The 57671-nt window shown below is 59.7% G+C and carries 28 protein-coding genes and 1 pseudogene (1 of these 29 running past the window's edge); 24 read left to right on the plus strand and 5 right to left on the minus strand.

Features of this window, described 5'->3' with window-relative positions; translation table 11 throughout:
- Positions 1-119, plus strand: a pseudogene (locus LBK75_04925) (CtkA family protein).
- A gap of 99 nt (positions 120-218) precedes the next feature.
- Complete coding sequence (locus LBK75_04930; GenBank protein MDR1157636.1) at positions 219-6041, plus strand: glycoside hydrolase family 3 C-terminal domain-containing protein; 5823 nt, start codon at positions 219-221, stop codon at positions 6039-6041.
- Here the strand turns inward: LBK75_04930 and rsmG are convergent.
- The 5 genes from rsmG to LBK75_04955 form a co-directional block, all read right to left on the minus strand.
- Complete coding sequence (rsmG, locus tag LBK75_04935) at positions 6002-6646, minus strand: 16S rRNA (guanine(527)-N(7))-methyltransferase RsmG (protein ID MDR1157637.1); 645 nt, start codon at positions 6644-6646, stop codon at positions 6002-6004. The genes LBK75_04930 and rsmG overlap by 40 nt on opposite strands.
- Positions 6643-8511: a tRNA uridine-5-carboxymethylaminomethyl(34) synthesis enzyme MnmG gene (mnmG, locus tag LBK75_04940; protein ID MDR1157638.1), complete on the minus strand. Its 1869-nt coding sequence runs from the start codon at positions 8509-8511 to the stop codon at positions 6643-6645. The genes rsmG and mnmG overlap by 4 nt, the downstream gene beginning before the upstream one ends.
- A 34-nt stretch (positions 8512-8545) precedes the next feature.
- Positions 8546-9742 (minus strand): putative glycoside hydrolase, encoded by a 1197-nt coding sequence (locus tag LBK75_04945; protein ID MDR1157639.1) that lies wholly within the window; start codon positions 9740-9742, stop codon positions 8546-8548.
- 106 nt (positions 9743-9848) lie between these two features.
- Positions 9849-10448, minus strand: coding sequence for a hypothetical protein (locus LBK75_04950; GenBank protein MDR1157640.1), 600 nt, complete (start codon positions 10446-10448; stop codon positions 9849-9851).
- A 101-nt stretch (positions 10449-10549) separates the two neighbouring features.
- Positions 10550-10840 carry a hypothetical protein gene (locus LBK75_04955; GenBank protein ID MDR1157641.1) on the minus strand — a complete coding sequence of 97 codons (291 nt, stop codon included), beginning with the start codon at positions 10838-10840 and terminating at the stop codon, positions 10550-10552.
- Positions 10841-11157: 317 nt separating this feature from the next.
- Between LBK75_04955 and mutL the strand changes: the two genes are divergently transcribed.
- From mutL to LBK75_05065, 22 genes are all read left to right on the plus strand, one after another.
- Complete coding sequence (gene mutL / locus LBK75_04960; GenBank protein MDR1157642.1) at positions 11158-13038, plus strand: DNA mismatch repair endonuclease MutL; 1881 nt, start codon at positions 11158-11160, stop codon at positions 13036-13038.
- Complete coding sequence (miaA, locus tag LBK75_04965; protein ID MDR1157643.1) at positions 13035-13994, plus strand: tRNA (adenosine(37)-N6)-dimethylallyltransferase MiaA; 960 nt, start codon at positions 13035-13037, stop codon at positions 13992-13994. Before mutL ends, miaA begins: the two co-directional genes overlap by 4 nt.
- A gap of 115 nt (positions 13995-14109) precedes the next feature.
- Positions 14110-14373, plus strand: coding sequence for an RNA chaperone Hfq (gene hfq, locus LBK75_04970; protein MDR1157644.1), 264 nt, complete (start codon positions 14110-14112; stop codon positions 14371-14373).
- A 7-nt stretch (positions 14374-14380) separates the two neighbouring features.
- Complete coding sequence (locus tag LBK75_04975; GenBank protein ID MDR1157645.1) at positions 14381-15601, plus strand: hypothetical protein; 1221 nt, start codon at positions 14381-14383, stop codon at positions 15599-15601.
- A gap of 56 nt (positions 15602-15657) precedes the next feature.
- Positions 15658-16350 carry a YggS family pyridoxal phosphate-dependent enzyme gene (locus LBK75_04980; protein MDR1157646.1) on the plus strand — a complete coding sequence of 231 codons (693 nt, stop codon included), beginning with the start codon at positions 15658-15660 and terminating at the stop codon, positions 16348-16350.
- Between the two features lie 80 nt (positions 16351-16430).
- Entirely contained in the window at positions 16431-16859 is a 429-nt protein-coding gene (locus tag LBK75_04985; protein ID MDR1157647.1) for a cell division protein SepF, read from the plus strand.
- Between the two features lie 202 nt (positions 16860-17061).
- Positions 17062-17784: a DivIVA domain-containing protein gene (locus LBK75_04990; GenBank protein MDR1157648.1), complete on the plus strand. Its 723-nt coding sequence runs from the start codon at positions 17062-17064 to the stop codon at positions 17782-17784.
- A gap of 84 nt (positions 17785-17868) precedes the next feature.
- Positions 17869-20625 (plus strand): isoleucine--tRNA ligase, encoded by a 2757-nt coding sequence (gene ileS / locus LBK75_04995; GenBank protein MDR1157649.1) that lies wholly within the window; start codon positions 17869-17871, stop codon positions 20623-20625.
- The gene (gene lspA / locus LBK75_05000) at positions 20622-21116 is read left to right on the plus strand and encodes a signal peptidase II (protein MDR1157650.1); all 495 of its coding nucleotides are present in this window, start codon (positions 20622-20624) and stop codon (positions 21114-21116) included. The genes ileS and lspA overlap by 4 nt, the downstream gene beginning before the upstream one ends.
- Positions 21097-22038 carry an RluA family pseudouridine synthase gene (locus tag LBK75_05005; protein ID MDR1157651.1) on the plus strand — a complete coding sequence of 314 codons (942 nt, stop codon included), beginning with the start codon at positions 21097-21099 and terminating at the stop codon, positions 22036-22038. The genes lspA and LBK75_05005 overlap by 20 nt, the downstream gene beginning before the upstream one ends.
- Before the next feature lie 21 nt (positions 22039-22059).
- Entirely contained in the window at positions 22060-22866 is an 807-nt protein-coding gene (locus tag LBK75_05010; GenBank protein MDR1157652.1) for an HAD-IIB family hydrolase, read from the plus strand.
- Positions 22867-23212: 346 nt separating this feature from the next.
- Positions 23213-27850 carry a glycoside hydrolase family 92 protein gene (locus LBK75_05015; GenBank protein ID MDR1157653.1) on the plus strand — a complete coding sequence of 1546 codons (4638 nt, stop codon included), beginning with the start codon at positions 23213-23215 and terminating at the stop codon, positions 27848-27850.
- Positions 27851-27882: 32 nt separating this feature from the next.
- The gene (locus LBK75_05020) at positions 27883-35673 is read left to right on the plus strand and encodes a GH92 family glycosyl hydrolase (GenBank protein ID MDR1157654.1); all 7791 of its coding nucleotides are present in this window, start codon (positions 27883-27885) and stop codon (positions 35671-35673) included.
- 77 nt (positions 35674-35750) lie between these two features.
- Positions 35751-35993, plus strand: coding sequence for a hypothetical protein (locus LBK75_05025; GenBank protein MDR1157655.1), 243 nt, complete (start codon positions 35751-35753; stop codon positions 35991-35993).
- Positions 35990-40597 carry a discoidin domain-containing protein gene (locus LBK75_05030; protein ID MDR1157656.1) on the plus strand — a complete coding sequence of 1536 codons (4608 nt, stop codon included), beginning with the start codon at positions 35990-35992 and terminating at the stop codon, positions 40595-40597. The genes LBK75_05025 and LBK75_05030 overlap by 4 nt, the downstream gene beginning before the upstream one ends.
- 312 nt (positions 40598-40909) lie before the next feature.
- Complete coding sequence (locus LBK75_05035; protein ID MDR1157657.1) at positions 40910-46231, plus strand: discoidin domain-containing protein; 5322 nt, start codon at positions 40910-40912, stop codon at positions 46229-46231.
- An 86-nt stretch (positions 46232-46317) separates the two neighbouring features.
- Positions 46318-48177 carry a hypothetical protein gene (locus LBK75_05040; GenBank protein ID MDR1157658.1) on the plus strand — a complete coding sequence of 620 codons (1860 nt, stop codon included), beginning with the start codon at positions 46318-46320 and terminating at the stop codon, positions 48175-48177.
- A gap of 67 nt (positions 48178-48244) precedes the next feature.
- The gene (locus tag LBK75_05045; protein ID MDR1157659.1) at positions 48245-49921 is read left to right on the plus strand and encodes a hypothetical protein; all 1677 of its coding nucleotides are present in this window, start codon (positions 48245-48247) and stop codon (positions 49919-49921) included.
- Between the two features lie 37 nt (positions 49922-49958).
- On the plus strand, positions 49959-51071 hold the full coding sequence (locus tag LBK75_05050) for a YibE/F family protein (protein ID MDR1157660.1): 1113 nt from the start codon (positions 49959-49961) through the stop codon (positions 51069-51071).
- On the plus strand, positions 51064-52200 hold the full coding sequence (locus tag LBK75_05055) for a YibE/F family protein (protein ID MDR1157661.1): 1137 nt from the start codon (positions 51064-51066) through the stop codon (positions 52198-52200). The genes LBK75_05050 and LBK75_05055 overlap by 8 nt, the downstream gene beginning before the upstream one ends.
- Before the next feature lie 11 nt (positions 52201-52211).
- Positions 52212-56309 carry a GH92 family glycosyl hydrolase gene (locus LBK75_05060; GenBank protein ID MDR1157662.1) on the plus strand — a complete coding sequence of 1366 codons (4098 nt, stop codon included), beginning with the start codon at positions 52212-52214 and terminating at the stop codon, positions 56307-56309.
- A 94-nt stretch (positions 56310-56403) separates the two neighbouring features.
- Positions 56404-57671, plus strand: the 5' end (the start) of a protein-coding gene (locus LBK75_05065) for a discoidin domain-containing protein (protein MDR1157663.1). Its footprint extends 5476 nt past the window's final position; only the first 1268 of its 6744 coding nucleotides appear in the window; the start codon lies at positions 56404-56406; its stop codon lies off the right edge, out of view.

A 57671-nucleotide genomic window follows, 5' to 3' on the forward strand; every position in this document is an offset into this window, starting at 1 on the left:
GCGTCAACGAATACTTGGCGTGCCACATTTTTGCGGCGCTTGGATTTAAGACGCAGGAAACTTTGCTCGGCACGTATACCGACGGTCGTGGCAAGGGGAAAACGGTGGTGGCCTGCGGCTCTTGCCTGTATCCGCAGCTTGCGGCAGAGGATATGCCGACCGTGCTTAATAGCGAAAAACTGAAAAATTCACGATGAGAAGTATGAGGTGGATATTAAGTGGTGTGTAAAAAGATCTCCGCGATGCTCATGGCTGCCCTGTTGATACTGGGGACGGCGCCACGGCAAACTGTTTTTGCGTCCGTCGATCAGGACGCGGAGGTGAAGATCAACCGGACGCTCTCGGCGATTTCACTTGCGGACCGCGTCTCGCTCATGTACGGCGGCGCGGCCGACACCGGCGCGGGCGCGACCCGGGCCGTGACCGGGCTGGGTAAAATGAATATGTCCGACGGCCCGAACGGCGTCAATGCCGGCGGCGCGGGCACGTCGTTTGAGTCCGGGCTCATCGTTTCGGCCACGTGGAACCCGGATCATGCCCGCGAGGTGGGCCGGATCATCGGCGCGGAGGCGAAGGCCAAGAATGTGCAGATCATGCTGGGCCCGGGCGTCAACATCATACGCGATCTCGCGGGCGGGCGGACGTTCGAGTATTACAGCGAGGACCCCGTGCTGACGGGCCGGATCGGCGCTGCCTATGTCGGCGGCATGCAGTCGCAGGAAGTCTCCGCGACGGTAAAACACCTGTTCGCCAACAACCAGGAGTCGAACCGCAACTGGTCGACGTCGAACCTGAGCGAACGCGCCATCCATGAGATCTATCTGCAGCCGTACAAGGCGGCCATAGAGCAGGGCGGCGCGTGGAGTCTGATGACCGGCGCGAACCGCGTAAACGGCGCATTCACGTCGGACAACCGTTATATACTCACAAATATGATGAAGTACGATTATGGCCTGGAAGGCATCATCATGACGGACTGGTGTGGCGTCCGCTCGAACGTCATCTCGGCCAAGGCCGGGCTGGACGTCTCGATGCCCGGCGCCAGCGCCTACGCCGGCCTTTTGGACGCGGTGCGCGCCGGCCTTCTGCCGGGGCAGGTCGTCGACACGGCCGCGCAGCGCGTCGCGCGTCTCGCCTATTACACAAAATCGACGACGAACGCGGACGGGTACCGGCCGTCCGACCGCGCCCCCGGCGAGAGCTACAATGTCGGTTCCCACGCGAACGAGTCGGTCGAGCTCGCCAAAGAGGGCGAGGTGCTGCTCAAAAACGACGGCCTGCTGCCGTTTGCCAAGGTCAGCCCGACGATCGCGCTCGTCGGCAAGTACGTGGACTACAACTTCGAGCAGCCCGGGCTCGGCGGCAGTAGCGGCGTGACCCCGCCCGTCCAGGTGCAAAACGGCGCCGCGATCCGCAATCTTTACGACAACTACTATATCCCGGGCGGCGCCACGCTCCTCAGCCCGGCATACAGCGAGGCGAGCGAGAGCTCCCTCGTCGCGTCCATCAACGCGGCCAGGGAGGCCGCCGCGCAGGCCGATTACGTGGTCATCTACGCGGGCATCAACAAGAGCGCGCCCGAGCACCAGTGGGGGAACGCCCCCGACACCGAGGGCAACGACCGCCTCGACCTCGACTTCCCCGAGGCGCAGCTCCGTCTGATCCGGGGCGTTTCCGAAGTCGCGGGCGCAAAGACCGTCGTTGTGCTAAACGGCTCGGTGTTTGAGGTCGCCGACTGGGTCGACGGCGTAAACGCCGTCCTCACGACCTTCTACCCCGGGCAAAACGGCGCGACGGCGACGGCCGACATCTTGGCGGGCCTGGTCAATCCCTCCGGCAAACTCCCATTCACATGGCCGCGGCGCTACGAAGACACGCAGGGGTACGTGCCGGACGTGCCGGCGGGCGGCAATCAGGAGACGGTCAAAAATGTGGAGGCGAACTACACCGAGGGCGTTTTCGAAGGTTACCGCTATTACGACCTGCGCCTGCACGACGCCGACCCGGAAAACGACATCCTGCCGCAGTTCGCGTTTGGCCACGGCCTGTCGTATGCGACCTACGACTGGTCCGGCCTCACATTGAGCGGCGATGCCATGGGTCCGGAGGATACGATCACCGTCGGCGTCACGCTGACCAACACAAACAACACCGCCGGCAAACAGGTCGTGCAGCTCTACGTCCGCGACCCGGTTTCGTCGGTCCCGCGGCCGTGGAAGGAACTCAAGGACTTCCAGAAAAAAGCGATCGGCGCAAACGGCAGCCAGACGTTTACCTTCGCGATCACGAAGGACGATCTGAGCTTCTGGGACGTGAATACCCACGCGATGAAGGCCGAGGCGGGGCAGTTTGAAATCCTTGTCGGCGACGCGTCGGACAGCATCCGCGCATCGGCGGCAATCACGCTGGCCGCGGACTCCGCGCCCGACCCCGACTACACCGTCGTCCAGGCGGAGGCCTACGCCTCTCAGAGCGGCGCGTCGGTCGGCGAAGCGCGCGAGGTCGATTCGGCGGTGAGCTACGCGCCGAACCAGTACGTCATGCTCGGCGGCGGCGGTTCGTACGCCTCCTGGCACTTGACGGTGCTCGAGGCGGGCCGGTACTCGCTGATCTTCCGCTACAGCAACGACGCCTTCAGCGGCTCCGTCAACGGCACGACCGAGCCGTACAACCGGCAGACCGAGCTCGTCGTGAACGGGGAGTCCTGCGGCCGCTATGATTTCCAGAACACGCGCCGCGCCGACGTCTGGAATTACGACTCGATCGATGTGGTGCTGGACGCGGGGATCAACACGGTCACGCTGCGGGGTACGGAATGGTCGAGCGGTGTCCGCGTCGACAAGCTGATCGTCCAGAAGATACGCGCGCGGTGGCCGGACCCCGTCGCGTCCGCTGACCTCGGCGGCGGTTTGGAACCGACAGATGACAATATTTTCCAAGCAGAGACGGCGACCCTGCTGAGCGGCGCGGTGATTGAGAACAGCGCGGGTGGGTATACCGGCGAGGGATATGTCGTTTTACGCGGAGCCGGCTCGTCCGCGACGATCCCCGTGTACGCGCCCACAAGCGTCCGGTTCAGACTTCAGCTGACGTACGCCAATGGGACCGGCGCGCCCGCGCCGTGCGATCTGTACGTCAACGGGGTCAAGAAGTACACATACGCGCTGGGGCCGACCGGAGGCGACGGCCTCTGGCGGTCCGAGCAGACCGACGAGATTACGATGCTGACGGGGACGAATATGCTCCTGATCGAGTCCCAGTCGGGCGTCGTCAGTCTTGACAAGATCGAGATCATCGGCGGCATGGGCTACCTCGATGCGGAGGCGCCTGTCGTGAACGGCACGTCTCCGGGGGACGGCGGCCGATGGACGGGCGGCGTGTCGGCGTATTATTCCGAGTCCGTCGCGGCCGGCCCGGGGAGCGTCACGGTCACGGACGGCACGCACGTCATCCCGTCGGGCTTCACGGTGGAGGGCGCCAAGCTGGCCGTGACGCTGGACCCGTCGCGGCTACAGAGTGGCGTGACGTATACGGTGACGATCGGGCCGGACGCGGCGCTGGACCTGTCGGGCAACGGGCTGGTCGAACCGTACGTGTTCACCTTCCTCGTGCCGCCCGCAAACTACGACGACCTGTCGATCGCGTACAGCGGGGCCTGGACGGATACAGGGACGGCGAAAACCGCCGGTGCGGGCGCGTCGCTGGATTTCTGGTATTACGGGGACGAGTGCGTGCTCCGCGCCGCCCAGAGCGGCGGCGCCTCCGTCAACGTCTGGTTTGACGACGCGCTCATGCCGGAGACCGTGACGCTAACGGACGGCGGCGGCCAAACCGCCGCGTTCTTCAGCGCGGGAGCGCGGCCGTACGGCCTGCACTGCGTGAAAGTGGAGGTGACGTCGGGCACGCTCGCCTTCGTGGGAGCGAACGTCAACACCGCGCTTGTGAGCCATCCGCTTTCGAAGGCGGGCTGGACGGCGACGGGCGTCCGGGACAAATACCCCGCCAGCGACGGCCTTGCCCACATCGTCGACGGCAACCGCGCTTCGCGCTGGACATCGGGCGAGGTGCAGGTAGGCGCCAACCGCGACTGGTTCGCCATCGAATTCAGCGAGCCGCTTGAGATCAACGCGCTGCTGCTGGTGTGCCGTCAGTCCAACGTAGGCAGCGACATACTGGACTATACGCGGGCGTACGAGTGTTTCGTCTCCGACGACGGCGTCAATTGGAGCGGTCCCGTGGCCGCGGGGCCCGGTTCGCCGATGTTTACGAACATCATCTTCCCGACGCGGACGACCCGTTTTGTCAAGGTCGTCCAGACCGGCAACGCTCCGGGCGATTGGTGGAGCGTCTACGAGGCCTACGGCTTCAGGCTCCCCGACGAACTGGCCCCCAAGATGCCGCTGCCGTCCGCCCCGACCGGTCTCACGGCGGTACGGCTCAACCAGCAGATACAGCTTACCTGGGATGCGCCCCGCGGCAGCGCGGGCGTGTCGCGCTACCGCGTGTACCGCGACGACGTGCTCGCCGGGTACGCGTCGGGGCTGGGTTACGTCGACATACTGGGCGCGGGCGACGACACGGCGCACATTTACACGGTCAGGGCCATAGACGCGTTTGACAACGCGTCCGCCCCGTCGGCGGCCGTGGCCGCGTCGACCGACCCCGGCGCCGTGGACCTGCCGCGCGCGGGCTGGCGAGCCGACGCCTCCCACAGCCACGCGACGACGGCGCCGCAGCTGGCCGTCGACGCCGATCCGGAGTCGCGCTGGACGGCCGGTGCGGGCGTGGCGCCCGGCATGTGGTTCACGGTGGACATGGGGCTCTCGTTCAAATTCAACGCGATCACCGTGAAAGGCAATGCGACGGACTACCCGACGGCGTACGAGATCGTGTCGTCCGATGACGGCGTGCACTGGTCCGTGCCGCTGGCCGCTGGCACCGGCGCGCCGGGCACGATCGACATCGTCCTGGCCGAGGCCGCGACGGCCCGGTATATTAGAATCAACCAGACGGGGGCGGCCCGCGGCGACTGGTGGTCGATCTACGACATCAACGCGGCGCTACGCGACGACCTGGGCAGCCCGCACGAGGTGAGCGCCGCCGGGTACAACGGTTTCATCCGCGTGGATTGGTTTGCGCCGTCCGAGGTCTTCTTCGCGGCGCATCACTACGACGTCTACCGCGACGGCGCGCTGGTGCGGGGCGGTCTGGCCGATACGCGCTACGTGGACACGGACGTCCGCCCGAACAAAATATACACCTACGAGATCGTCGCGGTCGCCTCGGGCGGTGAGAACACGCCCAAGTCGGAGCCGGCGCGCGCCCGCTGCCGGGCGGAGAACACGCAGATCCCCAGGAACAACTGGTCGGCCGACGCGAGTGCGTTTCACCCCTCGCACCCGCCCGCGCTCGTGCTCGACGACATCGATGTGCCGGACGACCGGACGAAATGGTCGACCGGCGCGCGGCAGGACGGCTCGCAGGTTTTCTACCTGCACCTGAACGACGTCTATCCCGTGAACACACTCCGGATCTCAAGCGATTCGAACGACTACGGGCGCCAGTACGAGATCAAGGCGCTGGTCGGCGGCGCGTGGAAGACGGTGGCCGCGAACGTCGCCGGGCAGCCGGGGCTGCAGGAGATCCGCTTTGACCAAGTGTACACAGACGACTTGCAGATCTGCAACACAGGGACCACCGGCTCGCAGTGGTGGGCGATCTATGAGCTGTACGCCTTCAACATCGCCGCTCCCGCACCTGTCTGGTCGATCGACGACGCGGCGGTTTCGGCCGCCGGCGTTTCGGTGACCGTCAGTCGCGGCGCCGACCAGGCGGCCGCCCATGTGATCGTCGCCGCGTATGCCGCAGACGGCAGGCTGCTCGCGACCGAGATCAAACCCGTGACGGCGGACGGTGTCTACCCGTTCTCCGCGCCGCCGCCCGGCGCGGCGCGCGTCCGAGCCTTTCTGTGGGACGACGCATACGCGCCGCTTGACGCGCCCTATTTCTCCCCCAGCATCTTCGCCCAGCGGCGGGGGTAGGCGTGGGGCGTGGGGTGGCGTTTGGGGATGACGATGAGCGTGTGCGTGATCTCCGGCGTGAGCGCGTAGCGGTGAATCTCCGCCGCGCCGCCGCCCAAGGCCTCGATCCGCCCGGCGGCGGCGGCGGCCTCATCGTCGCAGTCGCCGCCCTTCATCGCGAGAAACACGCCGCCGGGTTTTACAAAGGGCAGACACAGCTCGCAGAGCACCGGCAAAAAGGCCACGCCCCGCGCTACGGCCACGTCGTAGGTGTCGCGAAAACCGGGGCGGCGCGCCTGCTCCTCGGCCCGCGCGGCGACGCAGACCACGTCGGCAAGCCCCAATTCCGCACACACCCGCCGCAGAAAATCCACCTTCTTGGCGGTGGCGTCCAACAGCGTCAGCCGGATCGAGGGGTCCTGAATCTTCAGCGGGATCCCCGGCAGGCCGCCGCCGCTGCCGACGTCGATGACGGATTTCTCGGCCAGAGGATACAGCGCCGGCAGCGCCAGTGCGTCGCGGATGTGCCGGACGGCGGCGGTCTCCTCGTCCCGGACGGCCGTCAGGTTGAGCGTTTGGTTCTGCGCCAGCAGACGCGTCAGGTAGGCTCTCATTGCCTCCGTCATGACGAGCGCCCCAGGTGAATCATCAGCGCGGTCATGTCGGCGGGACTGACGCCCGGGATGCGCGCGGCCTGGCCCAGCGACGCCGGACGCACGCGGTCCAGTTTCTGCCGGGCTTCCAGCCGGAGACCACGGATTGAGGCATAGTCGATGTCCGCAGGCAGGCGGCGGGTCTCCTCCCGCTGAAACCGCGCCACTTGGGCTTCTTGGCGTTTGAGATAGCCCTCGTAGCGCAGCGCGATCTCCACCTGCTCGCGCACCGCAAAGGGCAGCGGCGGCCGAGCCGGGTCGAAGGGGGCGAGCGCCTCGTAGGATAACTCGGGGCGCCGCACAAGGTCGGACAGGCGTGCGCCGGCGACCGGCACGGCGCTGCCGTGCGCGCGCAAAAAAACGGCGAAGGCCTCGGAGGGCGGGACCACGGCGGCGGAGAGCCGCGCGATCTCGCGCGAAACCTGCGCGTATTTTTCCGTCGTACAGCGGTGACGCTCCTCCGAGATAAGGCCGATGCGGCGCCCGATCGGCGTCAGGCGGGCGTCGGCGTTGTCCTGCCGCAGCAACAGACGGTACTCCGACCGGGAGGTCATCATGCGGTAGGGCTCGTCGGTGCCGCGCGTCACCAGATCGTCGACCAGTGTACCGATGTAGGACGAGGCGCGGTCCAGGTGCAGCGGCGTCTCTCCCCGCAGTGCCCGAGCGGCGTTGATCCCGGCGACAAGGCCCTGCGCCGCCGCCTCTTCGTAACCGGAGGTGCCGCAGATCTGCCCGGCGCAATAGAGGCCCGGCGCGGCGCGCGCCTCCAGCGCGGGGGTCAGGCAGAGCGGATCGAGGCAGTCGTACTCGATGGCGTAGGCGGGCCGCGTCATCTCGGCGCGCCGCAACCCCGGGATGGAGTGCAGCACCTTGAGCTGAACCTCCTCCGGCAGCGACGAGGACAGCCCCTGCAGATACAGTTCCTCGGTGTCGAGCCCCGTCGGCTCGACAAACAGCGGGTGGCGGCGTTTGTCTGCAAAACGCACTACCTTGTCCTCGATGGAGGGGCAATAGCGCGCCCCGACGCCCTGGATGACGCCGGCATAAAGCGGACTCAGGTGGAGGTTTTCACGAATGATGGCGTGCGTCTCGGGTGTCGTCCACGTGAGGTGGCAGACCGCCCGGTTGCGCGGTCTTTTCGCCGTCTCAAAAGAGAAGGGGGGGGCGTCGTCGTCACCCGGCTGAAGTTCCATCTCGGAGAAATCCACACTGCGCGCGTTGACGCGGGGCGGCGTACCGGTCTTGAAGCGTTGGAGCGGGAGCTCAAACGCCCGCAGCACGTCGGAGAGGCGGGTGGATGGCATCAATCCGTCCGGGCCGCTCGCTCGCACCGAGGCGCCGGTGATCACGCGAGAGTTTAAGTAGGTGCCCGCCGCGACGACGGCCGCGCGCACCGCATACCGCGCGCCCAGCGCCGTCTCCACCCAGGCGACGGGCCCGCCGGCGGGCCCCAGGTCGACGATCTCGGCCTGCTTGAGGCAGAGGTTTGGAGTGCGCTCCAAAAGGACCTTCATGTGCGCGCCGTACCGGCGCCGGTCGGCCTGCGCGCGCAGGCTGTGCACCGCGGGGCCCTTGCCCCGGTTGAGCAGTCGGTATTGGATGCAACACGCATCGGCCGCTCGGCCCATCTCGCCACCCAGCGCGTCGATCTCCCGCACCAGGTGGCCCTTGGCTGTGCCGCCGATGGCCGGATTGCAGGGAAGATTGGCCACCGCGTCGAGATGCATGGCAAACAGCACGACCCGCAAACCCAAACGGGCGCCGGCCAATGCCGCCTCAATTCCGGCATGACCGGCGCCGATCACAGCGATGTCAAATTGTCCCGCGTCGAAGGCCATGGAGATCCTTCCTCACGTCAAATCGATTCCCCCGTCAGGGAACGGTATACATACCCTGCGCGTTCACGAGCAGCCAGCCGAGGCCCTCCCGGCCGCCGGCGGCGTCCAGGGAGATCTGCAGCGTCTCCGGCGGCAGGTCCTCCGGGACCGTCAGCACTGGCACCAGCTTGACCGAGAGCCGGTCCGCGGGCGTCACGGCGGATACGGCCGCCAGAATGGGGGCGAACGACGCGCCCGTGTCGGTCAGCGGCGCCGCCGCGTATATCCGATCAAAGACCGCCGCCAGCGCCGTCAGCCGCTGGCCGCCGAGGGGATCTTCCCCCGTCTGCGCCGTCTTTTCTTCCAACATGACAGACAACGCCACATGCGAGGAGGCCAGTCGATCTGCCGCCTCCCGCGCGAAGCTCTCCAGCGCGTCGCTGCGCGGAGTGTCTTCATAGACCCCGTAGCTGATGGCGCTGAGGGACCCCCGCGCAGGAAAGGTGAAGCGATCCAGCAAGATCTCGTCCACGCCCAGCCCGGCCACCTCCGTGATCAGTCCCAGCAGATAGGTCCGGGCCGGCTCCTTGTACGGGTCCAGCCAGCGCGAACGGGTGTTGTCGAGCCAGTTGACCCCGGAGACATGCTTGATGCCCACGGACTGTTCCTGCTGCGGTACCGCGGCGTCTTTGAACAGGGACAGAGCGGCCACCACGTAGATCCCGTCGCGCCGCAGCGCGCGGATATGCGCGGCGGCGGTGTCCGTCTCGGCGCTCACTTGGGCTTGGATTGCAAACGGCATCGACGAGCGAAACGCCAACAGGCCGCTCTCGGCCTTGAGTTCCAGCACCAGCGCGTCGATCGGACCGCCGGCCGCCGCCTGCGCGCGGAGTGTGTCGAGGCCGTCCTCCGTCTGCAGCAGCGCGATCGGCGCGTACAGGGCGTGAAAAGACCGCTCGACGCCGGGTGTCGGCGTGGGCGCCGGCGTCGGTGTCGGGGTGTCGGGCGGGGGTACGGACGCCGCCCAGGCGGGCAGGTCTGCGCCGGAGGGCGTGGGGAGCGGTTCCGTGCGCCACCGATTTAAAAAAGGGATGTCAAAATACACGCGGCCATCCGGCGTATACACAAGATAATTGGGCAATACCAAAAGGCCGGCAACCAGCGCCAACGCCAGCGCGGCCGAAATCACCACCAGTGCCGTCACGCCTTTGCGGCGACGGCTGCGGCCCCGATACCGATTTCTGCTTTCCAATTCCGACGACCTCGCTTCCGGCTCTGCCGGTATTGGCGTGCCCGTTGGCGTGCGCACCGCGCGCCGAGGGCGACCGTCGTTATTGTATCGCAAATTCCGCGCGCTGTCAATTCTCCACGTACTCGGCGCCGCGGACGTCGAGGACTTCGAGGTCGGTCAGACGCACGCGCAGATACGACGCGCCGTCTTCGTCGTAGGTCTCCAGTACGCCGGTGACCGCCACCCAGTCGTTGAGGGTCGGATAGTCTTGATCCCAGATGACCTCGAAGCCGGCGCTCTGGTCATATCCGCAGCAGCCGGGGCCGTTGCGGAGCACGAGACGGTAGACGTTGCCGGTGAACTCGTCGGCATACTCGTCGAAAAACCCCTCATAGCGGAGCGTTTTGCCAAGATAATCCTCGGCGTTTAGGTAGATGTCGTTCGTCTGGGCGATGAAAAGTTTCTCTCTGATCTCAACGACGTCGCCCACCGGCGTCGGGAGGGCTACAGCGTGGAGGGCGGAGGGGGCGGTGGGCGTCAGAGGTGCGTTTGGATCGGCCTCCGAGACCGCGCCGGGGGACGGCGCCGGGTCGGGCGAGACGAAGGCAGGGTCGGAGACGGAGATGCTCTGTGTCCCCGCGCCGTTGCGGACGCCGACCGACGCGGAGGTGGATGCGCAGCCCGCCAGCAGGCAGAGGCAGAAAAACAGCGGCATACAACGCTTCATAAATCGTCACTCCTGAATGGAAAATTTTGTAAAACAAGACGACATAAAAGGACAGAAGACGCGCGCCCGACGGGCTTTGCGCGTCTCTGTCCGCTATCCATTCAGTTGTTCCGTCTGACCTCCAAACACACTAGGGACGACCGCGGAGAGCCGGCGGCGGCGAGGCGGCGGCGCGCGCCCGCAGCCGACGTGACCGCAGCCAGGCCCGCCGACGCCAACAGGGCGCATCCGAGTTGCGCGAGCAAGCTGCGGGCCGCCGTCAGATGGCGGCAGACGTGACAGCCTTCGCCGGCGCAGGTGTGGTCCGCGCCCTCCGCGAGGTACGCGAGCGAGAAGACGGCCGCTGCGGTCAGCAGCACGCAGAGCGCGAGCACCCATCGCCTATATTTCACGGCGCGTCCCCCCTTTCCGGCTGCCGGTGTTTCGCCGAAGTTTATCACCGTCATTGTATCACCGCACCCGGGGTCCCGTCAAGAAGACCTCGGGTGATGGGTGGGTAGTTTTTTGGGAGAATCGGGTATTTTTTCGGAAGAACCACCAAGGCACAAGAGGGGGCCGTCCCTTTTGTGTCCGCCCTGTGCCTTTGTATCTGTCCCGCAAAATCATACAAAAATGTCAGCCGATTGCCGTGCATGTCGTAAATGGCCTTGAACGGCGGCGGGATCTGTGATATGGTACTAGGTAAGACAGCGATTAAGGAGAGTCTCCCATGTCGAAGATCCACACCCTGGATCCCCATGTGGCCGACCTCATCGCCGCCGGCGAGGTGGTTGAACGGCCGGCGGCGGCGGTCAAGGAGCTCATCGAAAACGCCATCGACGCAGGCGCTACGGCCGTGACGGTCGAGTCGGCCGGCGGCGGCGTGCGGTTGCTGCGGGTGACCGACAACGGGGAAGGCATGGAACCGGAGGACGCACAGGCGGCGTTTCTGCGCCACGCCACGAGTAAGATCCGCTCGGCGGAGGACTTGACGGCGGTGCACACGCTGGGGTTTCGCGGCGAGGCGCTGGCTGCCATCGCCGCCGTGAGCCGCGTGCAGCTCATCACGCGCGCCCGTGCCCGCGCGCTCGGCACGGCGCTCACACTGGAGGCCGGCGCGGTGACCGGCAGCCGGGAGACCGGCTGCCCCGAAGGGACGACCCTCGTGGTGCGTGACCTCTTTTACAACACGCCGGCCCGGCAGAAGTTTCTCAAAAAGGACACGACGGAGTCGGCTCACGTACAGGCGGTGGTGCAGCGAGCTGCGCTCTCCCACCCGGAGATCTCCTTTCAATATGTGCGTGACGGCCGCCAGGCGCTGCACACTCCGGGCGACGGAAACCTGCGTTCCTGCCTCTACAGCGTGTTCGGACGGGCGTTTGCGGAGGGGCTGTGCGAGGTGCCATCCTGCGAACAGGGCGGGGTCCGCGTGTGGGGGTATGTCAGCCGTCCCGAGAAGGCGCCGGGCAGCCGTCAGGCGCAGCACATCTTGGTGGCCGGCCGGCCGGTGCGTTCCCACACGGTGACGGCGGCGTTGGAGGAAGCGGGCCGCCATGCCGTCATGGTCGGGCGGTACCCGGCCTGTGTGCTGCATCTGGACTTGCCGCCCTCCGCCTATGATGTCAACGTCCACCCCGCCAAGAGCGAGATCAAGTTCTCCTCAGAGCGGACGGTGTTCGACGCGGTGTTTTACGCCGTGCGCGGCGCGCTGTCGGCGCTCGATAGGCCCATGTGGGAGACGCCCCCGCCCGCGGCGCGGGCACCCCGCGCGGCGTTTCACGCCGAGGCCCGGCCCCGGCCGGACGCCTTTCGTACCATGACGGCGGAGCAGTACCGCGCGCAGGCGGACACCCCGGCCGCGCCGCCTCCGGTGCTGGCGGCCGGCCCGGTCCAGCAGTCGGCGCGGGCCTCTTACGCATCCCCTGCCGCGGAGCTGCCGGGCGCTGCCGCGCTGCCGCTCAACCGGCCGCACGTCGGCGGGTACGCGGCCGCGCCGCCCGAGGAGCGCCGCCCGGTGGCAGCCCAGGAGGCCGCGGCGCCGCCCCTATCCTGGCGTTTTGTGGGCGAGGTGCTGGACGGGATCCTCATCGTGGAAGAGGCCGGCGGGATTCTTCTGATCGACAAACACGCTGCGCACGAGCGCATTGTCTTCAATCGGCTGAAGGAGAAAGAGACGGTGCAGATGGCCCAGGTACTGCTGACGCCGCTGGTCCTGACGCCCCCGCCCGCGGCGGCGGCGGCGCTGCTGGAACACGCGGAGATGCTCTCCGAGATGGGCTTTTTGCTGGAGGACTTTGGCGACGGCGCGCTGCTGGTCCGCGAGGCGCCGGCCGATGTGGACGCCGCGGCGCTGCCCGCGCTGCTCGACGAGGTGTCCGAGCGGCTGCGGGAAGGCCGCCGGGACCCGGCGCCCCGCCTCTTCGACGATATCCTGCACATGGTGGCTTGCCGGTCGGCCGTCAAATTGGGGCGGCGTTCCCACCCCGGGGAGGCGGAGGCGCTGGCGGTCCGCGTTGCGGAGGACCCCGCGCTGCGCCACTGTCCGCACGGCCGCCCGGTGGCGATCTCGATCAGTCGCGCCGATATGATGCGGCAGTTCAAACGGCAATGAAAGAGTCAATGCGGCGGCAGCTGCTGATTTGTCTGGTGGGACCCACCGCCGTCGGGAAGACGGCGCTCTCCTGTGAACTCGCCCGGGCGTTTGACGGTGAGGTGATCTCGTGTGATTCCCGGCAGATCTACCGGGGCATGGACGTCGGTACGGCCAAACCCACGATGGAGGAGAGACGAGACGTCCCGCACCACATGATCGATGTGGCCGACCCCCGGGAGGACTACTCCGCTGCCCGCTACGCCGCCGAGGCGACTCAGGCGGTCGAACGGGTGTTGGCGCGGGGGCGGCTGCCCATTGTGACGGGCGGTACGGGGCTCTACCTGCGCGCGCTCGTGACCGGTATGTACGGCGATGCGGGCGACGGCGGCGCCTCGGGTTCCGGCGGCGCCGCGCGGATCTACTGGCAGGCCTATCTTGAGATGTACGGAGAGGAGCGGCTCTTGGAGGCGTTGCGGGCGGTCGATGGAGAGACGGCCGGGCGGCTCCACCAGCGGGACCATGTGCGGGTCGTCAGAGCCCTGGAGGTCTTCACCGAGACCGGTGTCACGATGGCGGAGCATTTGCGTCGGAGCGTTCGGCGTCCGCGGCGTTTTGAGACGCTGACGATCGGTCTGCGGCGCGACCGGACCCGGCTGTATGGGCGCATCGACGCGCGCGTGGACGAGATGATGTCCCTTGGTTTTTTGGAGGAGGTGCGCCGGCTGCGGGATGCGGGCGTGCCGACGGACGTCCCCGCGATGAACGCCATCGGGTATCGGGAGCTGAGCGAAGTATTGGATGGACAGGCCACGCTGACGGAGGCCGTCGCGCGGATCAAACAAGCCACCCGGCGCTACGCCAAACGGCAGATCACTTGGTTTGCCCACCAGTGGGATGCGGAGTGGTTGGATGCCGGCGTGGGAAATCTCCTGGCGGCCTCGACTGAAATCGTGGAGAAATCTATTTTGTCCTGAGGTATGATGGGGACAATGGCCGGTCGGCGGGGCCGTCGGTTGGCCATTCCGGCGGCGGGACGCCCGAAAGGGGCCAGGCCCGCGCCGTCGTTTGACGTTGGGAAGGAGTTCATGTATGCAAAGAACGACAAATTATCAAGATCTGTTCCTCAACCAGTTTCGCCGGGATCACCAGAATGTCACAGTCTTTCTAGTCAACGGATTTCAAATCAAGGGCGTGGTGCGCGCCTTTGACAACTTCACGGTGGTGATGGAGGCCGACGGCCGGCAGCAGCTCATTTACAAACACGCCATCTCCACGATCATTCCCCTCCGCCCCGTGCCGCTGCCTGTCGAGTCCCCCGCCCCGCAGGAAACGCCCGCCCGACCGGTCGGATGAGCGCGCCATGAAAAAGCAGGGGATCTGGGTCACGCGCTTTGTGTTTCTGCTGCTCTTTGTTTTTGTGGTGGCCTTCATGGGCTACCACATCACCGATGCTTTCAACGACCCGGTGGGTACGGTAAACGCCGTGCTGTACACGGTGGAGGAGACGTTGGAGACAAACGGCGTCTTCGTGCGCGATGAGCGCACGCTGCCGCTGACGGACGGGATCGTCGAGACGCGGGTGGCGGAGGGTGCGCGGGTAGCGCGGGGGGAGACGTTGGCCGTGGTTTACCGAGACCCCTCGGCCCAGGGTGCGTTTGAAGAGCTGCGGCGGCTCTCTGAGCGCATCGAGCAGCTCTCCTACATCCGCCGGCGTGCGGTCGACATCACAAACCCGGCGGCGCTGGACGAGATGATCCGGGACAGCGTGCTGGCCGTCATCGACGCCGTCGATAGGGGCGATCTGCGGGATCTGCGCGGGCAGGATATGGAGATGCGCTCCCTGCTGTACAAACGGGATTATACCTTTGGCGGCGGCGAGGATCTGGACGTGTTGATCGAGCGTCTGGAGGCGGAGTATCAGACAAAGCGGCAGACGGCCGGCTGGGACGTCACCCCCGTGGCGGCGGACAACCCGGGCACTTTCAGCCGGATCGTGGACGGGTACGAGTCCGTCCTCACGCCGGCGGCGCTCAGCGGGATGACGGCCGAAGACCTGGCCGCGTTTCTCCGGCGCCCGCCGCCGGCGGGCGCGGAGGCCCACCTGGGAAAGCTGATCTCCGGGTTCACGTGGCAGTATGCGGCCGTCGTCCCGGAGGCGGAATCCCAGGGCCTTACACCGGGCGCGTGGGTCGAGATGCGCGTCGGCCCGGACGAGTACCAGGCGCAGGCGCGCGTCAAACGGGTGGAACCGGCGGCGGACGGCACATGTCTGCTCGTATTGGAGAGCGACCGGGACATGCGCTATTTCGCGGGCCTGCGCCTCCAGAGCGTGCGCATCTTGCGGGAGACTCACACGGGGATCCGCATCCCCCGTGAGTCCACCCGCATGGACACGGAGAAGGGGCCGGGGGTGTACTGCCAGGTGCTGAACCAGGCGCAGTTTAAGCCGATCGAGATCCTGCTTGAGCGGGGCAACTATTACCTCGTCGCCTATACGCCGGAGAAAAGCGGCGCCCTGCTGCCGGGAGACGAGATCATCGTCCGAGCCAAAGATCTGTTTGACGGCAAAGTGCTGTCGTGAGAGTGTCCGGCATGTCGGCGGCCATGAGGGAAATTGAGAGAGAAAGAGGGATTCAGATGGGTGATGCGGCGGACATCGCCGAACGTGTTGCCGCGATTCGGCGTCGGATGGAACAAGCCGCGCGGGAGGCCGGCCGGCCCGGGGCGCTGTTGGTGGCCGCCGCGAAGACGGCGGACGCCGGGGCTGTACGGGCCGCCGTAGCGGCCGGGGTGGACGCCGTGGGCGAAAACCGCGTGCAAGAGATGCTCGCCAAGGACGCCCAGGGCGCCTACGCGGGCGCGCCGCTGCATTTCATCGGGCGCCTGCAGCGCAATAAGGTGGCAAAGCTCGTTGGGCGCGTGGCGCTGCTCCAGTCGGTGGATTCCCCCGCGCTGGCGGAGGCCGTCGACGCCCAGGCGGAGAAGACGGGGCGCCGGCAGGCGGTTTTGCTGGAAGTGAACGTCGGGGGAGAGGCGACAAAATCCGGCTGGACGCCGGAAGCGCTTTGGACAAGCCTCGAGAGCCTGTCTTCTTTGCGGCACATACAGATCCGGGGTCTCATGTGCATCCCGCCGCCGCGCGCGGCGATAGGGGGTACACAATATTTTGTGGTGATGAGACAACTATATATTGACATTGGGCGAAAAAACATAGATAATATCGGTATGGACATTTTGTCTATGGGTATGAGCGACGACTTTGAGGAAGCCGTCCGCGCCGGCGCTACGATGGTGAGAGTAGGTTCCGCGCTGTTCGGGCCGCGCACCTGAGGGTTCGGCGGGGCTTTCCGGTCCGTTGGGGCGCCCCGGCTCACATCACATCATATCTTTCTTAACGGAGGAGGAAAATTATGGGCTTGCTGGATGAACTCAAGCGCCTGGCGCATCCGTATTCGGAGGAGGAAGAGGATTTTGACGACTTTATCCCCAACCGGAGCGGACACACGACCTCGGCGTCCGAATCCGCGCACCGGGACACCAAAGTGGTCACCATTCCCACGACGACGCAGCTTCAGGTGGTGCTTGTGAAGCCGGAGCGCTTCGATAACGCGCCTGAGATCGCCGACCACCTGCGCGAGACGCGCACGGTGGTGCTGAATTTGGAGTCGGCCAACAAAGAGATCGCCCGCCGCCTGGTGGACTTTCTCTCCGGCGTCGCCTACGCGAGAGACGGAAAGATCAAGCGGGTGGCGAACAGCACGTACATCATCACGCCGAACAACGTGGACATCTTGGGAGACCTGATCGACGAGTTGGAAAACAACGGGTTATATTTCTAACGTGGGTTGCACCTGCAACCCACAACCCAAATTCTTGTATTTTGTTGCCGCTTCGCGGCAACAAAATACTAAACGCAATGAGTGCCGGCGCACGAGAGAGATCGCGGCGACACACCCGCATGCGGCGTCCCGTCACAGTGCGGGGATCGTATGCGGGTATGTGTGCGCTAGACACCCAACATGGTGAAAGGGGGCGGCGCGCGTGCTGACACCGCAGGAGGTTCAGGACAAAAAATTCGAAAAAGCCGTGTTCGGGGGGTACGACATGGCGGCTGTCGACGATTTTCTAGAGCAGGTCACGGAGGATTATACGGCCCTATACAAAGAAAATGCCGTGCTGAAGAGCAAGCTCAAGGTGCTGGTCAACACAGTGGAGGAGTACCGCAGTGTGGACGAGTCTATGCGCAAGACGCTGCTCTCGGCCCAGAAGATGGCGGAGGAGTCGGTGACGGAGGCCCAGAGCCAGGCCGACGCGATTTTGCGGCAGGCCCGGCACGAGGCCGACACGCTGGCCCAGCGGCTGCGTGGGGAAAACGAAAATGAGATGCGGCGGCACCACATGCTGCACGAGCAGACCGTCCGTTTCGCCGCCCAGCTTGTCGAGATGTACCGGAAGCAGATGGAGCTTGCGCAAGCGGTGCCCGCGATGATTTTCGAGGCGCCGCCGCCCGTGCCGCCGCCTGTTGCGCCGCCGCCGCCCCCACCGCCGCCGGAGGCCGCAGCGCCCCCGCCCGGCTCGGGCGCGCCGGCCGACGGGGCGGAATCGGCGGTGCAGGAAATCCTCTTCACCCCCGGCGGCGTGCTGCCGGAGGAGAATCCGGAGGAGGACACGGTGGTGCCTCGTCCGCGTTTTGAGTTTCCGAACATCCAGCACCAGTTCGGCCAGCAGTACGTCGGCCATGGGGACACGCGGGAGCGCCCGTAGTATAGAGGCTAGAAAGCTGGCAAACCGTTGCTAGCGGACGAACTGGGACGCGCAGGAGCGCCCATATGTGGAGGAGAGTTGTCCATGCCGCGCGACTACAATGACACGATACGCCTGCCCAAGACGGAGTTTCCGATGCGGGCCTCTCTGGCGCAGCGGGAGCCGGCCATGCTGGCAAAGTGGCAGGCGGAGCGTCTGTATGAGACCCTGATGGAGAAGAACGCCGGCTGTCCGCGCTATGTGTTGCACGACGGCCCGCCTTTTTCCAACAATGACATCCATGTCGGCACCGCCATGAACAAGATTCTAAAGGATTTTGTGCTGCGTTACAAGAATATGACCGGCTTTCAGGCCCACTATGTCCCCGGGTGGGACAACCACGGGCTGCCGATCGAGAGCCAGATCTTAAAGAGCGGCGGGGTCAGCCGGAAGGAGATCTCCGTCCCGGCGTTTCGGGACAAATGCCGCGACTTTGCGATGAAATATGTGGAGAGACAGCGCGACCAGTTCGTGCGTCTGGGCATTTTGGGCGACTGGGACAACCCCTATCTGACGATGGACCCGGCCTTTGAGGCCGCGGAGACGCGCATCTTCGGGACGATGTACGAGAAGGGCTACATCTATCGAGGCCTAAAGCCTGTCTATTGGTGCCCGCACGACGAGACGGCGCTGGCCGAGGCCGAGATCGAATACCAGGACGACCCCTGCGACTCCATCTATGTGAAATTCCGCGTCGAGGACGACAGGGGCCTCTTTAAGACGCCGGACGGCGCGTCGCCCGTTTTCATCGTCATCTGGACGACCACGACGTGGACGCTGCCCGGCAATGTGGCTGTCAGTCTGCATCCCCGCTTCGACTACGGGCTCTACCGCGTGGGCGGAGAGCGGTTTGTGGTGGCCGAGGCGCTGTTTGAAAATGTGGCCGCCGCCGCCGGGTGGACCGGCGCCGAGAAGCTGGCTGTTTTCAAGGGCGCCCAGCTTGAGCGCGTGACAACGCGCCACCCGTTCCTGGACCGGGAGAGCCTTGTGATTCTCGGCGAGCATGTGACGGCGGAGAGCGGTACGGGCTGTGTCCACACCGCCCCGGGCCACGGTCTGGAGGACTACTTTGCCTGCAAGCCCTACGACCTGCCGATCCCGGTGCCGGTGGACGCGCGCGGGCACCTGACGGATGAAGCCGGGCCTTTTGCCGGGTTGTATTACGAGAAGGCGAACGCCGCCATTCTGGACGACCTGCGCGCCCGCGGAGCGCTGCTGGCCGTGGCGCCGCTCACGCATACCTATCCGCACTGCTGGCGCTGCAAGCATCCGGTGGTCTACCGGGCGACGCAGCAGTGGTTTGCGTCCGTGGATGCGATGAAAGCGGATGTGCTGCGGACGGTGAGGGACGTCACCTGGGTGCCTGGCTGGGGCGCGGAACGCATGGAGACGATGGTGCGCGAGCGCGCCGACTGGTGCATCTCCCGTCAGCGTCACTGGGGGTTGCCCATCCCCGTCTTCTACTGCGCCGCCTGTGCCGCGCCGCACATCACGCCGGAGAGCATCGGCGCCGTGGCGGCGCTCTTTGCCCGCGAGGGCTCAAATGCCTGGTACATCCGGCCGGCGTCCGAGATTCTGCCCGCCGGGACGGTCTGCGCGGCCTGCGGACACACGACATTCATCAAGGAAACCGACACGTTGGACGGCTGGTTCGACTCCGGTTCCACCCATGCGGCGGTGCTGCGGACAAACCCTGCGCTCACCTGGCCCGCCGACCTCTATCTGGAGGGCGGAGACCAATACCGCGGCTGGTTTCAGTCGTCGCTGCTGACGGCCGTCGCCACGAGCGGACAGGCTCCCTACCGGACTGTGGTGACCCACGGCTGGACCGTGGACGGCGAGGGCCGAAAGATGTCCAAGTCGCTCGGCAATACGGTGACGCCGGCCGACATCGTCGGACGCTACGGCGCGGACCTGCTGCGTCTGTGGACGGCGTCCTCGGATTATCACAACGACATGCGCATCTCGGAGGCCCTGCTGCGGCAGCTCTCCGAGATCTATCTAAAGATCCGCAACACGGCCCGGTTCATGCTGGGAAACTTGCACGGCTTCGACCCGGACACGATGATGTGCCCTATCGAGGCGCTCACGCCGCTCGATCGTTTCGTCCTCTCCCGGCTGGCGCGCCTCGTGCAGCGGGTACGCGAGGCGTACGACGGTTTCGAGTACCATCCAATTCTGCACGCTATGCACAACTTCTGTGTAAACGACCTCTCCGGCTTCTACCTCGATATCCTTAAGGACCGGCTGTACTGTGACGCCGAGGACGCGCCCGCGCGCCGCGCCGCGCAGTCGACGATGTATATTCTGCTCGACACCCTGGTGCGCCTGCTGGCGCCGCTTTTGGCCTTTACATCCGAGGAGATCTGGGCCGCCATGCCGCACCACGCGGCGGCGGACACGCGTAGCGTGCTGTGCAACCCGATGCCGGAGCCGCCGCCCTTTGTCGTGATGGACGATACCGAAGCGGTGCGCTGGGAGCGGATTGTGGCCCTGCGGGACGAGGTGAACCTGGCGCTGGAGGGCGCCCGGGCCGACAAGCTGATCGGAAAGCCGCTGGAAGCCTATGTCCTGCTCTCGTCGGAGGGGGAGGAGTACGCGTTTTGGCAAAGCGTGCGGGATCTCCTGCCCGCCGTCTGCATCGTGTCCGCCGTGTCGGTCTCGCAGGGGGCGCGGGCCATCCGCGTCGAGCGGGCGCCGGGGGGAAAATGTCCGCGCTGTTGGGGCTATTTTACCGAAGACGGCGGCCATGCGGACCATCCGGGGTTGTGTCCGCGCTGTACCAAGGTCGTGGCAGGATGACGGGTCTCTGGCAGGGACTCTCGGTGCTCGCCATTGTCGGTCTTGACAGGTATATCAAGTATTGGGCGGTGCAGCATCTCGCGGGGCAGACGGTGCAGCCGCTGATCCCCGGCGTCGTGCGCATGATCTATGTCGAAAACCGGGGCGCGGCTTTCGGGCTCCTGACGAATATGCGCTGGTTGTTTTTATTCCTCACGGTGGCGGCTGTCTGCGCCATCCTCTGGGCGCTGCTGCGTCGCTGGCCTCAGACGCCGCTGGGGAGCTGGTCGCTGTGCTTCATTTTGGGCGGCGCGCTGGGGAACTTTGTCGACCGGGCCGCCGCCGGTTATGTGGTGGACATGTTTGAATTTTTGTTTGTCCGATTCGCCATCTTCAATGTGGCCGATATCTTTGTGACGGTGGGCGGCGCGTTGTTTTGCCTCTATCTCCTGTTCCGGCACGACCGGCCCGCCGGGGGAAAGGATGGGGCGGATGCCGCGGCAGTACTTTGAGGCGGCCGCGGCGGACGAGGGCCTCCGTCTGGATGTGCTTCTGGCGCGCTCCGGCACACTTTCCCGGAGCGCGTTCGCGCGCCTCTGTGCGCAGGGCGGGGTGAGTCTCGCCGGCCGGCCGGCGGGAAAGAACCATCGGGTGACGGCGGGGGAGATCTTCGCGGCCGACTGGCCGGATCCGGCGCCAAGCGCCGCCGCCGCGCAGGACATTCCGCTCGACGTTGTGTACGAGGACGAGGATCTCATCGTTGTGAACAAGCCGCGGGGGTTGGTCGTCCATCCGGCGGCGGGGCACGCGACCGGCACGCTGGTCAACGCGCTGCTCCACCACTGCCGGGGCGGCCTGTCCGGCATTGGCGGCGTCGCGCGCCCGGGCATTGTGCACCGGCTGGATAAGGACACGTCGGGCTTGCTGGTGGCCGCCAAGAATGACGCGGCGCACCTTGCCCTCGCCGGGCAGCTCGCCCGGCGTGAGATGACGCGCGTCTATGAGGGCCTGGCGGCAGGCGTCCTGCCCGATGCGCGCGGCACTTGGCAGGGCGCTATCGGGCGGGACCCGAAAAATCGAAAGCGTATGACAGTGACGGTCGCGGGCGGCAAACCGGCCGTCACCCACTACCGGGTGCTGGCGCGCCTGCCGGGCGCGACCCATGTGGAGTGTCGGCTGGAGACCGGCCGCACCCACCAGATCCGAGCGCATCTGCGCGCCGCCGGGCATCCGCTGCTTGGGGACAGTCTTTACGGCGGACCGGACCTGTGGGCGCTGCACGGGCAGTGTTTACACGCCGCTTCGCTGCGGCTGACGCATCCGAGGACCGGCCGGCCGCTGTTGTTCGAAGCCGCCCGGCCGGACTATTTTGCGGCCATGCTGGCGCGTCTGGCGCCGCGGCCCGAGGAGAGGGAGGGGCCCGGGGGCGCATGAACCCGGGGGTGTACAGGAGAAATGGGACAATTTGAGCATATCTTGCTGGCGTCCGATCTGGACGGCACACTTTACAACCGGGCGCGGCAGGTGTCGGAGCCCAACCGGGCCGCGATCCGGCGGTTCACCGAGGCGGGCGGGCGGTTCACCGTGGCCACGGGGCGGGCGATTCAAGCGTTCGCACAGCCGCGCACGGAGATCCCGCTGAACGCCCCGGTCATTTTGGCAAATGGCGCGCTCGTCTGCGACTACGACGAGGGCCGGGTGCTGCGGTCCGTTCCGCTCGCCGGCGACTATCTGTCCGTGTGCGCTTCTGTCCGGGAAGCCTTCCCGGAGGTCGCCGTTGAGGCGCACCTGCTGACGGGGATCTGGGTCGTCGGGAGCAATGGGTCGTCGCGCGCGCATCTCTCCGCCGTCCGGGTCTCCGCCACACAGGCGCCGTCTCTGGCGGACGTCCCGGGCGGCTGGCTGAAGGCGCTGTTTGTGGGCGAAGCGGCGGCGCTGCAGGCGTTGGGCGACTGGTTCCGCCCGCGGTACGGGGGTCGGTACGATCTCTGCTTCTCCCACGCGAACCTGTTGGAGATGCAGCACAAGGAGGCCAACAAGGGCGCGGCGCTGCTTTGGTTGGCCGACGCCCTGTCGATTCCGCGCGCGCGGGTCTTCTGTGTAGGCGATCAGGAGAACGACCTGCCCATGCTGCGCGCGGCGGTCTCCTTTGCCCCGGCAAACGCCGCTCCGGCGGTCCGCGCCGCGGTCCGCCGCATTGTCTCCGACTGCGACGACCACGCCCTCGCGGCCGTCATCGACATTCTGCCGACATTTGTGTGAGAATCGTTGTTTGGCAGTCTGAATCCCGCCAAAGAAAATGTACATTTCTTTGGCCCGCGATGCCATATTACAAAGCCTGATCTTGAAGAAAGCCGACAGTACGACAGGCGGTACGCCCACCGCCTTGCCCGATGAAAAATTCTGCGCCAAAGAGGAGGAGCCCACCTGGGCTCCTCCTCTTTGGCTAAAGTGGCAACTCAAGATTTTTGTTTTTATGGCTGCTTCGCGGCAATAAGGCACGATACAAAGATTTCTTTTTTGGCAAGATTAATACAAAATCGAATGCGCGGCTTGCAATTTCGGCATACAATAACAAATAATGAACAAGATCTAGGAGGCGGGAATTATGAAGAGGAACAAATCCAAGAAAATCATCTCAGTCGTCGTCGCTTTGGCGATGCTCGCGTCAATGTTTACACTTGGCGCTGCCGCGGTGTTCGCTGCCGACTCGGTTGACGAGTTTGCCTGGAACTTCTCGGAATTCACGGTGGGGTATCCGTTTGGCGAAAATATCGCAGCCGAAACGCAAAACACCGTTGGCAAAGGTCAGATATTCTTTGCCAATATTGGGCACAAAGCTTTCACGACAGTTCACTCGGCAGGCGCTTTCGGCACCAACAGCGAAAGTGCCGGCAACATAGTTGCAGACGACCTGAGCACCAAATGGTGTCAGGGTGTTACGGCAAGCAGCGCCTGGTTCATTCTTGACGCCGGCGGATCGGTGAAGGCGCCGTATTACGCCATCCGTGGCGCGAATGACGACATGTCTTATGCATCAACCAGGGTCCTACACACCTGGACAGTCCAGGGCGGCGACAGTGCATCCGGCCCTTGGACGACCATAAGTTCGCCCGGAGCACAGGGCGCCGGCTGGACTTCAAACTATCAGATCAGGATGTTTGACTTCGACAGTGACGCCATTCCGGCAGAAGGTTTCAGGTACTACCGGCTTCAAATAAGCCGTTATGGAAACACTGTCGGCGGCACAGCTCTCGGTACTTCAAGCAACACCATGCAGTTTTCATACTTCGGTCTTGTCACCGGCTACGACATCGTGGGCTCTGACGAGGAAACCAACTATTTATTGCCGCAGGTCGCTTCCGGCGTCAGTTCGTCGTGGGCGGGAAATCGAGCCACGATGAACGGGCCAAACGTTGTTACTGTGAACGGCAAAGTCGCAGACTCCGACAGCGCCGCGATCGCGGCCAAGAGCTACACCACCATCAAAAGCGGCCTGAACGTCACAGTCTATCCTGACACCAAATTTGGTTACATGTTCGCGCCTGAGGGCGTAACCGCAACCATTGCAAGCAATACATACGATTACAAATACCACGGCGCCCACATGTCCGTTGATCTTAAGTTCTCCGACGGCACCCGTCTGAAAGACATACCCGATGCCATAGATCAATACGGCATCGGAATGAACCCGACCGCGCAGGGCGAAGGCAAGGTGCTTAAGACCTACCAATGGAACTATGTGGAAAGTGAACTCGGCAAGTTCGCCGCGGGCAAGGTGATAACGGATATCATTCTCGGCTTTGAAATGCCTGACGCAACCCCGGGCCACAAAGCCGCCGGCTCATTTGACGACATCAAGATTTTCAGAGACGGCAGAGATTACATGCAAATCGAACCGGCGGATTTTGTTGACATCAGACAAGGCGCCAACGCCAGCGGCAACGCGACAGGCGCCCTTATTCCGGCGGTCGCAAGGCCAAACCCGTTCCAGTATTGGGTTCCGACGACAACCGCCCGCAATGATGCCAACAAATACGCGTGGACCAACACCAGTATGCATGGCATCACTACGAGCAAACTGGCCAGCAGACACATGGGCGAGAGACTGACGTTCCTGTTTATGGCCAACTCCACAACAACCGAGTATACAAACACCAACGTCAATAGCGCTGTTAACAACAGCAACGCGAACTTCACGCATGACAACGAGTTCGCCATTTACAACTACCACTACGGCGTCAAGTTCAATGACGACGACGCAAAAGCGCCCGGCGTTACACTGGAAGTCACGCCGACCACATACGGCGCCGTATTCAGGTTTACATTCCCGGCCGACTCTGCTGCCAGAAACGTGCTTCTAGCGGCGCCGCATAGCACCTCCAACAACTACTCCCGTATAACGAACACTACGGGCAATGTGTTCGATGGCTGGTGTCAAAACGGCGCCAACACCAACAGTTCCACGACCGGCAATGGGTCTTTAAGACGCAATTATCTTTACGGTGAGTTTAGCGCGCAGCCCACGTTCTATAGTCCCGCTGCCACCTCAATCAATACGCTCGCCAGCTTCCCAGATCTTGCCAATGGACCGGATGGCTCGACAGTTGTTGAGATGAGGGTTGCCACATCATTCCTGAGTGAGGGACAGGCCAAAAAGAATTTCGGCATGGATATGATTGGCATTGATAAGGATGACGATGTCTCCACTTGGACAGTGGCCGACGGCAAGTGGTTTGAAGCAGTAAAAACGGAAGCAAAGACGGAATGGAACAGGCTCCTCGGATCAGTTAAGATTGAGGACCCGACCGCGAATTACTGGCAGCTCAGCAACTTCTATTCCAAGCTGGCGCGCGCCAATCTGTACCCGACTCTCCTGGCGGAATACACCGGCGAAGGATTGCAGGGCGGTTGGCAGTACGCCAGCCCCTACAGAGGGACTAACGCAACCCCTATCGCCATGGACGGTTATATGATCTATAACGAAGGATGGTGGGATACATTCAAGAGCAAATGGCCGTTGCTCGGTTTCCTGAGGCCCACGGCCACTGCGGATCTCACAGACGGTATCATCCAGCACTATATCGACCAAGATGGCCGCGGCACTTCAAACGGTACGCCTCAGGCGGCAGTATCCAACGGACATGCCGTGCCACGCTGGATCAACCCCGGCGGAAACAACATGATGACCGGAACCAGTTCTGATGCAGTTATCTCCGATATGTTTACAACATACGATATCAACTTCGATAAAGTCATGGAAGGATACTTCTCATGGCTCAAGAGTTCCGCGGTTGTCACGCCAAACGCGGCGTACGGCGGACGCACCGGCTTGCACGAGGGAATTTTCAAAGGGTATCATCCCTGGGGTGTCTCGGCGCCTGCCGGCGGTGGCGGACAGCTTGACACCACATGGTCTTTGGAAGGCTATATCAATGACGCCGCCCAAGTCCATATGCTCAGGAAAATGGCGGCAGAAGTGGATGTAGAAGCCGTCATAGAAGGCTTTAGCGGCGCGTACTGGAAAGACAGATGGCTGGAAGAAGTCGTGTACTACGAAAACCGCGCTAAAAACTATGTCAACCATTTTGACCCGTCGCAGCCGGCCGACTACAACGGTTACGAATTTACGCCCGGTTGGTTCTTGAACAGAAACAGAGACGGAAGCTTCAGAAAGCAAAATCCGCTCAACTGGGGCGGCGGTTACACCGAAGACAACGCATGGCCATACAGAGTATTGGTACCACAAGATGGGCGCGGCCTTGCGAACCTTCTGGGCGGCGCCATGAATCTGCCAGGTCCCAAAGCCCTGCGCATTGCGTTGGACGAAGGGTTTAACGCGGAAGGGATTTCCATGGATTACGTAAGCGGCGGTACGAGCAGCGGAACCGGCGGATACGGCGGATGGATCCATGAAGCCTATGAAAAACGCGAAGTAAAATTGGGCCAGTTCGGCATGTCCAACCAGACCGCATATCATATGCCCTGGATGTATCTGCACAGCGATCAACCGTGGAAGACGCAGTATACGACAAGGACCGCCCTTGCGCGCGCCTACAGCGGCGAGGCAATCGGCTACGGCTACATGGGCGAAGAGGACAATGGAGCATTCGCTTCGTGGTATGTCTGGGCGTCTCTTGGACTGTACCCGCTCGACTTAGGCAGCGGCCAGCTTGTGATCAGTTCGCCGACGTTCCAAAAGATTACCATCACCAATGACAGCGGCAAAAAGATCACCATCAATGCCCCCAATAACAGCTTCGAGAATCTTTACATCCAAAGCATGAAGGTCAACGGCGAGGATTACCGCAAGTTATACCTTGAGGAAGACCTGCTGAAGCAGGATCTGGTTATTGACTATGTCATGGGCCCGACGCCGAATGAGACTTGGTTTCATGAGGCGCCTCCGTCGCTGACAGAAGGCGATGGCGCACCCGACATTCTGACGGACCTGACGTATGAAGGCATCCCGTTACAAAACACGGCGATTCCTGCAAATCAAAGCGGCGCCGTTGTCTCTGTGACCAACATTGCTTTGACGGGCAATGACAGCGCCTATTATCTGTTTGACGACATGTCGTCCAGCACGGGCAACAATTCAGGGCAGCAAATGACAAAAACCACCTACGATGCCAAATTCACAGCGAGAAGCGCAAGCGTCACATATTATGATCCGGCGGCACCCAAAGTTGAGATGTATACGTTGACTTCATCGAATACAGCCAACGCGGATCCGAAGGATTGGATTTTGTCGGCCTCTAACGATGGCATCGAATGGATCGAACTGGATAAGAGAGACGATGAAATCTTCAATTGGAGAAGGTATACACGGCCGTTCGTGATTGACGAGGCGAAACAAGGAAACTACAAGTATTACAAGCTGGATATCATAGACGCTTCGGGTGCCGAAAATCTTATGCTGGCCGAGCTCGAATTCCTGGCCGACCAGTATACGCACGCGGCCCCTGCCGAGGTAAAAATCTATGGAGGCTACCAGTCGGCGGCAGCCGAGTTCAGCTTTAACAACACCGGCGACAGCTACCCGGCTTGGGCTGTCACTGCTGTTTACGATGAAAACAGCATTCTTGCAGAAGCGAAAGCCAATCCTGTTACCGCTGCAGCCGGAGAGTATACCACCCTGCGGTTCCAAATTGGAGAACTGCCGGACGGTTATACGGCGAAGGCGTTTTTGTGGGATGCAGAAAATGCGCCGTTGTGTGAAGCCGCATCCTATGTCTCAAGATAATGTCCCAATATTTTGATTTGGAGATGGGTTAAATGAATAGGAAAAAATCCGCCAAAAAGCTCTGGTCCTTATCGCTTGTTATCGCGGTGGTGCTTGGCTTACTGTCGCCTCTTCCCGTGCTGGCGGATGATCCGCCAGCCGGTCAGGATGGTTTTTATTCGTCGTTCGAGACGACCGATCCCGCGATCAGTCCTGTTGTGGTTTCATCGTCAGGCGTCGGGCATTCTATAACAACAACCGCTACGGTCACGTCGGTGTCTGGGGAGTACACAAATTATGTGGGCATCCCCGCGATTACACCGTCCAATTATGTCAGCAGCTCAGCCAGTGAATTCGTTGACAAGCTCATCGACCGAAACACATCCACAAAGTTGTGTCTTACGGGTGTTACGGGCGATGTAGGCAACAACGCAAGAGTGGTGTGTCCGGTTTCGCTTACGTTTCAGTACGATTCACCGATCACGCCAAAAGCTTATTACATATCGGGCGGCGACGACGACATGAGCCAGAGTGGTCGCGTCCTCAACACGTGGGTTGTCGAGGGCTCCAACGACAATACAAATTGGGTTGAGCTCGACTCGCGCGGACCAATAGCCTGGACGTCGAATTTGCAGGTACAGAACTTCACGGTAAGGAGCAATTTAGGTTCTTACAGCTATATACGTCTGCGTGTTCTTAAAAGAGGCACCGGAAATGGCGTGACTACCGGTGGAATCATTCAGTTTTCCGGCTTTGGTATGTATTCTGACGTTGTCACGCAAGGCGTTGACGGCACCACCAATTATGATGGTTTTCAGGTGTCAGTAGGGGAAGGCCCCGCACAGCTCTGGGGCAACACAAGTTCCAGGGCGAACCTCGGCTGGACAGACTCCAAAGCGCTTAAGGTCAGCGGCAAAAAACAGGCTGTGAGCGCCGATGCTTACCAGACTATCTACGACAACGTCGACGTAACAATTGCCTCCAATACCAAGCTGTCTTACATGGTGCTGCCGTACATCGACGCGGACGTTCAGGCGAATGAATACGATGACGAGTACACCAGCAACTACGCCGCAATCGATCTCAAGTTTGACGACGGAACATATCTGCGCGATTATGGCGCTCTTGACCAGTATGGTTTCAAAGTCTCGCCGCTTGATCAGGGCAACGCCAAAATCATTGAGCAGAATAACTGGCTAAAAATAACCAGTGAGATCGGTGCTGTTCCCGCTCTCCAAGGCAAGACGATAAAGTCAATCCTTGTGGGATATGAGAAGCCCGATGGCACGCCGGGTAAAGACATAACCATATATTTCGACGATATTAACATTTACCGTAAGGACAACCCCGTTATCACCAACCTCGCCGATTACGTCGATATCCTTCGCGGCACACAAAACGGCGCGTACGGCGAAGACCACAATAAATATGCGCATGGTCTCAACAACCCAATCGTAGCCACGCCGCATCCGTTCAACTTCTGGTCCCCCACGACGACGATGTCCGCGCAGACACTTTACCAGTACACCGGTTCTGAGGCGAACTTTAAACAGATTGAGTTGAACCACGTGGCGAGTAACTGGATCGGCGAGTCTGGTACGTTCGATTTCTCCGCCGACTCGACAACGGTGTGGTCGAATGAGACCAATCTCTATAACACACTGAATGCCAGGGGATCCAACTTTAAGCACGAAAATGAGATCGCCCATGCGCATTATTACGGCGTAACGTTTAATGAGGACGACGCCAAAGCTCCGGGTGTCAAGATCGAGATAACACCGACAGAGCACGCAGCGATTTTACGCTTCACGTTCCCGGAAGGCGCGACGCGGCGCAATGTGATTGTTGACTGCACAAAATCCAGAAGCGCTACAACTTCAGGCATAACTTATAACAGTGAAGACGGCACATTCGCGGCCTTCTCAACAAAGGCCGCGAACGGCCAAAAACGCATGTATGTTTACGGTCAATTCAGTGTAAAGCCTACGGCATTCCGCCAGGCCGCTTCAAACCGTACGCCCATGAGCATGTTCGAGTTCCCGGCGGCCGAAAGCGGCCCAACTGTTGTCGAGCTTACAGTGGCGTCGTCGTTTATGAGCGCGGATCAGGCTGTCAAGAACCTTGGCCTTGAGATTTCTCCGGATGATAACTTTGATTCGATCAAGGCGCAGGCGCTCGCCACTTGGAACGAAAAGCTTTCCGTCGTTACAGTTGACGATCCGAACGCTACTTACGATCAACTTTTGTCGCTGTATTCAAACCTCTACCGCGCATTTATCTATCCCATTCTCGATTCCGAGAATGTTGGCACAAAGGCAGAACCGCACTGGCAGTATGCCTCACCGTATTCTGGAAACACAACCACACTGACGCTGAAAGACGGCAGACTGTTCTATAACAACGGCTTCTGGGACACGTACCGCACGGCGTGGCCGCTTTATGCGCTGCTTACGCCCAATAAGGACACGGATCTCTTAAACGGCCTTGTCCAGCACTATCTTGATAACGGCTGGGTGCCTCGCTGGATCGCCCCTTCTGGCACAAACAGTATGGTAGGCACAAACTCCGACTCTATTTTTGGCGACGCAATCAGCCAGGGGATACAGTTCAACTACGACGACGCTTATGCTTCAGCGCTGAAGAACGCCACCGTCTATTCTCCTAACAACGGCGGCAACTTCTACTCCGGCCGTGCTGGAATGGCATCGTGGCCTTTCCTCGGGTATTCTCCGACGACCAGTCTTACAGACGAAAACCTTTCGTGGTCGCTTGAATCCTGTCCTGCCGATTTTGGCATCGCGATGATGGCCAAGATCCTGCGTGATAAGGAAATTCCCGGCACGGAAGCTTACCGCAAGCTTAACGACGAGTATTTGTACTTTATAAACCGCGCGCAGAACTTTGTGCATTTGTTCAACCCGGCTCTCGGCGGATGGTTCCGCGGGAAAACGGCTGCCGGCACATGGTTGTGGTCTGACGATCAATTCGACCCGGTTGCGTTCGGGTACGGTTACTGCGAGGATAACGCCTGGAACTATACCTTCCACGCGCCGCAGGACGGACGCGGTCTGGCCAACCTTTATGGCGGCCAGGATAAACTTGGCGACAAACTCGACGCTTTATTTTCGGCTTCACCGGCTGTTGACTTTGGCAACTGGTCCGGTTGGCACAAGGAGAAGGTTGAAAGCCGTGGCAGCAAGCTCGGCCAAATGCACATGAGCAACGAACCTTCGTTCCATATTCCGTACATGTACCTCTTCTCCGATCGCCCTTGGAAGACGGCGGAAGTCGTCCGCGATATTCTTGATCGCCACTTTGCCGGTTCAGATATCGGTCAGGGCTATATTGGCGACGACGACAACGGCGCAATGAGCAGCTGGTATGCAATATCCGCTCTCGGCCTATACCCGCTCACAGGCGGCAACGGACAGTTTGTCATCGGAACCCCGCTGTTCCAGAAGGTTACGATCAAACGCGACAACGGCCAGCTCATCACGATAACCGCCCCGGGCGTCAGCAGGACGAATAAGTATGTGCAGAGTCTCAAAGTAAACGGTGCCGACCGCAACAAGACATTCATCGAACCGTCCGATATCCGCGACGGCGCGACAATCGAGTTCACCATGGGCTCGACCCCGTCCGCTACATGGGGGGTAGGCCTCGATGCGCAGCCGCCTTCGCTGACGAATGACAACAGCGCGCCGAATCCGCTCCGTGATTTGACCGCAGTCATGACGCCCTCAACGACGACCCTTCCTTCGGGATACAATGACGGCGCTTATGTCAACGGCACAACGCCTGCCGCTTTGTTCAATAACACATCGAATGATTATACGTCATGGGAAAGCGGCTCCAAGGTTGCGTACTATTATTTCTATAAGGGCGCTAGAGTCGATATGTATACCATTACAAACGCGACCGTGACGACCTCTCCCACAGAGTGGAAACTTTCCGGATCCATCGACGGCGATACCTGGACCCAACTCGACGTCAGGACGAACCAAACATTTGCCTGGGACAGATATACAAGGCCGTTTTCGATAGACAGCCCGGGGACCTATAAGTATTATAAGTTCGAGTTTACCAACGAGACCGAGGCAATCAGAGTGTCGGAGCTGGAGCTTATGGGCGGCGAATTCGCGCTGGTAAACAAAAACGCCCTGTATGAAACCATACAAAAAGGGCGCGCAATCGACCACAATCTTTACGCTGGAGAAACCTATCAGCCGCTTGTTGACGCGTTGACGTTTGCCGATGGCATTTATGCCGATCCGGACGCGACGAACAGTGAGATTACAGAAGCGATTGAAAGCATTGAGTCGGCCGTCAGCGGGCTTATCAGGCTCAAACCCGCGGGATCATATTTCGACGGCGTCGAATTCGACCTGTCTTCTTCCGGCGTAAAGAGAGAAAGTACGTCAAATGTCAGCGGGGTTCTGACAGGCGATGTGACCAACATTGGCGGACTGACGCCGGGTTCATACCTTGGGTATAAATATGTTGATTTTGGAGATGGGCAGTACTGGTGGACAAACGCCAAGATTGTCTATGCGGGCAAACAAGCCGACCTGAGAAATTCTCGGCTCATCGTTCACCTGGACGCGCTGGATGGACCTGTCATTGCTGACTTCGCCCTTGAGGCGACCGGCGGCGAGTGGGATGTGTACGCTTATGCCTCAGGTGCACTGAGCCAAAACGACATGACCGGGCTCCACACAGTTTACTACGAATTCCGCGGGTCCGGCACAAGTGTCGCCAATGTCAACTCTTTTGTGTTCGAGTACACTGCACTGCCGAACCTTGACAAGGTCATTAATGTGTTTTCGCCCGATTCACTGACCACAACGCTTAAATATATGAACGAATCCGGTGAATCCAAAAACTTAACGCTATATACGGCGGTATATGCAAAAACCGGGCGACTGGTATACATCGGAAAGTCTTCCCGCGATGTCGGCGTTTCCCAAATCGTTGATTTTGAGACAAAAATTGACGTACCGGGCATCGAAGCTGAAAGTCTGCAAAACGATTACTCCGTCGGCGTATTTCTATGGGACAGCGCGACGACTGTGCCGGTCAGAGAGAGGTACATGCAGGCAGTGTCTGCCATTGACCAGCAGCAGAAACTGGACGCAGCCAAAGAGGCGATAGAAGCAGGCGTTTACAAAATCCCGATGGACATAACCAGCCAGGATGGTAAAACGACTTGGATACAGCAACAGGTAAATTCACTTCTTCCCGCCGGGAACCCGACGACTGCGACCGTGATATATGACGGAGGTTATACCGTCAATTTGGTCAACGGTTCGGTCACGGGTAGCGTCGTGATTACGGCAATACAAACTGCGCTCGTGACTTTCCTGGCACCTGAAGCGGACGGGGGCTATTCGATTACGGCCGAAACAGATCCGTTCGGCACAACAGCGCTGCCGGAGGCTCCGGTAAGAACCGATTACAGATTCCTCGGGTGGTACGTTAAGCGGGAGGACGGCGATTGGAGATTTACGGCGGATACCGTTGTGACGAGCAACACGACGGTGAAAGCGAAATGGTGCAGCGCGCCCACGTCTACGCAGTACGCCTCGATCGTGTTCGACAGCCCGATGTATAACAATAATTTGACCATGGCGTCGTACAGCACAACCACAAACAGTGAGAACGGTTCGACGGCAGCCGCATACCGCGACGACATCGCCGGCATAATTGATCTCGGTGTGACACCCTATACAGTCGGCAGATATATGTATTTGCAGATGCCGACAAACTTCCCCGCCTTGCGAGAGGCGACGGATGTCGTTTTCGAGATCACGTATTATGACGTCGGAACGAATTCGCTTTCGTTTGAGACAGCCGATACAACAAAAACCGGTACCGAGCGCAATTATGGCAATCGACACAACATTCCGAGAAGCAATACGGGTGAGCTTGTCACGTACAAGCTTTATCTCAGCAATGTTGGGATGCAGCGCGGACAGAACGGCAGCAACGATTTGAGAATCAATGGCGGCTCCACTGCCCCGAATATGTATATTAAGAGCATTGTTATTTATCCGGGTACTCAGCCGCTGGTGGACAGCATCCCCGCTCCCAGTTTTGCTCCGCAGACCGAGGCAAACAACCTGATCGGGAAGACCCTAGCGGGCTATCAGCTGTGGTTTACGGCAAGTTCCAGCAACAGCGGTTGGGTGCATTGGAGCAAAAACGGACAGCGACCGACCAATTATTCAACGATCAAATTTGAGAACTACCCAGATGTAAGAGAATACTCCGCTGCCGCGCTCAACAATTCAGGACTTCCGAGTTTGGCAAACGGTGACCCATCGCAACTGTTTACGTCTAAGCGCAAAGACGTGGTCGATCTTCATTTCTCGTGGCTTCAGCAATACGGACTCGATGGCATGGCTGTTCAAAGGTTCACCAGTGAAGCCGTAACATCCGAAACGCCCACAAATAACCACGTGAACCTTGTTCAGGACGCGGCGGAACGCTTCGGTAAGATATTTTATGTCATGTACGACTTTACAGGCACGAACAACCAGAGCGCGACCATTGTGGACAGAATCAAGAGAGACTGGGTGCACAGCATCGAACAGAAGGGCATCGTAAGTTCGCCAAACTATGCCCACGCTGACGGCAAGCCTGTCGTTTGCCTATGGGGTCTGTCCGGTGTGGTCAGCCAGAGCGACGGTAACCAATATATACAGCGAGCCCCAGCGCTGGAGATCATCAATTGGTTCCATGACAGGGGTTACTACGTGATTGGCGGCACGCCCGACAACGATTGGACAGAGCGGACCGACAGTTACAAGGACGTATATCAGGAACTTGATATGATTTCGCCCTGGACGCCGGGACGTTATGGCCATACGCTGGACAATATTGAGCCATGGCTCGACACGCATGTACCGAGAGAGCTTGCTTACTGCCAGCAGTACGGAATCGAATATCAGCCCGTTATGTTTGCCGGTTTCAACTGGTCAAGTTTCATGAATGACCCGCCCAACCAAATACCGAGAGCCGCGGGTGAGATGTTGTGGACACAGGCGAAATATCTTAAGAACAAAGGCATAAAAACAGCGTATTACGCCATGTTCGACGAATATGACGAGGGCACGGCGATCATGAAGACCGCCGAGGATTCCTATACGCTGCCTGTGGGCACGACGCCATACTTCCAGACATTGGCAGCCGACGGAAGATGGCTGTCGTCAGACTTCTACCTGCGTTTGTCTGGTGCCATCATCGATCTGTTTAAGAGCGGTGAAACATCGATTTCCATGAGTGCTCCTGTGCCTGTGCCGTATTCGTTGGGCCCCGTTTACTGGCGGAACAGTTTTGAGAGGCGTTATCAGCAGCCCAATACACGTTATGAGGGTGGATATAATAACGTTGACGTTTGTCTCTACAAACCTGAAGTGCTGCAGTCGAGCGGAGTTTCCGCCGCGACGAATGACATCGTTATGGAAAACGGGCATATCGGAGCATTCTCATTCGATTTCAGAGGCACGGGTTTATCGGAATCTTCTAAGTATCAATATAAGATCGCCGAAACGGCAATCGTGACTCCGATTGACCTTCAACTGTCATACTGGATACGCGCCCGAGATGATAGGGGCAAATCGGTCTATGTCGATCTGCGGTTCTCCGACGATACGCTGTTAAGCGAAAAAGCTGATTACACTCCGAAAAAAGCGGCTGATACCGACACGTGGGAACAGATCACGATTGATTTGGACTCTTCGTTTGCCGGCAAAATAATAACGGCTGTCGTTGTGTCTTATGAAGGCGCGGCCGGCGATTTTGCGGCCAACATTGACGACATTGTGCTTCAGGTCAAGTCATAAATCAAGAGCAATGGGAGCGAGCTGCTCACGAACAGCCAAAAAAGAAGCCCAGAAACAGCAAGTAAAAGCGCCGTTTTGTGAAAAAACGGCGCTTTTACTTATTTTTAACCAGCAGTCCACACGGGAAACCGCCGAACATGTCTGTTTTTGGCGCAGCGTCGCCCCTTTTGCACTTTTCTTTTTTGGATGCTCTTCTTTTCGGCAAGATTGATACAAAATTGAATGCATGGCTTGTAATTTCAGCATACAATAACAAATGGGGAGGTTTGAGAAAAGAAGTAATATTTGGCTCCGAGGAAGAGAAAGGAGAATTCTTGTGAAAAAGCGGAACTTTTTAAAGAAGATCTTGTCGGTAGCTCTGGTGGTATTTCTCACTTCATCGTCCTTTGCGACGGCTGAGACCATGGTTGAATTTTTACAGCGTTCGGAAGGTTCTGCTCTTAACGACGACGGTACTTTTACGGTTACAGCCAGTTATAGCAACAACACATCCAAGGCAATAGAGGGCGGCTTTTTCATCCTCGCCGCTTACAACGGCAGCGGGGTCTTGCGCTGCCTTGAGAAACAGGATTTAACAGCCGCCGTCGATGAAACCGTGGAAACCACGTTCGACCTGGCGGTTACACAATATCCGGTCGGCGAGTATTCCTATAAAATATTTTATTGGGACAGCGATTTAACGCCGCTGACAGAGCTCGAGACCGCGTTGGAAAATCTGGCGCTCAGGCGTGCGGGGTATCAGTCCGATGCGGTTGACGAGTTTAATACGGTCACCCTCGTTTCGGACGGCATTGTCAGCGATCCGAAAGTGAACAGTTTCTCTGACGGCTCCTGGACAGCCGTCACCCGGTATTATCGGGAATGGATCTATGTCGACCTGGGCGAACCGACGGCTCTGAGCAGTGTCGGCGTGGACTGGGGCGCCAGCTACGCTGTCAGATATCAGATTCAAACGTCGGACGACGCGGTGAACTGGACTTCGAGAGTGCATAAGGGCAGCAACGCTTATTCCGGCGGCGGTGGCGGTACCGCAAATGCGCTGGGCACGCCCACGGCCCCTTGGGCGGGCGAGCGCCAGACCGACGATATTGCGGATGATGTCACCGCGCGCTATGTTCGCATCCTTTGCGAGAGCTGCTCGGGCGGCGCGTCGGGCGAGACCTATGTGATCGACGGCATCCAGGTGAATGGCCATTCCGTTGACAAATACTACGCTCTGGACGGATTTGACAGCTATTGGAAAAGTGAGTCCGATGGCCAAGAGTGGGTTTATGTCGATCTGGGCGCGGACAGCACCCTCTTGGGCGCCAAAGTGGTCTGGGGCGGAAACTACGCCACGGATTATGAGATTCAGATTTCCGGCGACGCCGAAACCTGGACGACCGCGGCCACGGCAAGCGGAGCGGGCGACAGCGCGGTGTCTTCTTCTCTGCATGGTTCGGCGCGCTATGTGCGTCTGCTTTGCAATGCGTCTTCTGGCAGCGGCTACATTGTCAAAGAATTCGAAGTATACGGATGCAATGATCTGGATTACGAGCTGGAACCCATGCCGGCGCCGGACGCCGACGGTACACAGCAGCTGCGCGGCGGAAACTGGAAAGTAGAACGCGCATCCGAGGTCAGGGCCGACGGCTTTGCACTCTCGCAGACGGGCTTTGACGATGCCTCCTGGCTGCCCGCCACGGTGCCGTCAACTACACTGGCGTCCTATATCAACGCGGGCGCCGTTCCGGACCCGTACTACGACATGAACAACGAGACGATTTCCGACACCTTCTTCACCTCGGATTTCTGGTACAGAAATTCATTTGAGATTCCCGCGTCCCAGCAGGGCAAGGATGTTTGGCTCAACTTTGACGCCATCAACTACCGGGCCGATGTGTATTTCAACGGGTATTTACTGCCCAATGCCCTGAGCCACCGTACAAGATCCATTGAAGGCGGTTTTATCCGCGGTAAATTTGACGTGACCGACTACGTGAAGTTCGGCGGCAAGAATTATCTGGCGGTCTTCATTCAAATGAACGACACCCCGTGGTGCTATACGTATACCAGCCCGTATGTTTCGGCGCCCGGAAGCATCGGCGGGGCCACGACCGTCGGCGCATACATCACAAGGTATACCACCCAGCAAGGTCTGGCCTTCGGACCGTGGCCCAACGGCGGCAATCTTGGCATAGACAATCCAACCTTCCATGCCGCAGCCGGGTGGGACTGGATGCCCACCATACGCGGCCGTGACACCGGCATCTATCGTGACGTTTTCCTCTCCTATACCGGCGGTGCAGAGATGATTGACCCCTGGATGGTCACCGACCTCACCATTGATGAGTTGCCGGCGGAGATCAATGTTACCCCGCTTGACGTAACCGGCGCCGTGGTGACGCAGCCCGAGGGTCAGAACAGCACAAGTCTTGACCAAATTTTCGACAATGATATGAGCACGTATTGGCTTGGCGACAACAGTGTGGAAAATCCGGCGTTTACGGTTGCCCTGCCCGAAGAGATTACGACCAACGCGATGTTGATCGACTGGGGCGAGGTGGAACCGGCGGCGGCCTTTGAGACGCAGCACGCCGAAAAGTTTACGCTTGAGGTTTCGACGGATGGAGCCACATGGGAGAATTATGGCGCGTATCCGGCGGGCACTTTGAATTGGTTCGGATATCTGTTTCCCTATCCGGCGGACCCGGGTCCGTCCTCCTATGACGGCGCAATCAACAACAATCTGGTTCCTGGACCGAATGGCAATCTATATGGATTTTTGGCCTTCGACGTTCCGAAAACCTTTCAATACCTCCGGTTTACGACGTTGGAGAAATTGACCAGCGTGAACTCCGGCCAGGGAATTGTTGCGCCTAAGATCAGGCAGATTAATTTCTATGCGGAAACGAGAACCGAGATTGAAAGCGCGACGCTCCGCAATTATGTGTTGCATGACGAACAGGCCGACCTGATATTTAAGACCGAAGTGAAGAACAATACGAACGCCGCTGTGGACGCGACGGTCAGCGGCGTGATCACTCCGGGCAATCTGCTCTTTACGAAGACAGTATCTGTACCGGCCAACCAGACGGTACAGGTGGACGTCGAAGATATTATCATGCGTGATCCGGACCTGTGGTGGCCCAACACTTACGGCGACCAGCCGCTGTACACGGCGGACGTGCAGTTGAAGCTTGGCGAAACCGTATCGGATGTCAAGTCCTTCAAGTTCGGCGTGCGCGAGTTCAGCTATCCCATCGACGGCGGCCGGCTTGGCATTTATTGTAATGGCGCCTGGATCATCGCCAAGGGCGGCAACTGGGGTATGGACGACGCCCTGCAGATGGACACGCCGGAGAGGTATGACGACAAGGTCCGTCTGCATGCGGAAGAGAACATGACCATGATTCGCAACTGGGTGGGCCAGACCAACAACGACGCCTTCTACGACGCCTGTGACAAGTACGGCATCATGGTGTGGGACGACTTTTGGCTTGCCAATCCCTATGACGGCCCCGACCCCAAAGACCGCGATCTGTTCAGCGAGAACGCGGTGGATAGGGTAAAACGCACCCGCGCCCATCCTTCTCTGACAGTATACTGCGGACGCAATGAATCGAACCCGCCAAACGATCTGATTAACAGTCTGACCAATATCGTCGACACAAATGACGGCACCCGCTTCTATTTCAGCAACTCGGCCGGTTCTCCGGTGGGCAGCGGCGGCGGCTATTCGCTCGCCGATTACACCGCTGCCGGCAGTTCTCAGGGCCCGAAGAATTACTTCAACGATGTCTCGAGCAGTGTGCTCCGCAGCGAACGCGGCATTCCGAACGTGCCCTCCATCCAGAGCATTCAGAAGTTCGTCAAGGAGGAAAATCAGTGGCCGATCAGCGACGTGTGGGGGCATCATGACTGGACCTACTTTATGAACGGCCCGGCCAACACCTACATGAACGCGCTGAAGTCCTATATGCCTGCACTTACCTATACCTTCCCGGCGGCCAGCATTCCGGGCGTCAGCGGTCAAAATCCCGATCCTTTGCTTTCTGCCGTCCAGGATTACAAAAACACTTTCACCCCCATGCTCCAAGAGCTGGCCGATAAGTACACGCTGGAAGACTTCCACGACGCGGCGCAGATGATCAATCTGGAAAACCACAAGGCGCTGTTTCAGGCGCTGACGGTGACGCGCGCCAACGGCCTGCTGATGTGGATGAGCCAGTCCTCGTGGCCGAGCTTCATGTGGCAGACTTACGACTACTATCTGGATACCAACGGCGGCTATTTCGGCACCAAAGCCGGCAATCAGCCCACGCAGCCCGTCTGGGATCCGCGCAACGACAATATCACGCTGTGTAACTACACGCCCCAGCAGTACACAGACGTGACGACAGCGCTGACCATTTACGACTTAAACGGCAATGTCGTAACGGTCGAAACTTACGACACGCCCAGTCTGGCGCCGGGCGCCTATGGCGTGCGGCTCGACACCATCACCGCCAAGATGGCGGATTCCCCGACCGACATGGTCTTCATCAAGCTGGTTCTCAAGGACGGTGAAGGCAATGTGTTGGGCGAGAACATTTACTGGCACAACAAAACAACCTATCTGGCAAACCAGGCCCTGACCACGCTGGCCGATGTGGATCTCACCGCAACCGCTTCGCAACGGAGTGTGCTGGCAAACGGCAATGTTGCGTACACGCTCACCATCCAGAACGAAACCGCCGTCCCGGCTGTGCAGACCCGGATCCGCACCATCAGTGAAGTCACCGGCGAGGATGTCCTCCCCGCTTTCTACAGTGACAATTACTTCACGCTGATGCCCGGCGACACAAAGGTAATTACGGTGGAATTCAGTCCAAAATATCTTGAGGGCGGCGACAAGCGGTTTGAGCTCAGCGGCTGGAATACCGTTGTGAAAACAGTTGCATAAGTTTCACTCTTATTGATTTTGATAGCAAGTAAAAGCGCCGTTTTGTGAGAAAAACAGCGCTTTTGCTTGCTTCAAGAAAGTTAATACAAAATTGAATGCACGACTTGCAATTTCAACATACAATACAGATAACTGACCATTCTTTTCGAACGTTTCAAGCTTTTTGCTTATTGGGGGGTGAATGGATGTAAGAGCCTGCAGCAGCGTACATACTTACTAATGTCACGCGCCCGGCGGGAATGTGCACCCGTGCAGGCGCCGGCACAACAAGCCCAACTGAAAGAAAGAGAAACTGAAAGAAGGAGAAGGTGCATGAAGGTGAATCCTCGAATCTGCAAACGCATCGGCGCCCTTTTGGTGTGCGTCTCACTGTGCGTTTCCCTTGGTGTGACAGCCCAGGCCGTCACGCTTGACAAGAGCTTCCAATTCTATATGGTTCCAAACAGCCACCTTGACACGTCGTGGCAGTGGCCTTTCCAGTACACCGCAGAAAATCTCCTCCGCACGATGTACTACAACTTCACCCGTTCGCTGGACGGGAACGAGAATTATGTCTTCTCTACCTCGGCGTCCCAGCACTACAAATGGGCCAAGGATTACTACAACGAAAACTACTACAGCTCCGCAACATCCAGTAACGACGTGCATTACCAGCAGATCTGGAGTCGAATCCAAGAGCTCGTCGCCGACGGCCAATTGGACATTACCGGCGGCCAGACGGTCGAGCCAGACACGAACACGCCGTCCGGTGAGGCGCAGGTCCGTTCCGTGCTCATCGCCGATCATTTCTTTGAGAAAGAATTTGGCACGGATAAAATCCCCATCACGGGCTTCCTGCCGGACTGCTTCGGCTTCACCGGGCAGTATCCGCAGATCTTGCTGAAGTCAGGCATGAAGTACTTCGTCACCAGCAAATTGAACTGGAACGACACCAACAGAAACCGCGACTCCGACTTGTTCTACTGGCGCGCACTTGACGGAAAGTCCAAGGTCATATCCTATGTCCTCTCCAAGGACTACCCCTCGACCGACTGGAACGCCAGCTCGGTGCAAACCGCGTTTGATCGCAACTGGCAGAGCGGCAAGTCGACGAACGTCAAGCGCGCCATGGGCTTCTTCGGAAGCGGCGACTCCGGCGGCGGTCTTCCGTATACGGCCAACCCGTCCGGCGGCAACAGCTACGCCGCGCCCGCGACGCTCAACAACTCTTCCGCCGCGACCGTCACGATGGCGACCTGCACGCAGTTCTTCCAAGATGTGGAAGATGATATCGCCGCCGGCGCCAACGACGAAGCGCTCCGCTATGTTGACGGCGAGATGTACCTTGAGTACCACCGCGGCACCTACACATCGTGGTCGCGCATGAAGCGCTACAACCGCAAGACCGAGATCATGGCGGAAGTGGCGGAAAAGGCCGCGACGGCCGCGTACTACACAGGGTCCATTGCGGACAACGGCGCCGACGAGGTCATGTATGCCTGGGATAAAGTCACCATCAACCAGATGCACGACGTCCTGCCGGGTTCCGCCGCCCCTTACCAGTACTACGTCGCGTTTAACGACCATGAACTGGCGCAGAACCTCCTTACGAGCGTCCAGCGCAACGCTCTTATCGCGCTGGCATACCGTGCCGACACCCAGGTTTCCGGCAAGCCCATATTCGTCTATAACCCGCTTTCGTGGGAGCGCTCCGGCGAGGTTTCCGCCGTCCTTCACTATGACGGCGATCTTCCGACGGCGGGCATCGTTATCTATGACGGCGAAAAAGCCATATTCCCATCTGGCATCGTCCGTAGCGAGGAGCAGGGCACGCTGACCGTAACCTTCGCGGCAAGCGCCGTGCCGGCCATCGGCTATAAGGTGTTCAATGCGGTCGAAAGCGACGCGTTGGCGCCGGCCTCCGATCTGAAGGTGAGCGGCTGGGTATTCGAAAACGATGCCCTCAAGATGACCATCAACCCGGCAACCGGTTATATATCAAGCCTTATCAACAAAAAGAACGGCGTCGAGTCGTTCGCGCAGGGCGTCGGCACCGAAGGCGGCGAGCTGCACGTGTACAACGACACCGGCGGCAGTTCCTGGCCGGCTTGGGATCTGGTCGACTCGCAAGTCAACAAAGAGCCCGACACGATTCTGGACGAGGCGCCGATTTCGCTTGAAATTGTCGAGAACAACGCCGAAAAAGTCACCATCAAGGTGGTCAAAGGGTACGATCAGGCCATCGTCACGCAGTATTACACACTCCGTGCCGGCGAGGACAGCGTGGAAGTCAAATTGGCGGCCGATTGGTTCGAGTCGAACCGTTTGCTGAAAGTTTCCTTCCCGATCAACGCTTCCGCCGAAATGGCTACATACGAGACGGCCTACGGTTCGCTGCAGCGCCCGACGACCCGCGACACGTCGTTTAGCCGCGCCCGTTTCGAAGTGCCCGGCCACAAGTATCTCGACATCACCGACGAGAGCGGCGCGTATGGCGTTTCCATTATGAACGACGCCAAGTACGGCTTCGACTCTCTGAAGAAGACGGTAGGCGGCACGACGTTCGTGCGTTCGCGCATATCTGTCGTTCGCACGCCGCAGTCCGGTCCGCTTTCCGCGTCGGCATACGGCCCCAGCCCGGCGACCATCGACTCCGGCCCGATGGAGTTCGTCTATTCCATTTATCCCCACACCGGCAGCTGGGAAGACGCCAAGTCCGTCAACAAGGGCTTTGAACTCAACTACCCGCTGACGGCTATCGAGGCCCAAAAGAGCGAGGGCGTTCTCGGCTCGTCGAAGTCGTTCGCCTCGTCCGACAAATCCAACGCCATCATCACCGTCTTCAAGAACCAGAACGACAAGCCGGACGATCCCAACACGATCATCCTGCGCCTGTATGAGTCCAGCGGCCGCGACACCGGCGGCGTCACAGTGACGCTGCCCGGCAGCGTGCTGACCGCCAAAGAAGTCAACATGATAGAGCACGACTACGACCCGGCGTACACGGCGGCCTACGGCGTGGGCGGCAAAGCCATCGCCATCAACGGCGACAAGATTACATTTGACCTGGGCAAGTACGAGATCCTTACCGTCGAGCTTACATTGGCGCCGGCCGGTCTCGCGGCCATGCCGGAGATCAAACAGGAAACCGTCGCTCTCCCGTATGACCTGCAAGGTACGTCTCCGAACGCGAACCGCCGCGCGGGTTTCTTCCAGGGCAGCGGCACCACCGCAAGCCCCGGCCTCTCGATGCCGGACAACAACTGGGAGTCCGAGATCGACTACCAGGGCATCAAGTTTGACCTGGCGGAGGCCGACGAAAAGAACCTCGTTTCCGCGACAGGCCAGACCATCGACGCCGGCGTCACTGACTACAGCAAGCTGTTCCTGGTCGGCGCGGCAGCCGGCACGTCGGCTGTTTCCGGCGATTTCCGCGTGAATTACGCGTCAAAAGCCTATCTCCAAAACGGCAAAAGCATTCCTTTCGGCGAAGCTGTGGGCGAGACGGTTGACGTATGGTACGATTATCTCGCGGACACGGACGAAGAGAGCCTCGTGATTGTGGCCTCCTATGACGCCGAAGGCCGCCTGGCCGCCTTTGAAACGGCGGCGGCGGCGCCGTCCGGCGGCGAGCTGCGCGGCGCCGTACCGAACGTCGATATCCCAGACGAAACCGCCGCTGCGAATCTTTTCATCTGGGATTTCGCGACATATGTTCCCGTTGGCCTGGAAGAGATTTCTCAGACCGAGACGATCCGCTTCGACGGCTGGATCACCGATCTGTCCGGCTGGAACAAAGACGCCTGGATCGACACGAAGCCATACGTCTACGATACGATCGTGCACGTGAACGACCACTACCACAGCAGCACCGGCACGGGCAATTCGACCGAGGCCATGACGGTGGACAACTACCTGTTCGCCTACTCGGTAGGCCTTGTGCCTGACCGCATCGTTGAGAGCATCACCCTCCCGGATCAAAGCGGCATCAAGATCGCCGCGATGACGTTTGCGGGGAGCGACGTCGAAGATTTCGGCTGGGTCTATGAGCCGGGCAACGAGCCCGAACTCGTAGCTCCGCTCGCACCGCAGAATGTCAAAGCGACGCCGGTGCACAACGCGACGCAGCAGGGCGCCGACATCCTTGTCACTTGGGACGCCGATCCGGATGCTCTGAAGTATATGGTCTACGCCTCGACGGATCCGAACTTCACGCCGAGTTCCGCCACGCTGGTTTCGAACCAAGGCAGCAACCCGAGCTACATGTACCATTCATATGGCAAGCTTGAGACCGCCGGCCCCATAGTCTACTACTTTAAGGTAGTATGCATCGGCAGGAACACGATGACGTCCGAAGCGTCGGACGTCTCAGGCGGTGCCGAGATCACGTACATCAACTACACTTGGTCAGTGGGTACGTCCTCTGCCAGGGTGAACGCCGGTCAGCAGCAGTCAAACGAGCAAGCCTACAAGGCTATCGACCAGAACCTATGGACCGGCACGGGCGACAAGTGGTGCAGCACAGCGGTCAGCAGCGGCGGCTGGCTCAGGGTCGACCTCACCGGCACGGCCGGCAAGACGGTGTCGCTCAACCGCTTTATACTTGTAAACTGCAACATTCTTGAGGGCTACGGCAACACGCGGGATTATAGAATCTACTACAGCACGATGGACGACCCGGGTGCCGGCACGAAAAACCCCGGCGACAACTGGAATTTGGCCGTGCAGGTTACGGGCAACACCGATACGATCTGCACCCACGACCTGACCACACCGGTCGAGGCGCGGTGGGTTATGCTGGTCGTAGACGCCGGCGACGGCGGTGGCAACACAGTCCGCCAGTACGGATTCTTCGCCCTCGGAAGACCGGATTACACGGCTGTCTCGAACGCGCTGAACACCAGGATCACAGCCACCGCCACTGACGGCGGCGCGACGCTCGAAGCCGGCTATGAGTACTACAACGCCGACGGCAAGACCGAAGGCGCGACGCAGTTCAAATGGTTCAAGACGGTGAGCGGCGTGGAAACGGCCATATCCGGCGAGATCGGCAAGACGCTCAACCAAACGACGGCGGAACTGGCTGCGGTATCGTCATACAGAGTCCAAATCACCGTTTATGACGACGACGGAGCGCAGGGCGGAACGGCCAGCGCGTCCCTCGGCACCTATACCAACGTGCTGGTCGGCGCCGCGGTGCTGAACCAAACGACGCCCAACGGAAGTGCCGCCAGCCTTGTCGACGGCGACACCGGCAGCAAGTGGGACGCGCCGACCAACGCCACGTACGCTGGTTACCAAGGCCCGCTGCCGCATATCGCGACGCTTGACATGGGCGCTGCGAAGACTGTCCGCAACATCCAGGTGTGGAACGCCAATTCGGCCGCCACGCAGGATTACGACGCCAATCCCCTCATTCCGACGAGGGACTTCGACATCGAGTACGGCACAGATCTAGAAAACCTGACAAAGAAGGAAGTGCGCGGCAGCACGGACGCGATAGCAACTGTCGACCTTGGCGGCCCAACCCCCGTCCGCTACGTCAAGATAACGGTCATCACGCCGAACTCAGGCAGTGCCGAAAACGGCTTTGATGTCGACTATCAGTCCGTCAGGATCCTTGAGCTTCAAGCAAATCAGTTCTTCCTCGACTAAAAAGCAAGCGGTCAGCCGCCGGCGCGTTCGTCGCGCCGGCGGCTGATACTCCGTGTTTATTATTGAAAAGAAGGATTGCCATCATTATGCATGAACCAGACAAGATGAATCAAGGCGGCGGGGACGGTCTGTCAAAGAAACAGCTGACTCTGGCGATCGCATCCGGATGCGTTCTTGTTGCTGCGGTCGCCTTTGTTTTGCTCGCTTTGCTGGGCGGGGCAAAAATCGACCAAACGCGATACGGCCTTGCGTACATGATCAGCGCCGATCCCAAAAGCGGCGGGCTGGAAGTGGAGATGGACTTTGATATCCATCAATTGTCTAAAGACCGCATGATATATCTTTACGCGGGCTTGGGCGCGCAAATCTTCCGCGCATGCGTGGACGACGCCGGCGCGGACATAGACTATGAACTGTCGGACGACTTGATTGCCGTCGGCCCGCTGGGCAAGGATATCAAGAGCCTGAAGATTTCTTATTACACAGACGTAGGAGTGACCGAGACGGACAGCGCCTACGAGCATATCGATACATTCGGCTGCCTGTTTGACGATTTGTTGTCGTTTAGCGGCGAGTACTGCCTGCTGACGCCGTTCCTTGACCCGAACTCGTTCGATTCTGTCCGCCAATACATCAGCAGTGTTCTCATCGAGTTCGCCGTCCCGTCCGGTTGGCAGGCCATTATCCCATACCACGAACCCCTAGATCCGGACACTACGATCAAAACAAGCGACCCGACATGGGAATTCTTCAATACCATCAGCAAATCCGCCTTCAGCTTCGGCCATTTCGAAACGTTCGATTACGGCGGAACCATCACAGGAGCCGGCGTATACATCGACGGCGCCGTCAAAGAATCGGTCAACCAATACGCCATGGACGCGCTGTCCACTTTCATCAGCCATTTCACGAAGGTCTTCGGCGAGACGCTCGACGAGGCCCCCATCGTCCTGCTGCGCAGCCATCCTGCCAGCGGCGAGGCCATCACCGGCGGTGTAGGGGCGGGCGGCGCGGCTTTTTCAATCAATATCAGCGACCCCGACGACTTTAAAAGTCTGGCCAACGTCGTGTTTCACACCTTTTTTGACGCGAAAGTCAAACCGCGCAACCTCCGGTACACGACGTGTGACTGGATTTACCAGGGCCTTGCGAATTACTATGTGGACGAAACCGCCCCTCTTCTGCCTGATTATGTCCGCGAATCGTATGGCATCAATTTGGGCATGACCGATTCCGAGCGCTATCTCCGTTACCTTTATTTCTCGCTGAAGGAACCCGGTTTTTTGGCGCTGACGCCAAACGACGAATCACTGATGTACGACGCGCAGCGCGAATTCTACCATGGCGTCAAGGTTCCGCTGCTCATCGGCGCTATCAACTATTCGATCGAAGAGCGCACTGGCGAGACCGACGGCTTCGTCCGCGCGCTTATCAAGCGAGGCGCCGGAGAAAAGTCCATTGACATAAGAAAGATGATGAGCGAGATTTGCGGCGCCGACTTCGACGACATAGAAGGCTATCTATCCGGCCTTGCGCTCATCCCGAACTACGGCGGTTTCAGCGTCGATTATCTGCCGCCCGACGACATTTGCTACGCCCTCGACCAGGACGAACAGTATTACGCGTACCTGTTCGATGTCAAGAATCTGTTTTATCCGTATATGCCTGTCTTCCTTTTAGAGGAACAGCCTTTCATGGAGGAAGCGGTCAGACGGGGGCTTCGCTACAACACCGACGAAATTGAGGCTGCGGTGAAAGATTTTTCGCCGACGCTGAACCGCATACTGCTCCAGTACGCGCTGTGGGCGGACATCGCCGGCATCAAGGACGTCACAACCCCCAATATTATGAGAACCCTTTCGCAGCCGGACATCGTCGAGGCCTATACGGTGCTCTGCGAAGAAATCGGCTACGAGGTCGCCATCACGTCGTCGATGAAAGGATAACGGGGCCGACGGCCTCAAGTGACGCAAGTGATTGGTGATTACAGACAAGCGGCTAAGGAATGATGTCATGCAAACGCAGGAAACGCGCCCTAGGAACACCCTGACAAAGCTCACGATTGTTTTCATTGTACTCACCGTGATTTTTGCCGCCGCCGCTTGTTTTCTCACGCTCAACCTTCCGCCGCGCTTTGACTACGCCGTGTCTGTCGCCGATGCCGCCGCACAGACTTTGCGCGTCAAGATGACGGTTTCGGCGCCGCTTTTCTGCCAGGATACTCAAACCGCTGTGTATCTGGGCAGCAAAAACGTAAGCGCCTTGTCGGTCGCCGACGCGCGCGGCATGGAAAAAGAACTGCTCCTGTCCGAGGACGGCGTCGTCACTGTGCCGATTGCGCGCGGGAGCAAGACGACGATAACCTATGAAGCGCAGATCGGCGTGCCGGGAAAGCACGGAAACCGGGGTGCGTTCACGGGCAATTTCGCGGTATTCGATGGCGAGCAGATCCTGCTTCTTCCCGTTGCGTTCTATATGAATGACGACGACGACGTCAGCGCCGGTATCGGGCGCATAGGGCTTCGCTTTGATTTCCCTGCTGATTGGCAGGCGTTGGTCCCAGTGAAGTCTGTGAGCAGCCCGCGTTGGATCGACGTCTACAATCTATCCAAGAACGCCTTTGTCTTTGGCAGGTTTGACACGCTCTACAGCGGCGGCGGGCTGCATGTGTATTCGCTTGAGGGCGGAGAGTCCAATGCGGCGGGTTTTTCCGAGCTCTATTCATATTACAAGGACTTGTTTGGCGGTGCGCCGAAGGAGTTTAACGTGGTTCTCTTGCCGTCGGACAGCAGCCCGGACGGCAAAATCATGGGCGGCGCCGGCACGGGAACGGTCGCGGCGTCTTTCGACCGCGCGTCGCTGCGCGATTGGCAGCTTCTTGCTCACCGGATGTTCCACGCTTTCTATGACACGCTCGCGCCCTACGCCGCCGCCCATACGCCGCCCAACCTATGGCTGAACGAGGGCCTTGCGACGTACTATGAAAACATGGCGATGGACGCGCTGCCGCTCGATGTAAAAACCGCCGTCGGCGCGGACGCGGACAAGCAGTTTGCGGTTCTTTTCGACCAGTTTCTGTATGCGAAGATTCGCGATCCGTACACATACGGCATCGCGCCGATTGACGAGGGCGGGACCGACTCAGAAGCGGTTACCGAGTTTATCCACTACTACGAGGCGCCGCTCATCGTCAAAACCTTTGAGGATTTGTCGCGGAAGCTTGGAAACGCCCCCGACGCGCTGCTTCGCTACGTCTTGGACGAGGGCGCGTTCGCGACCATCGCGCCGTTCCAGGCGGCGTTCGACCTTTTGGGTTCAGAGGCCGACGCGTTCGCTGAAAGTTATATCTCCGGTGTCGAAATCCCCGAGCTTTGGTATCTGAATCCGTACCAGCCGTCGTCGTCCGAGGAGCTTTTGAAGGCGCTCAATGATGTCGAGCTGCATCTGGGCAGCTGGCAGCAGGTAAAAACCGCCGCTTACCCGATTTTCACGGTCACGCGGGAGGAACTTGATAAGGCCGTGGAACGGTTGGACACAGACATTGCCGCCTTCGTCGATCAGCCTGTGGCGATAAAACTGGCCGGCTATTCCCCCGAGCTATACGCGCTTTTGAATGATTATTATGCCAAAGCCGCGTCGCAAAACATTGAGTTTAGCGACGAGAATCTGCGATATAAATTGAAATGGTGACGCGAGGAGGTATTTCTTGGGAAAGGACGCCGGGCGGATGAAAACAATAAGGGCAATCATGTATGGCGCCGTCGTGCTGCTGGCGGTCGTGTTGCTTTATATCGGATACAAGACTGCGGTGGCGGGGCTCCCGGTGCTGGGCGCCGGCGGCGCCCCGGCGGTGGAGTCCGTCGTCACAAGGATCGTCTCGCGAACCGCGGAGCAAACGGTCTTTGAAGCGGCGGTCCGCGGCGGGGAAACCGCGACCGTCACACAAAACACAAGCGAATATTACCTGACGGGCGCCAAGGAGGCCGAGGTCGGCGACAGGGTTATCGCAGTGCTTACCGACGACGGTTGGGCTTTCGTCGACTACGTTCGGATCTATGGCGTGTTCATTCTGGGCGGCGTATTCGCGGCTTTGCTCCTTGCTTTCGGCAGGTTCAAAGGCGTCGGCGCCCTCCTGTCGCTTGGCCTCACTGGCGTCGCGGTCTTCGCGGTCTTTATCCCCGCCTTTCTTTCCGGCAAGAATATTTACGCCTATTCTATCATGGTCTGCGTCTTTTCGACGGTTTTTACCCTCTTGATAGTCAGCGGTATGAACCGCAAGACGCTGGCGGCTATCGGCGGCTGTGTCGGCGGCGTGCTCGTCGCCTGTCTGCTGACGCTTCTGATGAACGGCGTTCTGCACATAACCGGCGTAATCAGCGAGGACACAATGTATATGGCCACGCTGCCGACAGGCGATCCTGTCGATATGAAAGCCGTCGTATTCGCCGGCGTAGCGATAGGCGCCGTCGGGGCGGTCATGGATGTCGCGATGTCCGTATCGTCGTCTCTGTGGGAACTGAAACGCAACGCGTCGCATGTAAGGTTCGGCAGCCTATTTAAGTCCGGCATGAACATCGGGCGAGACATTATGGGCACCATGACAAATACGCTTGTGCTCGCGTATATAGGCAATTCGCTGTCGATACTGCTGCTTTTGGTCGTCTATATCAACTCTTTTATCGAGCTTTTCAACAACGGATCAGTCATCGTGGAACTGCTTCAATCCATCGTCGGCAGCTTCGGCATACTTGCCGCCATGCCGCTGACGACGCTGTTTTGCGCTTTCCTATACCAAAACATCCGCGCGCCGGCGGCGGAAGGGGGCAGCGCGGATGAATAAAAAACTGTATGAAATTGTCTGCTATTTCGCGACGCTTCTGTTTGCCGTAATCTTTCTTTTTGTCGGGCACAGGGTGGCGTCCGCCGGCATGCCCGACTTGTTTAACAAATATGGCAGCTACGAAACGGTCGTCGCCGAGGTGACCAAGATTCACGACAGGATCAACACAAAGCAGATGTTCGAGGCGAAGATCATCAAGGGCGCGCAGTTCAGCTCCATTTTCGCGGTGCAGGAAACAAATCAGAACTACCGAAGCGGCGTAAAAGAGGTGGAAGTCGGCGACAAGGTGATCGTTGTGCGCGAGTGGGACGCCTCGTGGTCTTTTGTTGATTACTACAGAATTGACAAAATAGTATGGCTCGGCGCGGCGTTTGTCCTGCTGCTTCTTATCTTCGGCAGGCTCAAAGGCTTTCACGCTTTTCTCTCGCTTGGCCTGACGTGCGCGGCGATTTTCGTGGTGTTCATCCCGTCGCTGCTTTCGGGGCAGAACATTTATGCCTCGTCTATGATTGTCTGCATTTTCTCGATTGTCGTCACGATATTCATCGTCACCGGCGTAAACAGAAAATCGCTGGCCGCCATCGCCGGCTGCAGCGGCGGCCTCATTGCGACGGGTATCCTGACGTTCCTGATGAATGCCGCGCTGGGCATCACCGGCGTGCTGAACAAGGACTCGGCTTTTTTCCTGTATCTTTTCAAGGGCAGCCATATCGTAAATCTTCGGGCTGTGATATTTGCCGGTATCATCATCGGCGCCGTCGGGGCGATGATGGACGTCGCGATGTCCATATCGTCCGCGCTGTGGGAGATCAAAGAAAAGGCACCGGGGCTCGGTTTTGGAGAGCTTTTGAAATCCGGCTTCAACATCAGCCGCGATGTGATGGGCACGATGTCGAACACGCTCGTTCTCGCGTATATCGGCAATTCATTATCGGTTGTCGTGATACTGACCGTCTATATAAAGTCTTTCACGGAACTCATCAACAGGGAACTCGTCATCATCGAACTGTTGCAAGCGATCATCGGCAGCCTGGGTCTTCTGCTCACGATGCCGCTTGCCTCGCTGATCTGCGCTGCGTTGTATAATGCGCCGTCGAATACACAGGCGGGCAATCAAAAAGTTTCGTGAGGAGTGAAAAAATGTTCTCATCTTATCCGAAGGCGCTCATAAAAAAAGGATGCAAGATCGCGTCCGCCGTTTTCCTTTCCCTCTGCATCCTGGCATCTCTGTCCCCTGTACCCGCCGTTCTGGCGGAACCGACCAATGAATTCTATGTGTCATTTGAAACAGGCGAGGCCGTACAGGCGTTTGGCAACAATGTAGTCGAGTCGTCAGGCATGGACGCCGCCCCGATGGCTACCGTTCCGGCCGCCGGTCCGAACGCCACGGCGGATCCTATCTACGGCAAGGCGTGGGACGGCGCAAGGGTTCTGCGCGTGACCGGGACACAGCCTGCCGAAGGCAGGGCATATTCGACAAATCTCATCTATGACAACTTGGATATAAGCGTCACGCCCAACACCGTCCTGTCGTATGTGATCCTGCCGGATTACTCCGGCGCGGCGAGCGTTTCCATATCACGGGCAAACTTTGACTGGGACTTCACCAGCCAGTACATATCGCTGGATCTGGAATTCAGCGACGGCACGCGTCTCAGCGCGCTGGGCGGTGTTGACCAATACGGCTATCCGATGACCGGCGCGGGGCAGGGCGCCGCGGGACATCTGTTCCAGAAGCAGTGGAATCAAGTCAGATGTATTGTCGGAGATGTGGCGGTGGGGAAGACCATTGCAAAAGTATACGTGAATTACGAAAAAACCGGCAGCAAAACCGGCGCGGCGCATACATTTGGCGCGTATATCGACTGCCTGCGCATCCGGCCGGAGGACGTCGCGCCGAAAGCCGCGCCGGTTGAATACGCGAATATATTTGTCGGCACAAACGACAGGCCGCTTTACTCCAGGGGACTCCAGTGGCCCGCCATCATGACGCCGAATGGTTTCAATGCGTGGTGCCCGTCCAATCAGCCCCTGAGCACATCGCACCTGGGCGGCACGGACTATATCACAAACAAAATATTCACCCCGTACCCGGCGGCCGGCCTCACCCATATCACCGTAACGCATGAAGCCAGCGCCTGGATTGGCGACTTCGGCACATTCAATTTTATGCCGAACACCGACTACGACCCGTCCGGCGCCAGCCTCCTCGCGGCAGCCAACCGCCGGACTTTGTACGACCGGGACAGCATGATTGCGAATCCGGCTTATTTCTCAGTCGATTTGAGCGGTGCGGAAGGCTCGCATGCGAAGAGCGTGAAGCTGGAACTCACGCCCACGGAGCACGCCGCCTATTCGAGGATGACGTTCCCAGCTGATTCCACCTATGTAAATGTCATCCTGGACGCGATGTATATGTCCAGCGCCACGCGCGTGGCGACCGCCGGCGGCAACATTTCTTTTGAAGGCAGTGCGTTTAGCGCGATGACGGCGTGGAACTCGTCGGAAGGGCGCAGCGCCAACATGTATGTTTACGGTGAATTCAGCCCGGCGCCCTCCGCGATCAAGGCGTACAATGCCAACGCGAACGCCACGTCCATGGTCACATTCTCGGCGGGAACGACGGAAGTCACTCTCAAAGTGGCCACATCCTTCATCAGCGCGGAGCAGGCAAAGAAAAACCTGGCTCTTGAGATCGCCCCGGGCTCCTCCTTTGATGAAATAAAGGCGCAGACAGCCAATGTTTGGAATGCTCTCATGGATACTGTGCAAGTCGAAGGGGCTTCCGAAGAAGATAAAGTGGAGTTGTATTCCAATCTGTACCGCCTGTACGCGGATCCGCTGACTCTTTCCGAAAACACCGGCACAGTCGAGGCGCCCGTCTGGACATATGCCAGCCCCTATCAGGGCACAAGTGGAACGACGCGCGCGCCGACGACCGGGTACAAGTTTTACTATAACAATGGGTTTTGGGACACTTACAGGGGGTCCTGGTCGGCGTACCAATTCCTGACGCCGGATCGTGCCGGAGAGATGCTCAACGGCCTTGTCCAGCATTTTGTTGACTCGGATTGGCTGGCGCGCTGGATTGCGCCGGGCGGTCGCAACTCGATGGTCGGCACGAGTTCCGATATCATCTTCGGCGACGCGGCGGCCAAGGGCGGTATAGATTTTGATATCGAGAACGCCTATCTGTCGGCTCTCAAGAACGCGTCGGTCTATTCGCCCAGCGCGACGTCCGCCTCCGCCCCCCGCGCGAGCTACGCGGGGCGCGCCGGGATGGATGCCGCTCCGTTCCTCGGGTATACGACGACGTCCGTGTCCTGGGCGCTGGACAATTACCTCAACGATTTGGGCGTGTCCATTCTGGCGGAAAAGCTGGGCCATGACGACGAAGCGGTGTATTTCCGCAATACGGCGCAGAACTTTGTAAACCTCTGGAATTACAACCGAGGCGGCTGGTTCATTGGCAAGAACGCCGCCGGCGCGTGGAACATCCCGAACGGGCTCAGTTACGAGGGGCTCACGTCCGCCGACACGACAAGCGCATATTATAAAGGCAACGGGTATGAGGAGACAAACGGCTTTACGACGGCGTGGCAGGCGTTCGCCGATATGCAGGGCCTTGTGAACCTATACGGCGGCAAGGAAAAGTTTACTGCTCGCCTCGACAAGTTCTTCTCGGATGAAGTGATGTATTATAACGGCGGGCGCGATTATGCGCTGGACTTCTACGACACGAAAATGGGGCAGTACGGACACGCGAATCAGCCGGACCACCATATCCCATACATGTATTGCTACGCCGGGCAGCCTTACAAGACGCAGGCGCTGACGCGCGAGATCTTGGACAGGGTTTACACCGGATTCTCCTTCGGTCAGGGCTTCCCGGGCGACGCGGACAATGGCGAGCAATCCGGATGGTATGTCATGACGATGATCGGCCTGTATCCGTTCTCGAATGGCGCGGACGGTTACATCATCACATCGCCGATGCATCCGAAGACGATACTGAACCTGCCAAGCGGCAAGCTGGAGATCATCGCCAACAACAACAGCCGCCAAAACGTCTATATTCAGAGCATGACCATCGATGGCCAGCCGTATAACAGCTGCTATATCAAGAAAGGCGATCTGCTGGCCGCCCATCGGATCGTTTTTGAAATGGGGCCGCAGCCTTCCGAGTGGGCGTGTGGTTCCGTGCCGCCGTCGCTCACCCCGGCGGACAGCGACGCCGTGCCGAACCCGCTCAAAGACTTTACCTCGTCCGGCGTGACGGTCGTATCCGCCCTGCCGGAGAACAGCCATGCGGCTCAGCAGGTTTATGTGACGAACTTGCCTGGCGCGAACGCCGCCCTGCTGTTCAACAACACATCCGGCGCCAACGCGGCTTTCACCGCGCCGTCCGCTTCAGTTACCTATTATTTCCCAGACGCAAAAAAAGTGGAAATGGTGACGCTTACATCGGCCTCTATGCTCGGCGCCTCCGCGCCGGACAGCTTGGCGTTTTACGGTTCCCAGGATGGCACAAATTGGAAATTTTTAGGAAAGCGGGAAGAGATCGCTTTCGCGTGGGCGCGACAGACAAAGCCTTTCGCTATCAGCAACGCATCGACCTATTTTTATTATCGGCTGGATCTGACGGCCAAAGAGAACATCTCATTGTCTGAGATAGAACTGTCAGGCTATCCCGCGAGTATCCTCAAAGCCCCAAAGAACTTTATGAGCGGACAGACAAGTTTTACCGTCACTGCGGAAAACAGCGCGGCCAATATCCGGGTGCGAGATTCTGACTTCAACCAATTGGCTGCCCCGGCGGCAGCTGTATCGGCGTCGACAGTGAACACCGACGGGACAAAGACGTTCACGGTAACGTTGGATGGCCAGATCTCCGATAGGTATTACCTCACGGCAGAGAACAGCGCCGGCCAGGAGTTATCAGCATCTCGCAGGACGATAGGCGCCAGCGCCGGGTTAGGGATTTACGCCAGGGACGAGAACGCTGTCGCCGAGTATGACAACACCGCCGGCGCCGATGCCGTCAGCCTGAGGCTGATCATGGCCGCCTACGACGGTGCGGGCAGGCTGGCCGGAGTGGTTCCCGGCGATGCCATCACCGTCGCCGCCGGGGACAGAGCTTTCTTGGAGGCAGATATATCTGCCTTCGGCGGATGCTCGTTTACGGCGTTTGCCTGGGAGGAGACGTATGCCCCTGTCTGCGAGCCGGCTGAATTGTAAGCAGATGTTCGAGGCGAAGCTCATCAAGGGCGGGCGGGCAGTCAATTTCGTCGGTTTTGTAAAATATATCCACATGTAAAAGGGGGACACCAAAGTGAGCCGCGCAAAAAGCGTCGCAGTCTGGCCGATCGTTCTCATCATCGCGTTTCAACTACTGACCTTCCATATCCCCGCCGTTTTCGCGGCGCCGGTCTGGGCGCTGGGCGGGCATGACGTCGTCTGCGAATTGGAAGAAGGCGATCTGGGAAATGGGACGGCGGCCGCAGCCTCCCCGATAACGGGTTTCTCAGGTTCGGGTTACGTAACGGGCTTTGCGAGCAAAGGAGACTCCGTTTCGATCAACGTAACCGCGCCCAGCTCCGGCGTCTACGGATTTACCGTCCGCAGCGCGCTTTACCTAAAAGACGCGGCGCGCGGAAAACCCCACGCGTACAGCCACGTCGGTTCGAGAGGCGACCAGAGCATTACCGACGGGAGCTGGACAAACGCGAGATACTGGGCGTCGGGTGTCCCGTCGTACGTCGGAGAGCCCCGTTGGGTGCAAGTGGATTTGGTCGAGCCCGCGCGGATCGCGATGGCGCGCATTCGCATCCCCGCCACCTGGGGCTCGCGAACACAGACGTTTTCGCTTTGGGGCGGTGTTGACGAAGACAATCTCATAGAACTGGCCCCGTCAAAGGTCTATCAGTTCGAACGAAACACCTCGGCGCCGGGTCTTGGTAATTTTGTGGACATCGAGTTTTCCGAACCCGTTTCTCTCCGCTACGCGCGGGCGGTTTTCACCGGCCGCAGCGACACCGGGGCAGACGGCTATCAAGTTTCAAACTTCGAATTGTACCCGACAAGCCGCACCGCCGAGCTGTACGTCGACGGCTTGAAAGCGACCGAGTTCAATATGTCTCCGCAGAAGATCATCAGCCCGTCGGATATCGCCGCCAGCGGCACCGCGTCGTTCGATCCGGGCGTGCCCTCGTGGGTCGAAGATCCCTCCGGCGGCGTCCTCCTCACGGCCGGCGCGCACACGCTCTCCGTCGTCAGCGGCGGCGCTTTCCCCGGAGAATACAACATCGACGCCGTGTCGTTTTCCGCGCCGCAGGAGATGGACCCCGGCGTCTTGGCGGTCATAAACGCCATAGACGCGCTGCCCGCGGCGGACTGTCTGCGGCTCGGCGACAAGCCGGCCGTCGCGGCGGCCCGCGCGGCTTACGACGCCTTGGACGAGGCCCAAAGAAATCTGATTTTCACCTACTGGAAGCTGGCGGAAGCCGAGGCCAGACTGTCCTATCTTGAGGCGGAGAGCGACGACCGGCGTCCGCCCGTCATCGGCGGCCTATCCGTCGGCGACGCCGTCAACGGCGCGCT

Source organism: Oscillospiraceae bacterium (assembly GCA_031265355.1).
Taxonomy (GTDB): domain Bacteria; phylum Bacillota; class Clostridia; order Oscillospirales; family UBA929; genus JAIRTA01.

Coding starts and splice junctions, on each gene's coding strand:
- rsmG (MDR1157637.1), bottom strand. CDS start 6,646: ATGACGGAGGCAATGAGAGCCTACCTGACGCGTCTGCTGGCGCAGAAC.
- mnmG (MDR1157638.1), bottom strand. CDS start 8,511: ATGGCCTTCGACGCGGGACAATTTGACATCGCTGTGATCGGCGCCGGT.
- LBK75_04950 (MDR1157640.1), bottom strand. CDS start 10,448: ATGAAGCGTTGTATGCCGCTGTTTTTCTGCCTCTGCCTGCTGGCGGGC.
- mutL (MDR1157642.1), top strand. CDS start 11,158: ATGTCGAAGATCCACACCCTGGATCCCCATGTGGCCGACCTCATCGCC.
- miaA (MDR1157643.1), top strand. CDS start 13,035: ATGAAAGAGTCAATGCGGCGGCAGCTGCTGATTTGTCTGGTGGGACCC.
- hfq (MDR1157644.1), top strand. CDS start 14,110: ATGCAAAGAACGACAAATTATCAAGATCTGTTCCTCAACCAGTTTCGC.
- LBK75_04975 (MDR1157645.1), top strand. CDS start 14,381: ATGAAAAAGCAGGGGATCTGGGTCACGCGCTTTGTGTTTCTGCTGCTC.
- LBK75_04980 (MDR1157646.1), top strand. CDS start 15,658: ATGGGTGATGCGGCGGACATCGCCGAACGTGTTGCCGCGATTCGGCGT.
- LBK75_04985 (MDR1157647.1), top strand. CDS start 16,431: ATGGGCTTGCTGGATGAACTCAAGCGCCTGGCGCATCCGTATTCGGAG.
- ileS (MDR1157649.1), top strand. CDS start 17,869: ATGCCGCGCGACTACAATGACACGATACGCCTGCCCAAGACGGAGTTT.
- lspA (MDR1157650.1), top strand. CDS start 20,622: ATGACGGGTCTCTGGCAGGGACTCTCGGTGCTCGCCATTGTCGGTCTT.
- LBK75_05005 (MDR1157651.1), top strand. CDS start 21,097: ATGCCGCGGCAGTACTTTGAGGCGGCCGCGGCGGACGAGGGCCTCCGT.
- LBK75_05010 (MDR1157652.1), top strand. CDS start 22,060: ATGGGACAATTTGAGCATATCTTGCTGGCGTCCGATCTGGACGGCACA.
- LBK75_05015 (MDR1157653.1), top strand. CDS start 23,213: ATGAAGAGGAACAAATCCAAGAAAATCATCTCAGTCGTCGTCGCTTTG.
- LBK75_05020 (MDR1157654.1), top strand. CDS start 27,883: ATGAATAGGAAAAAATCCGCCAAAAAGCTCTGGTCCTTATCGCTTGTT.
- LBK75_05035 (MDR1157657.1), top strand. CDS start 40,910: ATGAAGGTGAATCCTCGAATCTGCAAACGCATCGGCGCCCTTTTGGTG.
- LBK75_05040 (MDR1157658.1), top strand. CDS start 46,318: ATGCATGAACCAGACAAGATGAATCAAGGCGGCGGGGACGGTCTGTCA.
- LBK75_05045 (MDR1157659.1), top strand. CDS start 48,245: ATGCAAACGCAGGAAACGCGCCCTAGGAACACCCTGACAAAGCTCACG.
- LBK75_05050 (MDR1157660.1), top strand. CDS start 49,959: ATGAAAACAATAAGGGCAATCATGTATGGCGCCGTCGTGCTGCTGGCG.
- LBK75_05055 (MDR1157661.1), top strand. CDS start 51,064: ATGAATAAAAAACTGTATGAAATTGTCTGCTATTTCGCGACGCTTCTG.
- LBK75_05060 (MDR1157662.1), top strand. CDS start 52,212: ATGTTCTCATCTTATCCGAAGGCGCTCATAAAAAAAGGATGCAAGATC.